The 52,482-nt window shown below is 70.7% G+C and carries 45 protein-coding genes and 1 riboswitch; of the genes, 31 read left to right on the forward strand and 14 right to left on the reverse strand.

Going from position 1 to position 52,482, the window contains the following annotated elements; genetic code table 11:
- Window positions 1–76 precede the first annotated feature (76 nt).
- From FGD71_RS43910 to FGD71_RS43920, 3 genes are all read right to left on the reverse strand, one after another.
- Window positions 77–1,396, reverse strand: a complete 1,320-nt coding sequence (locus tag FGD71_RS43910) for an ABC transporter substrate-binding protein (protein ID WP_119106202.1) — start codon at window positions 1,394–1,396, stop codon at window positions 77–79.
- 127 nt (window positions 1,397–1,523) lie between these two features.
- The gene (locus FGD71_RS43915) at window positions 1,524–3,116 is read right to left on the reverse strand and encodes a glycoside hydrolase family 13 protein (protein WP_240437064.1); all 1,593 of its coding nucleotides are present in this window, start codon (window positions 3,114–3,116) and stop codon (window positions 1,524–1,526) included.
- Between the two features lie 408 nt (window positions 3,117–3,524).
- Window positions 3,525–4,796, reverse strand: coding sequence for an ABC transporter substrate-binding protein (locus tag FGD71_RS43920; protein WP_119106204.1), 1,272 nt, complete (start codon window positions 4,794–4,796; stop codon window positions 3,525–3,527).
- Between the two features lie 173 nt (window positions 4,797–4,969).
- Between FGD71_RS43920 and FGD71_RS43925 the strand changes: the two genes are divergently transcribed.
- The 3 genes from FGD71_RS43925 to FGD71_RS43935 are packed head-to-tail and all read left to right on the forward strand — an operon-like array spanning window position 4,970 to window position 8,556.
- Entirely contained in the window at window positions 4,970–5,476 is a 507-nt protein-coding gene (locus FGD71_RS43925; RefSeq protein ID WP_119106205.1) for a PadR family transcriptional regulator, read from the forward strand.
- Window positions 5,473–6,243, forward strand: a complete 771-nt coding sequence (locus FGD71_RS43930; RefSeq protein WP_240437063.1) for an ABC transporter ATP-binding protein — start codon at window positions 5,473–5,475, stop codon at window positions 6,241–6,243. The genes FGD71_RS43925 and FGD71_RS43930 overlap by 4 nt, the downstream gene beginning before the upstream one ends.
- 3 nt (window positions 6,244–6,246) lie before the next feature.
- Window positions 6,247–8,556, forward strand: a complete 2,310-nt coding sequence (locus tag FGD71_RS43935; protein WP_119106206.1) for an ABC transporter permease — start codon at window positions 6,247–6,249, stop codon at window positions 8,554–8,556.
- 133 nt (window positions 8,557–8,689) lie between these two features.
- On the opposite strand, the gene FGD71_RS43940 is transcribed toward FGD71_RS43935, so the two are convergent.
- Window positions 8,690–10,870 (reverse strand): MMPL family transporter, encoded by a 2,181-nt coding sequence (locus FGD71_RS43940; protein ID WP_119106247.1) that lies wholly within the window; start codon window positions 10,868–10,870, stop codon window positions 8,690–8,692.
- 239 nt (window positions 10,871–11,109) lie between these two features.
- On the opposite strand from FGD71_RS43940, the gene rpe reads away from it, so the two are divergent.
- The 7 genes from rpe (at window position 11,110) to FGD71_RS43975 (ending at window position 18,628) form a co-directional block, all read left to right on the forward strand.
- On the forward strand, window positions 11,110–11,796 hold the full coding sequence (rpe, locus tag FGD71_RS43945; RefSeq protein ID WP_119106207.1) for a ribulose-phosphate 3-epimerase: 687 nt from the start codon (window positions 11,110–11,112) through the stop codon (window positions 11,794–11,796).
- Window positions 11,797–11,885: 89 nt separating this feature from the next.
- Window positions 11,886–12,929, forward strand: a complete 1,044-nt coding sequence (locus tag FGD71_RS43950) for a sugar-binding transcriptional regulator (protein WP_119106208.1) — start codon at window positions 11,886–11,888, stop codon at window positions 12,927–12,929.
- A 145-nt stretch (window positions 12,930–13,074) separates the two neighbouring features.
- Window positions 13,075–13,428 (forward strand): barstar family protein, encoded by a 354-nt coding sequence (locus tag FGD71_RS43955; RefSeq protein WP_119106209.1) that lies wholly within the window; start codon window positions 13,075–13,077, stop codon window positions 13,426–13,428.
- Between the two features lie 107 nt (window positions 13,429–13,535).
- The gene (locus tag FGD71_RS43960) at window positions 13,536–14,978 is read left to right on the forward strand and encodes a GuaB1 family IMP dehydrogenase-related protein (RefSeq protein WP_162931398.1); all 1,443 of its coding nucleotides are present in this window, start codon (window positions 13,536–13,538) and stop codon (window positions 14,976–14,978) included.
- A gap of 214 nt (window positions 14,979–15,192) precedes the next feature.
- A complete protein-coding gene (locus FGD71_RS43965) occupies window positions 15,193–16,662 on the forward strand; it encodes an amino acid permease (protein WP_119106211.1) in 1,470 nt (489 codons plus the stop codon).
- 39 nt (window positions 16,663–16,701) lie between these two features.
- Entirely contained in the window at window positions 16,702–17,154 is a 453-nt protein-coding gene (locus tag FGD71_RS43970) for an Lrp/AsnC family transcriptional regulator (RefSeq protein WP_119106212.1), read from the forward strand.
- Window positions 17,155–17,440: 286 nt separating this feature from the next.
- A complete protein-coding gene (locus FGD71_RS43975) occupies window positions 17,441–18,628 on the forward strand; it encodes an MFS transporter (protein ID WP_119106213.1) in 1,188 nt (395 codons plus the stop codon).
- 70 nt (window positions 18,629–18,698) lie between these two features.
- Here FGD71_RS43975 and FGD71_RS43980 read toward each other — a convergent pair whose 3' ends face one another.
- Complete coding sequence (locus FGD71_RS43980) at window positions 18,699–19,277, reverse strand: hypothetical protein (protein ID WP_119106214.1); 579 nt, start codon at window positions 19,275–19,277, stop codon at window positions 18,699–18,701.
- Window positions 19,278–19,576: 299 nt separating this feature from the next.
- Here FGD71_RS43980 and FGD71_RS43985 point away from each other — a divergent pair, with 299 nt between their 5' ends.
- Window positions 19,577–20,365, forward strand: coding sequence for a carbon-nitrogen hydrolase family protein (locus FGD71_RS43985; RefSeq protein WP_119106215.1), 789 nt, complete (start codon window positions 19,577–19,579; stop codon window positions 20,363–20,365).
- A gap of 53 nt (window positions 20,366–20,418) precedes the next feature.
- The gene (locus tag FGD71_RS43990) at window positions 20,419–22,131 is read left to right on the forward strand and encodes a flavin monoamine oxidase family protein (protein ID WP_119106216.1); all 1,713 of its coding nucleotides are present in this window, start codon (window positions 20,419–20,421) and stop codon (window positions 22,129–22,131) included.
- 98 nt (window positions 22,132–22,229) lie between these two features.
- Here the strand turns inward: FGD71_RS43990 and FGD71_RS43995 are convergent, their stop codons facing one another.
- Window positions 22,230–23,159 carry an LLM class F420-dependent oxidoreductase gene (locus FGD71_RS43995; protein ID WP_119106217.1) on the reverse strand — a complete coding sequence of 310 codons (930 nt, stop codon included), beginning with the start codon at window positions 23,157–23,159 and terminating at the stop codon, window positions 22,230–22,232.
- A gap of 96 nt (window positions 23,160–23,255) precedes the next feature.
- A complete protein-coding gene (locus FGD71_RS44000; RefSeq protein ID WP_119106218.1) occupies window positions 23,256–23,942 on the reverse strand; it encodes a DUF5995 family protein in 687 nt (228 codons plus the stop codon).
- A gap of 171 nt (window positions 23,943–24,113) precedes the next feature.
- Here FGD71_RS44000 and FGD71_RS44005 point away from each other — a divergent pair, with 171 nt between their 5' ends.
- Window positions 24,114–25,235 carry a glycoside hydrolase family 6 protein gene (locus FGD71_RS44005; protein ID WP_119106219.1) on the forward strand — a complete coding sequence of 374 codons (1,122 nt, stop codon included), beginning with the start codon at window positions 24,114–24,116 and terminating at the stop codon, window positions 25,233–25,235.
- Between the two features lie 23 nt (window positions 25,236–25,258).
- Here the strand turns inward: FGD71_RS44005 and FGD71_RS44010 are convergent, their stop codons facing one another.
- Window positions 25,259–26,473, reverse strand: coding sequence for an MFS transporter (locus tag FGD71_RS44010; RefSeq protein WP_119106220.1), 1,215 nt, complete (start codon window positions 26,471–26,473; stop codon window positions 25,259–25,261).
- A gap of 119 nt (window positions 26,474–26,592) precedes the next feature.
- Here FGD71_RS44010 and FGD71_RS44015 point away from each other — a divergent pair, with 119 nt between their 5' ends.
- The gene (locus tag FGD71_RS44015) at window positions 26,593–27,792 is read left to right on the forward strand and encodes an ROK family transcriptional regulator (RefSeq protein ID WP_119106221.1); all 1,200 of its coding nucleotides are present in this window, start codon (window positions 26,593–26,595) and stop codon (window positions 27,790–27,792) included.
- Between the two features lie 513 nt (window positions 27,793–28,305).
- Here the strand turns inward: FGD71_RS44015 and FGD71_RS44025 are convergent.
- Together FGD71_RS44025 and FGD71_RS44030 are read right to left on the reverse strand one after the other, a co-directional pair.
- The gene (locus FGD71_RS44025; RefSeq protein WP_119106222.1) at window positions 28,306–29,052 is read right to left on the reverse strand and encodes an SDR family oxidoreductase; all 747 of its coding nucleotides are present in this window, start codon (window positions 29,050–29,052) and stop codon (window positions 28,306–28,308) included.
- Between the two features lie 103 nt (window positions 29,053–29,155).
- Entirely contained in the window at window positions 29,156–30,043 is an 888-nt protein-coding gene (locus tag FGD71_RS44030; protein ID WP_119106223.1) for an RNA polymerase sigma-70 factor, read from the reverse strand.
- 331 nt (window positions 30,044–30,374) lie between these two features.
- A riboswitch (FMN riboswitch) is annotated at window positions 30,375–30,505 on the forward strand.
- A 151-nt stretch (window positions 30,506–30,656) separates the two neighbouring features.
- On the opposite strand from FGD71_RS44030, the gene FGD71_RS44035 reads away from it, so the two are divergent.
- From FGD71_RS44035 to FGD71_RS44075, 9 genes are all read left to right on the forward strand, one after another.
- Complete coding sequence (locus tag FGD71_RS44035) at window positions 30,657–31,259, forward strand: riboflavin synthase (protein ID WP_119106224.1); 603 nt, start codon at window positions 30,657–30,659, stop codon at window positions 31,257–31,259.
- Window positions 31,256–31,900 (forward strand): nicotinamide mononucleotide transporter family protein, encoded by a 645-nt coding sequence (locus FGD71_RS44040; protein WP_119106225.1) that lies wholly within the window; start codon window positions 31,256–31,258, stop codon window positions 31,898–31,900. The genes FGD71_RS44035 and FGD71_RS44040 overlap by 4 nt, the downstream gene beginning before the upstream one ends.
- Window positions 31,897–33,228, forward strand: a complete 1,332-nt coding sequence (locus FGD71_RS44045) for a bifunctional 3,4-dihydroxy-2-butanone-4-phosphate synthase/GTP cyclohydrolase II (protein ID WP_119106226.1) — start codon at window positions 31,897–31,899, stop codon at window positions 33,226–33,228. The genes FGD71_RS44040 and FGD71_RS44045 overlap by 4 nt, the downstream gene beginning before the upstream one ends.
- Window positions 33,229–33,248: 20 nt before the next feature.
- Entirely contained in the window at window positions 33,249–33,755 is a 507-nt protein-coding gene (gene ribH / locus FGD71_RS44050; protein WP_119106227.1) for a 6,7-dimethyl-8-ribityllumazine synthase, read from the forward strand.
- Between the two features lie 13 nt (window positions 33,756–33,768).
- Window positions 33,769–34,041, forward strand: a complete 273-nt coding sequence (locus FGD71_RS44055) for a phosphoribosyl-ATP diphosphatase (protein WP_119106228.1) — start codon at window positions 33,769–33,771, stop codon at window positions 34,039–34,041.
- A 50-nt stretch (window positions 34,042–34,091) separates the two neighbouring features.
- Entirely contained in the window at window positions 34,092–34,949 is an 858-nt protein-coding gene (hisG, locus tag FGD71_RS44060) for an ATP phosphoribosyltransferase (RefSeq protein WP_119106229.1), read from the forward strand.
- A 14-nt stretch (window positions 34,950–34,963) separates the two neighbouring features.
- Complete coding sequence (locus FGD71_RS44065) at window positions 34,964–35,443, forward strand: PH domain-containing protein (protein WP_119106230.1); 480 nt, start codon at window positions 34,964–34,966, stop codon at window positions 35,441–35,443.
- Window positions 35,444–35,668: 225 nt separating this feature from the next.
- Window positions 35,669–36,997: a hemolysin family protein gene (locus FGD71_RS44070; RefSeq protein ID WP_119106231.1), complete on the forward strand. Its 1,329-nt coding sequence runs from the start codon at window positions 35,669–35,671 to the stop codon at window positions 36,995–36,997.
- Window positions 36,994–38,136, forward strand: a complete 1,143-nt coding sequence (locus FGD71_RS44075) for a hemolysin family protein (RefSeq protein WP_119106232.1) — start codon at window positions 36,994–36,996, stop codon at window positions 38,134–38,136. The genes FGD71_RS44070 and FGD71_RS44075 overlap by 4 nt, the downstream gene beginning before the upstream one ends.
- Window positions 38,137–38,170: 34 nt before the next feature.
- Here the strand turns inward: FGD71_RS44075 and FGD71_RS44080 are convergent, their stop codons facing one another.
- A complete protein-coding gene (locus FGD71_RS44080) occupies window positions 38,171–40,036 on the reverse strand; it encodes an AAA family ATPase (protein ID WP_119106233.1) in 1,866 nt (621 codons plus the stop codon).
- 434 nt (window positions 40,037–40,470) lie between these two features.
- Complete coding sequence (locus FGD71_RS44085) at window positions 40,471–41,070, reverse strand: uridine kinase family protein (protein WP_119106234.1); 600 nt, start codon at window positions 41,068–41,070, stop codon at window positions 40,471–40,473.
- Between the two features lie 283 nt (window positions 41,071–41,353).
- On the opposite strand from FGD71_RS44085, the gene FGD71_RS44090 reads away from it, so the two are divergent.
- The 3 genes from FGD71_RS44090 to FGD71_RS44100 all read left to right on the forward strand — a co-directional run bounded on the left by FGD71_RS44090 (window position 41,354) and on the right by FGD71_RS44100 (window position 43,847).
- A complete protein-coding gene (locus tag FGD71_RS44090) occupies window positions 41,354–42,739 on the forward strand; it encodes a peptidase C39 family protein (RefSeq protein WP_119106235.1) in 1,386 nt (461 codons plus the stop codon).
- A 164-nt stretch (window positions 42,740–42,903) separates the two neighbouring features.
- A complete protein-coding gene (locus FGD71_RS44095; protein WP_119106236.1) occupies window positions 42,904–43,050 on the forward strand; it encodes an SCO1431 family membrane protein in 147 nt (48 codons plus the stop codon).
- 137 nt (window positions 43,051–43,187) lie between these two features.
- The gene (locus FGD71_RS44100; RefSeq protein WP_119106237.1) at window positions 43,188–43,847 is read left to right on the forward strand and encodes a TetR/AcrR family transcriptional regulator; all 660 of its coding nucleotides are present in this window, start codon (window positions 43,188–43,190) and stop codon (window positions 43,845–43,847) included.
- 95 nt (window positions 43,848–43,942) lie between these two features.
- On the opposite strand, the gene FGD71_RS44105 is transcribed toward FGD71_RS44100, so the two are convergent.
- The gene (locus FGD71_RS44105; RefSeq protein ID WP_119106238.1) at window positions 43,943–45,229 is read right to left on the reverse strand and encodes a glycoside hydrolase family 18 protein; all 1,287 of its coding nucleotides are present in this window, start codon (window positions 45,227–45,229) and stop codon (window positions 43,943–43,945) included.
- A gap of 381 nt (window positions 45,230–45,610) precedes the next feature.
- Here FGD71_RS44105 and FGD71_RS44110 point away from each other — a divergent pair, with 381 nt between their 5' ends.
- Window positions 45,611–46,783: an acyl-CoA dehydrogenase family protein gene (locus tag FGD71_RS44110; RefSeq protein ID WP_119106239.1), complete on the forward strand. Its 1,173-nt coding sequence runs from the start codon at window positions 45,611–45,613 to the stop codon at window positions 46,781–46,783.
- A 585-nt stretch (window positions 46,784–47,368) separates the two neighbouring features.
- Here the strand turns inward: FGD71_RS44110 and FGD71_RS44120 are convergent.
- Window positions 47,369–47,806 carry a hypothetical protein gene (locus FGD71_RS44120; protein WP_119106241.1) on the reverse strand — a complete coding sequence of 146 codons (438 nt, stop codon included), beginning with the start codon at window positions 47,804–47,806 and terminating at the stop codon, window positions 47,369–47,371.
- 267 nt (window positions 47,807–48,073) lie between these two features.
- On the opposite strand from FGD71_RS44120, the gene FGD71_RS44125 reads away from it, so the two are divergent.
- The 4 genes from FGD71_RS44125 (at window position 48,074) to fxsA (ending at window position 52,208) form a co-directional block, all read left to right on the forward strand.
- Window positions 48,074–48,514: an Lrp/AsnC family transcriptional regulator gene (locus FGD71_RS44125; protein WP_119106242.1), complete on the forward strand. Its 441-nt coding sequence runs from the start codon at window positions 48,074–48,076 to the stop codon at window positions 48,512–48,514.
- Window positions 48,515–48,588: 74 nt separating this feature from the next.
- Window positions 48,589–50,211 carry an amidohydrolase gene (locus FGD71_RS44130; protein WP_119106243.1) on the forward strand — a complete coding sequence of 541 codons (1,623 nt, stop codon included), beginning with the start codon at window positions 48,589–48,591 and terminating at the stop codon, window positions 50,209–50,211.
- A gap of 537 nt (window positions 50,212–50,748) precedes the next feature.
- On the forward strand, window positions 50,749–51,516 hold the full coding sequence (locus FGD71_RS44135) for a polyprenol monophosphomannose synthase (RefSeq protein ID WP_119106244.1): 768 nt from the start codon (window positions 50,749–50,751) through the stop codon (window positions 51,514–51,516).
- Between the two features lie 101 nt (window positions 51,517–51,617).
- Window positions 51,618–52,208 (forward strand): FxsA family membrane protein, encoded by a 591-nt coding sequence (gene fxsA, locus FGD71_RS44140; RefSeq protein ID WP_119106245.1) that lies wholly within the window; start codon window positions 51,618–51,620, stop codon window positions 52,206–52,208.
- Window positions 52,209–52,482: the final 274 nt, after the last annotated feature.

Consider the following 52,482-nt stretch of genomic DNA (forward strand, 5'->3'; position numbering starts at 1 on the left):
GGCCCGATGGGCCGCCGGCGCCGGCGTCTGCGACGCGGGCGTGGGAGAGAGCGTCGTGGACATGGTGGACGTCCGGTCAGTGCCCGTAGGCCTTGGCGGCCGCGGACTCCAGGGTCCGCGCGGTCGCCTTCGGGTTGGACGGGTCGGCGAGGAAGTCCTGGAGGATCTTCCACTCACCGGTGCCGGCCGTGCCGCCGAACGCGGCGGGCGCCTGGTCCGACATGTCGAAGCGGAGGCCGTTGCCCGCGTCGATCAGCGACTGCGCGGTCTGCCGGCTCGTGGTGTCGGGGTACGCGGACATCGGGAGTGACTTGTTGGGGGAGACGAAACCGCCCCGCTTGGCCCAGATCTGCGCGGCCTGCGGGCTCGCCAGATACTCCAGCAGCTTCATCCCCGCGGTCTTGTTCTTGCCGTCCTTGAGCACGACCGCGGCGTCACCGCCTCCGACCACCGGTGCCTTGCCGCCGTCGACCGACGGGAAGGGGAAGAACTTGGCGTCCGTACCGACCTTCTTGTGCAGGTCGTTGGTGATGTTGCCGCTGACGAAGTCACCCTCGTACGTCATCGCCGCGGTCGGCGCCTTGCCGAAGACCTGGGTGACCGAGGTCGGGAAGTCCGTCTCCAGCGCCCCCTTGGCGCCGCCGGCGATGAGTGCTTTCTGCTTGAACAGGTCGCCGAGGGTGGTGAGGGCCTTGACCACGCTCGGGTCCGTCCACTTGATCTCGTGCTGGGCGAGCTGGTCGTACTTCTGCGGACCGGCCTGGGAGAGGTAGATGTTCTCGAACCAGTCGGTCAGCGTCCAGCCGTCCTGCCCGCCGATGGCGAACGCCGCGAGACCGGAGTCCGAGAGGGTCTTGGCGTTCGTCATCATCTGCTTATAGGTCTTCGGCGGGGTGACGCCGGCATTGGCGAACGCCGTCGGGTTGTACCAGACCGTCGACTTGTCGGACGCCTTGAAGTACAGGGCGTACAGGGTGTTGTCGACGCTGCCGTAGTTCTGCCAGATCTTGGCGTAGTTCTTGTCGATGACCTTCTTCACGTCGGCGGACAGCGGCTGCAGCCACTTGGACTTGGCGAACTGCTGCACCACGCCCACCTGAGGGACCATCACCACGTCCGGGGCGTCACCGCCCTGGATCTTGCTGCCGATGACGGTCGAGACGTTGTCACCGGTGGAGACGAACTGGGTCTTCGCGCCGGTCTCGGCGGTGAAGCCGTCCAGCACCTTCTTGAAGCCGGCCTGCTCCTCGCCCGTCCACACACCGGCCACGGTGACGGTCTGCCCGGACAGTGGCAGTTTCTTGGAGGAGGCGTCGGAACTGTCGCCCCCGCCGCAGGCGGTGGCAGTGAGCGCCACACCGCAGACGAGCGCGGTGGCGACTGTGAGTCGCTTCATGTGGGTGTCCTTAGCGTTGAGGGTGAACCGGTTGAGGGTGAGCGGGAACTGGGGCTGCGAGCCCCTCGAAGGGGAAATGTGGGAGAGGGGGAGAGGGGGAGAGGGGGGAGATCGGGGGCGGCCGGGATCACAGGGAGGTCAGTGAGTCGATCCACCAGGCCGCGGTGTTGCCGGGCAGGAGTCCCGGTGGGCAGGGGCCGCTGGACAGCAACGGAGTGCCGGGCAGCGGGGCGGGGACCGTCTGCTCGCCGAAGTTCACCGCGCACACCACGCCGTCGCCGCGTACGAAGGTGAGCACGTCCCGCGGCGACTCCAGCCAGCGCAGGGTCCCTGTGCCGAGTTGCGGCAGCCGGGACCGCAGGCTCAGCGCGTCCCGGTACAGATGCCAGAACGACGTGGTGTCCATCAGCGCCCGGTCGGTGGTGTGTTCGGCGAACCAGGCCGGCTGCGGCAGCCACGGCGGGGAGGTCGCGGTCTGGGCGGTGAAGCCGAACGGTGAGGCGTGCCCCGACCAGGGCAGGGGGACCCGGCAGCCGTCCCGGACGTAGCGGCGGCTGCCGGTGCGCCGGAAGATCGGGTCGGTCAGCGCCTCGTCCGGCAGGTCCACGACTTCGGGCAGACCGAGCTCCTCACCCTGGTAGATGTACGCCGCCCCGGGCAGCGCCAGCATCAGCAGTGCGGCTGCCCGGGCCCGGGTGGCGCCGAACACGCCCGTGTCATCGCCGTACCGCGTCACGGTCCTGACCTGGTCATGGTTGTTGAGCACCCAGGTGACGGTGGATCCGGTGCCGGCGATGTCGCGCAGCGCCTCGTCGATGGTCCGGCGGAAGGCGTCCGCGTCCCACGGGGCACTCAACAGGTCGAAGAAGAAGGCCTGGTGCAGCTCGTCGGGACGCACATAGCGGGCCTGGTCGGCGGCGGTGGGTACGGACACCTCGCCCACCAGCAGCCTCTCCCGGCCGTCCTGTGCGGTGTACTCCTCGCACACCGCACGCCACCGGCGCCATACGCCGTGGACTTCGGGCTGGTTCCACGCCAGCGGGTTGACGGCGTCACGGGCGCGCTCGTCGGCTCCCGGGTCCGGGGAGTCCGGCAGGTCCGGGTGGCGGAACAGACCCGTCGCCACATCGATGCGGAAACCGTCCACGCCCCGGTCGAGCCAGAAGCGCACGATCCGCTCGAAGTCGTCACCGACACGTGGGTCACGCCAGTTCAGGTCGGGCTGCTCGGGAGTGAACATGTGCAGGTACCACTGGCCGGGGGTGCCGTCCGGCTCGGTGATCCGGGACCAGGCTGGTCCGCCGAACATCGCCCGCCAGTTGTTGGGCGGCAGCTCGCCGTGCTCGCCGCGGCCGTCGGCGAAGTGGTAGCGCGCCCGCTCCGGGCTGCCGGGCGAGCCCGCCAGGGCGCTGCGGAACCACGCGTGCGCCGTCGAGGTGTGGTTGGGCACGATGTCGATGACGACGCGCAGGCCCAGCCGGTGCGAGTCGGCCACCAGCCGGTCGAACTCCTCCAGGTCGCCGTAGACGGGGTCCACCGCGCAGTAGTCGGCGACGTCGTAGCCGTGGTCGTGCTGCGGGGAGGGGTAGAAGGGGCTCAGCCAGATGCCGTCCACCCCCAGTTTGCTGAGGTAGGACAGGCCGGCGCGAACGCCGGCCAGGTCTCCGACACCGTCGCCGGTGCTGTCCAGGAAACTGCGGATGTACACCTGGTACAGCACGGCGTCGCTCCACCAGTGGTGGTGCGACGGACCGAGGCCGGCGGCAGGTACGGGGGACTTGACCGACTCGGCCGCAGAGGGGGCTCCAGGCACCGGACACCATCCTGATCACGGGCGCGCGACGAGAATCCGCGCGGACGAAGTGCTGAACAACGACGTGCTGAAACAACAGCGACACGTGCGGACCGCACACCGGTGGCCGACTGAAAACAGCCACCCCGCTGTTATGCATGCATGTTAAGTAGCAGCGACGGCGAGGTGTCAATGATCTGTCGCCAGTTCTCTCCCTGGCCCTACTCAATAGGCGGCAGAGTGTGGGGGTATGGGGGGAATTGCCCCCAAGGAATGACGAAGCCCGCCTACTTACTTGTTAAGTGGGCGGGCTGGAGAGCGCGGGGACCGGACCGCTCAGGTGCTCCGGGTGATGGCACGCAACTCCCGGTTCACCCGGGAAATCGCCCCCGCCACCGTCGTCTGGCCGCGCAGGGCGTCGCTGGAGACGGCCGCGACCGCCAGACTCACCTGCTCGTACGCGGCACTCTTCGGCCGGACCCTGGCCGTACGGACGCTCTGCTCCAGCGCGGGCAGATACGGATAACGCCGGGTCAGGTCCCGGTCGGTGTACAAGGCCGCCAGCACCGGCGGCAGCGAGCCCCGGGTCAGCACCTGGCGCTGCACTTCCTCGCCGGTCATGTGGGCGAGCAGATCGGCGGCGGTCTCCGGGTGGCGGCAACGAGAGGTGATGGCGAGGTTCGAGCCGCCGAGCACACTCGCGCCCTGACCGTCCGGCCCGGGCAGCAGGGTCACCCCGAACCGGCCGGCCACCGCCGAGCCGGCGACGGACGCCATGTCGTACACGTACGGCCAGTTGCGCAGGAACAGCAGCGTGCCCGCCTGGAACGCCAGCCGGGACTCCTCCTCCTTGAACGCCAGCGCCCGCTGCGGTATCCAGCCGTCCCGGACGCCACGCACCAGGAAGCCGAGCCCCTCCCGGGCCGCCGCCGAGCCGACCGTCACCGAGCGTCCGTCCGGGTCGAGTATCGACCCGCCGGCCGACTCCACCGCCTCGTCGACGTTCACCGTGAGGCCCTCGTACGGCAGGAACTGTCCCGCGTAGCCGTCCACCCCGTACCGCGGCGCGACCGTCCGCGCGGCATGTTCCAGTTCGGCCCATGTCCGAGGCGGCCCGAGGCCGGCCTTCTCCAGGAGATCCTCGCGGTAGTACAGCAGTCCCGCGTTCGTCACGTACGGCGCCGCGTACAGCCGCCCCCGGAACGTCGCGGTGTCCAGGACGGAAGGGAGCATCCGGTTCAGCGGGAGCCGGTCGGGGTCCACCGGGGAGATCCACCCCGCGCTCGCGAACTCCGCGGTCCATGTCACGTCGATGTTCAGCACATCGAAGCGGTCGCGGCCCGCCCGCAGGCTCTCCACCATCTGCGCGTGCACCTCGTCCGCCGCCTCGGGCAGCTGCACCAGCGTCACGGCTTCCGCGGGGTGCTCCCGGTTCCAGCCGTCCAGCACGTGCTGCAGGTACCCGGTCAGGTCACGCCCGGTCGCCAGGGTCAGCGGCCCCCTGCCGGAACCACGGCGCGGTGCCGCGGAACCGGCGCCGGCATACCCGGCGGCCAGCAGGGCGGCGGCGAGGAATCCCCGTCGTCGCATGTCCTGCGGGCACCGCATGAGAGCTCCTCTTCCGGGCGCGGCTTGAAATCGACCCCGCCCCTGCGTGTTATCTATACCTGTTGGGCATGCGGGATACTAGTTCCGGGTAGGGGCCTTCCGGACACATGGCAGGTACGGTTCCGTCCCATGCTCCGGACATCCAAGGCGGCAGCATAGGAGGCTGAGCACGAATGCGTCTGGCGCTGCTCGCTCTCCTCGCCAAAGGGCCCGCGCACGGATACGAACTCAAGCAGGCCCTTGAGAGCCTGTTCGGTTCGGCCTACCCTCAGCCCAACATCGGCCAGATCTACGTCACCCTCACACGCCTGGAGAAGTCGGGACTCATCCAGGGTGAGGACGTCGCACAGTCCGGCCGTCCGAACAAACGCACCTACACACTCACCGAAGCGGGCCACGAAGCCGTGGCGGCCTGGTTCGAGGAGACCTCCGACGAGCCGCGCGTACGCGACGAGTTCTTCATGAAACTGGCGCTTGCCCCCCTGACCGGAGCCGCCGACCAGGTCGGGTTGATCAACCGACAGCGCCGCCACTACCTCAACCTGATGCGGTCCATGACCCGGCTCGCCGCCGCCGAGGACCGCGACAACAAGGTCGCCCAACTGCTCATCGAGGGCGCCATGCTGCACCTGCAGGCCGATCTGGACTGGCTGGAACGATGCCAGGAGGAACTGGAATGAGACGCAACGAGACCTCGGGGGAGGGCACGCCGGGCGACATGCTCGTCGTCGAGGGCCTCGTCAAGACCCACCGCACCGACGGCACCGAGGTCCGCGCTGTTCGCGGCGTGGACCTGCGGATATGCCCGGGCGAGTTCGTCGCGGTCACCGGCCCCTCGGGCGCCGGCAAATCGACCCTGCTGCACCTCCTCGGTGGCCTCGAACGCCCCGACAGCGGCCGAATATGGCTCGGCGGCCGCCGTGTCGACATCCTCAGTGAGGCCCGCTGGGCGGCACTGCGCCGACGGGAGGTGGGTGTCGTCTTCCAGTTCTTCAACCTCGTCTCCACCCTCACCGTCGCCGACAACATCGAACTGCCCGGCCTGCTCGCCGGACACCCGCCGCGCCGGGTCCGTGAACGGCGCCGCGAGCTCCTCACCGAACTCGGCCTGGAGGGCAAGGAGGACAGCACCCCCGCCGAGCTCGCCGGCGGCGAACAGCAGCGCGTGGCCCTGGCCCGCGCCCTGATCAACCGCCCCGCCGTGCTGCTCGCCGACGAACCCACCGGCAGCCTCGACAGCAAGGGCACCCGCGAGGTGCTGCGCATGCTCTCCGGCTACCACCAGCGTGGCCAGACCATCGTGCTGGTCACCCACGACGCCAATGTCGCCAGCACCGCCGACCGGGTCGTCACCCTGCACGACGGGGAGATCGCCGACGACATCTCCTTCACCGACCCGCCCCCCACCGGGCAGGCCGCCGCGCACGTCGTCCGATTGCTGGGCTGAAGCGTGCGTGCCTTCCTCCGCTGGGCCCTGGCCGACCTGCGCACCCACCGGGGCCAGGCCGCCTCCCTGGTCCTGGCCACCGCCGGGATCACGGCCTCCCTGCTGATCTCCGTCGCCCTGCTCGTCTACGCCGCGGACCCCTGGCAGCGGCTGTTCACCGCCACCAACGGCGCCCACGTCTGGCTGCGTACCGAACCCGGCGCGCAGACCTCCGCGCTGAGCTCCCTCCCCGGCGTCACCGCTGTCTCCGGCCCCTTCTCCACGGTCGCCGAGACGGTGCGCAGCGGCCCCGAACAGGCCGTCCTCGACCTGCGCGCCGCCGGGCCCAAGCGGCCGGAGGTGGGCCGGCCCGAGATCGAGAGCGGCCGCTGGCTGAACGGCGGACCGGCCGACGGCATCGTGCTGGAACGCTCGCTGGCCAGCGCCCTGTGGGTCTCGCCGGGCGACCGCATCACCCTGCCCGGTGATCACGGCCGTAGCCTGCGCGTCGTCGGCATCGTGCGGACCGCGGAGGCCGGTTACGCGCCCGGCGACTCACCCGGGATCGCCTGGGCGTCGCCCACTCTCGTCGCCGATCTCCTCGCCGAGGGAGGCCGGCACACCCAGACCCTGGGCCTGCGTCTCTCCGACCCGGGGGACACCGGCTATCTGGTGCAGCGTGCGGTCGCCGCGGTCGGCTCACCGGACGTCGTGGACGTCTCCACCTGGCAGGACGCCCGTACCGAGGCCGAGGGTGACAACCACCTGCTCGGCCTGCTGATCGGGCTGTTCGCGCTCAGCGCGCTCGCCGCCGCCGCGGTCGCCGTCACCGGAGGCATCGGAGCCCGGGTCTTCGCGCACGCCCGGGACATCTCCGTCCTCAAGGCGGTGGGCTTCACCCCCGGCCAGGTGACGGCCATGTTCCTGGTGCGGCACACCGTGCTCGCCTCGCTCGGTGTGGTCCTCGGTTTCCTGGCCACCGAGGCCTTCGGCAGCCTCGTCCCCGGCTCGCTCGGCTCCGCCATGGACGTATGGCGGGCGCTGCCGGTGCATGCGTGGACATCCCTCGGCGTCTGTCTGGCCACCGTCGCCGTGATCGCCTTCGCGACCACCCTCGCCGCCTGGCGGGCCGGAAGAGTTCCGGCCATCCCGGCGGCCCGCGTGGCCGCCCCCGGCCGGCGCCGGATGTCCGGCGCCGCCAGGTTCGCCCTGCGGCTGCGCCTGCCTCCCTCTCTCGTCCTCGGCGCGCGCGCCGTGATGCACCGGCCCGGCTCGTCGGCCGCCACCGTGCTGCGGCTCGCCCTGCCGGTACTGATCGTCACCATCACGTTCGGCACCTGGGCCACGGTCGATCGGCTGGAGCACGACCCGGGACGGGTCGGCCTGGCCGGAGGTCTCATCGCCCGCCCCAACGGCGTGAGCAACGCCGAGGCGGAGCGCGAACTCGACCGCTCTGCGGACGTGTCGGCGATCCACCCCGGCGTCGAACTCGCCGCGCTCGCGCCCGGACAGTCGAAGTCCGTGACCCTGCGGGGTGTCGGCACCTCCGCCCGCCCGTACCCGTTCGCCGTCGTGGAGGGCCGAGCGCCCACCGCGCCGGGCGAGGCCGTCGCCGGTCAGGGCCTGCTCAACGCCCTTGACGTGTCGGTCGGTCAGTGGGTGCGCGTCACCGTCGGCGGCACCCCGCACATCCTGCACATCGTGGGGCGCTGTATCGAGACGGAGGACGACGGACGCGTCATCTCCACCTCGTACAGCACGCTGCACGCCCAGGACAAGGACGTCCTGCCGGCCTACTTCAGCCTCGAACTGCGTGGGGGCGCGGACCCCTCGGCCGTCCGGTACGAGTTGACCGCGGCCTCGCACGGCACCCTGGAGGTCCGCGACGCCGTCAGCTCCGTACCCGATCTGTCGCCGGTGCGGGGCGTGATCGTCGTTCTGGTCGGCGTGCTCTCGCTGATCGGGCTGGTGGAACTGTCCACCGCGATCTTCGTCTCCGTACGCGACCACTCCCGGGACCTGCGCGCCTACCGCGCGGTGGGCATGACACCCCAGCAGACCGTCGGGACCATGGTGGCGCAGATCGGCCTGCTCGCCCTCGGCGCCGCAACCCTGGGCATCGGTCTCGGCATCCCGCTCGCCCAGTGGCTCATCGACCAGCAGAGCGCGGACGGGGGCATCGGCGCGGGCATCGCCGGCCCACCGTCCTGGCAACTGCTCACCGTCGTCGCGGTCCTCGCCGTCGGCGGAGCGGTAGCGGCTTCCGTACTCCCCGCCACCCGGGCCACGGCCCTCGCCCGCCACCAGCTCACCCACCGCGACGGCGCCGGCTGAACAACGGATGAGCTGGGCGTGTTGCCGACGCCGACCGCCGGGCGCGCCGAGCCCGAAGCACCGCCGGGCGCGCCGAGCCCGAAGCATCGGCGGCGCGCCGAGCCCGACGCACCGGGCGGCGGCGCCGCCCGTACTACTCCGATGGTCCGCTCGGCCGCGACTCCGGTTCGGGGGCACCCGCGACCGCCGTCGGGCGTGCCGTGCCGCCGTCCTCGTGGGCCAGCCGGTGTGGCCACCACACCTTCGGTCCCACGTCGAGGAACAGGGCCGTCACGAGCACCGAGCGCACGATGAACGTGTCCAGCAGTACGCCGAGCGCCACGGCGAAGCCGATCTCGGCGAAGGCCACCATGGGCAGCGTGCCGAGGGCGGCGAAGGTGCCCGCGAGGACGAGGCCCGCCGAGGTGATGACGGCGCCGGTCGCGGCCAGGCCCGTGACCACGCCGGGGCGGGTGCCCTGGCGTGCCGCCTCCTCGCGGATGCGGGTGGTCAGGAAGATGTTGTAGTCGATGCCGAGTGCCACCAGGAACACGAAGACGAAGAGCGGGAAGTCGGTCGTCTCGCCCGCGTAGTCGAAGAGGTACCGGAAGGTGAGCGCACTGATCCCCAGCGCGGCGGCGAACGACAGCACCACCGTGCCGATCAGCAGGAGCGGCGCGATCAGGGCGCGCAGCAGCGCACACAGGATCAGCAGCACGACCACGAGCACCAACGGGATGATCAGTACGTTGTCGTGGGTCGTCGCCCTGTCCATGTCCAGCAGGGCCGCCGTACCGCCGCCGACCTGCGCGTCCGCGTCGGGCACCGCGTGCACGGCGTCCCGTACCCGCTCGACCGTCTCTTTCGCGGCCTCGCTGTCCGCGGGGGCGGTCATGGTGGCCTCGAAGAGGACCCTGCCCTCGTGCACCGGCTTCGTGCCGGGCGGCAGGCCCAGGGACTCCGGTACGACACCGGGGGTGGCCGCGACCGCCCGGCCCACCTGCTCTGCCTGGGGCCGGTCGCTGACGATGACCAGCGGGTCGCCGCTGCCCGCGGGGAAGTAGCGCGCGGACACCTCCTGGCCGACGACCGAGTCGGGCTTGTCGGTGAAGGCGTCGGCGTTGCTGATCCCCTCCGCGCGCATCTGGATCAGACCCAGCGAGAGCAGTGCGAGCACGGCCGCCGTGACGCCCCAGATCACGCGCGGGCGGATGGCGATAGCCCGGCCCATACGGGCCCAGACACCGCGCTCGGTCGGGTCGGGCGAGCCGAGGTGCGGGATCACCGGCCAGAAGATCCAGCGGCCGAAGATCACGAGCAGGGCCGGGAAGAGGGTGAGCATCGCGATCAGCGCCACCGCGACCCCGATGGCCGCCACCGGGCCGAGGCCACTGGTCGAGTTCATCTCGGCGGCGAGCAGCACCAGCATGCTCAGGACGACCGTGGCGCCGGACGCGATCACCGCAGGACCCGCCCGGTGCAGGGCCAGTGCCATGGCCTCGTGGCGGTCCTCGTGGCGGCGCAGCTCCTCCCGGTAGCGGGCGACCAGGAGCAGGGCGTAGTCCGTCCCGGCGCCGAACACCAGGACCGTGAGGATGCCCGCGCTCTGCCCGTTGACGGTCAGGCCCGCGTGCTCCGCGAGGAAGTAGATCAGCGCCTGCGCGGTGAACAGCGCGACGACCACCCCGAGCAGCGGGACGATCAGCAGCGTCGGGCTGCGATAGGTGAGCAGCAGCATCACGATGACGACGGCCATCGCCGAGAACAGCAGCGTGGAGTCGATGCCCTCGAAGGCCTCCGAGAAGTCCGCGGACGTACCGCCCGGACCCGTGATGTGCACGGCGAGCCCGCCACCGCCCGTGCCGACGTCGGCACGGATCGAGTCGACCGCGGGCGCGATCCGCTCCCAGCCCTTCTCGTCCATGGTGATCGGCACCTGGATCTGGGCCGCCCGTGGATCGGCGTCCCGGTCGAAGACCGGGCCCCGGGTCTCCGCGCCGCGGATGCCGTGGTCGCGCAGCTCCTTGAGTGCCCGCACGTCCTCGGCGATCTGGGCCCGGTCCTGTGCCGTGAGGCCGCCCTCGCGGGCGTACACGACGACCGCCGGGATCTGCTCCGGCCTGAAGTCCTCGGAGATCTCCAGGACTTGCGTCGACTCCGCGGAGCCGGGCAACCAGGACGCCGCGTCGTTGTCCTGGGCGTCGGTGAGCTTCAGGGCGAACGGTGCCGTGAAGACCAGCAACACCAGCCACAGCGCCACCACGAGCCACTTGGCCCGGCGCCCGCAGACAAGGTGGGCGATGCCTCGCCGCTGCCTCTCCTGTACCTGCGTCATGGCCACCCCCGTAGCCGCCTCTGGAGCCGGTGGGCGGTCCAGCATGGCATGGCCGAACAGGGAGCAACACCCGCAGAACGGACCAGGTCTTCTCGCGCCCCTTCACGGGCGCGGGACCGTGACACATGCGGCTCCGCCGCGCGGGCGCGACCAGCCACGGACGGCCCGCGGCTTCCCTCGAACCGTCCCCACCCGAGACCGATGCCGCCCAACCCCGCAGGGCATGGCAGTCTTGGGGCATGGCCGTGCAGATCAACCCCAGCATCCTGTCCGCCGACTTCGCACGCCTCGCCGAGGAGGCAAAGGCGGTCGAAGGGGCCGACTGGCTCCATGTGGACGTGATGGACAACCATTTCGTCCCGAACCTCACGCTCGGTGTGCCGGTCGTAGAGTCCTTGGCGCGTGCGACGGACACGCCGCTGGACTGCCATCTGATGATCGAGGACGCCGATCGGTGGGCGCCCCAGTACGTAGAAGCGGGTGCTGGTTCCGTCACCTTTCATGTGGAAGCGGCCGCCGCGCCGGTACGGCTCGCCCGCGAGATCCGGGCCAAGGGCGCCCGTGCCTCCATGGCGCTCAAGCCCGCCACGCCCATCGAGCCGTACGAGGATCTGCTGGGCGAACTCGACATGCTGCTGATCATGACGGTCGAGCCCGGCTTCGGGGGCCAGGCTTTTCTCGACATCATGCTTCCGAAGATCCGCCGGACCCGCGAGTTGATCAACAAGCACGGCCTCGAACTCTGGCTCCAGGTCGACGGCGGGGTCTCGGCCACCACCATCGAGCGATGCGCCGAGGCCGGGGCCGACGTCTTCGTGGCCGGTTCCGCGGTGTACGGGGCATCGGACCCGGCCCAGGCGGTACGTGCATTGCGCACTCAGGCGGAGGCGGTGACCGCTGACGCGGCCTGGGCGTGCGGCCACTGAGCCACCACGAGACCAAGGGAACGTGAACGCCGCCCATCAGGGCTGATCAAGTACGCCGGATCTGCAAGGATGAACGGCGAATCCAGAGTGTGAACAGCAGTGAGGAGATCGCCGTGTCGGGTATGTCGGCGGGCCGGTCAGCCATGCGGATGGGACCCGCTGAGCTGGTGCAGGCGGCGGCCATGGCCCGCCGCTTCTACCTCGAGGGCAAGTCCAAGATCCAGATCGCCGAGGAGTTCGGCGTCAGCCGCTTCAAGGTGGCCCGGGTCCTGGAGACCGCTCTCGAACGGGATCTGGTGAGGATCGAGATCCGTGTCCCCGCCGAGCTGGACGCGGAGCGCTCCGACGCGCTGCGCGCCCGCTACGGCCTCCGGCACGCCGTCGTGGTCGAGTCCCCGGCGGATGCCGAGGAGTCGCCCGATCCGGAGAACCTCGGTGAAGTGGCGGCCGACCTGCTCGGTGAGCTGGTCGCCGAGGGCGATGTGCTCGGCCTCGCGTGGGGCCGGTCCACCATTCACATGGCGGCGGCGCTCGACCGGCTGCCGCCGTGCACGGTCGTGCAGCTGACGGGTGTGTACGACGCGGGCACGGCCGAGCGGGGCTCGGTCGAGGCCGTGCGCCGGGCCGCCCAGGTCTCGGGTGGCGACGCCCACCCGATCTACGCGCCGATGCTGCTGCCGGACGCGGCCACCGCGGCGGCGCTGCGCAACCAGACGGGGATCGCCCGCGCCTTCGAGTACTTCGACAAGGTGACGGTCGCCTGTGTGTCCATCGGCTCCTGGGAGGCGGGCATCTCGACGGTGCACGACATGCTCACCGAGGAGGAGCGCTCCCACTACGCGTCCCTCGGTGTCGCCGCCGAGATGTCGGCCCACCTCTTCGACGCGGAGGGACGCCGGATCGGACGGGACCTGGGGGAGCGGTGCATCACGGTCGAGGCCGACCGGCTGCGGCGTATTCCCGAGGTCGTCGCGATCGCCGGCGGACAGCGCAAGGCGGCCGCCATCGACGCGGTGCTCCGCTCCGGCCTGGTCACCAGCCTGGTGACCGACACGTCGGCCGCGGACTACCTGATGGCGGCGGGTCCGGCGCCGCGTCCTGCACTGGACCGGGCCGACCCCGACGGGCCCTGACCAGGCCAGACCTGAAGCATTTCGAGGATCCCGGGGGCCCGTCGGCGGATCGGCAACGCGCCCCCGGGGACGGCCGTGGCAGCGTCGGGAAAGGCTGCCCCGGTCTGTCCGGTGATCATGACGAGCCCCTCAAGGCGGTACTGAGATGACGGACGACGTGGCGGGCCGGCTGGTGGTCACCCTGGACCTCGCCGGGGTCGTGGACAAGGCGGGCTTCATGGAGCGCTGCGTACGGGCGCTCGATCTGCCCGACTGGTTCGGCCGCAACTGGGACGCGCTGGCCGACAGCCTCACCGACCTCTCCGTCTGGCCCGAGGCCGCCGCCGGGCGCGGACTGCTGGTCGTCGTCACCGGCTGGCAGACGTACGCCAAGGCACGGCCGGACGAGTGGGAGACGGCGCGGGAGGTGCTCTCCGAGGCCGTGGACCGCACGCCGCGGCTCTCCGTGGCGCTCGCCCTTGGAGGATCCCACCAGACCCCCTCCCACCTGCCTGGATGATCGGACCGGGGACCGCCCATCAGCCGACATGGGAGAATGAAGTACGTGCTCTTCCCCCTGGCTGACCTGTCAGGGGGCCACCTCTGATCGACTGGGATGTGCAGCACGTGCGTTTCCTCAATGACATCCAGCCCGCGTACGACCTGACGTACGACGACGTCTTCATGGTGCCGAGCCGCTCCGCGGTCGGTTCGCGGCAGGACGTCAACCTGGCTTCCCTCGACGGCAGCGGCACGACCATCCCGCTGGTGGTCGCCAACATGACGGCGATCGCCGGACGCCGGATGGCCGAGACCGTGGCCCGCCGCGGCGGGCTCGTCGTCATACCGCAGGACATCCCGATCGATGTCGTCGCCGAGGTCGTCTCCTGGGTCAAGGGCCGTCATCTCGTGCTCGACACCCCGATCGTGCTGGCTCCCCATCAGACCGTCGCCGACGCGCTGTCGCTGCTGCCGAAGCGGGCGCACAACGCGGGCGTCGTGGTGGACGAGAACGGCAAGCCCGTGGGAGTGGTCACCGACGCCGACCTGAGCGGGGTCGACCGGTTCACCCAGCTGACCGAGGTCATGTCCCGGGACCTGCTGCTGCTCGACGCGGACATCGAGCCGCGCGAGGCCTTCAACACGCTCGACGCCGCCAACCGACGCTACGCTCCCGCCGTCGACCAGGCTGGCCGTCTCGCGGGCATCCTCACCCGCCGGGGCGCCCTGCGCGCCACGCTCTACACGCCGGCCACCGACGCGAACGGCAAGCTGCGCACGGCCGCCGCCGTCGGCATCAACGGCGATGTGGCGGGCAAGGCCAAGCAGCTGCTCGACGCGGGCGTGGACACGCTGGTCATCGACACGGCGCACGGCCATCAGGAGTCGATGATCGGCGCGATCAAGACCGTGCGCGCGCTCGACCCGAGGGTGCCGATCGTCGCCGGCAACGTCGTCGCCGCCGAGGGTGTACGTGACCTGATCGAGGCCGGCGCGGACATCGTCAAGGTCGGTGTCGGACCGGGTGCCATGTGCACCACGCGCATGATGACGGGCGTCGGGCGGCCGCAGTTCTCGGCGGTCGTGGAGTGCGCCGCCGAGGCGAAGAAGTACGGCAAGCACGTGTGGGCCGACGGTGGTGTGCGGCACCCGCGCGACGTCGCCATGGCGCTGGCCGCGGGCGCGTCGAACGTCATGATCGGCTCCTGGTTCGCCGGTACCTACGAGTCGCCCGGCGATCTGCAGCAGGACGCAGACGGGCGCTTCTACAAGGAGTCCTTCGGCATGGCGTCCTCACGCGCGGTGCGCAACCGCACGTCGGAGGAGTCCGCGTACGACCGCGCCCGCAAGGCCTTGTTCGAAGAGGGCATCTCCACCTCCCGCATGTTCCTCGACCCGACCCGCCCGGGCGTCGAGGACCTGATCGACTCGATCATCGCGGGCGTCCGCTCCGCCTGCACCTACGCCGGTGCCCACTCCCTGGAGGAGTTCGCCGACAAGAGTGTCGTCGGCATCCAGAGCGCCGCGGGTTACGCGGAGGGCGAGCCCCTGCACGCCAGCTGGAACTGAGAAACGGTCCGCGCAACGAACGCACGTCGCTCCGCCAGGAACGCAACGATCTTGCGGAGGTACGCAAGGTTGCTGCATTACGCCTGTGAAGCCCGAGATCGTAAGGTCGTGGGCTGTACGTAGTGTGGCGGGGACCTCCTGCTCGGCGGTCCCTTCCTTCGGGCCGCCGTGGGGGCCGCGCCGCCCTGACCGGCAGCGATGAAGGAGCCAGCACGTGCTCGACCCCGGCGCACCCCCGCAGTCCCCCCGTGACCCCAGCCCGCCACCCCAGGGCGCCGGACCGCGTCTGATGCGCCGCAAGCCCGTGGAACGGCTGGTCGACGAAGGGGGCCAGGGCGAGGGAGGTTCGCTTCGGCGCTCCCTCGGGCTCTGGCAGCTCACCATGATCAGCATCGGTGCCACACTGGGCACCGGGATCTTCGTCGTCCTCGGCGAGGCCGTTCCCGAGGCCGGACCCGCCGTCACCGTCTCCTTCGTGATCGCCGGCCTCACCGCGCTCTTCTCGGCCCTCTCCTACGCCGAACTGGCGGGCACCATCCCGGTCGCCGGCTCCTCGTACTCGTATGCGTACGCAACGATGGGTGAACTGATCGCCTGGATCTGCGGATGGTGTCTCGTCCTGGAGTACGGCGTCTCGGTGGCCGCCGTGGCGGTCGGCTGGGGCGAGTACCTCAACGAGCTGCTCGACGGCACCATCGGGGTCACCATCCCGGACGCGCTCTCCGCGCCGCCCGGTGACGGCGGGGTCTTCAACCTGCCCGCACTGATCGTCGTGCTGCTCGCGATGGCGTTCCTGCTCGGTGGCGCACGGGAATCCGCGCGCGCCAACACGATCATGGTCGTGGTGAAGATCGCCGCGCTGCTGCTGTTCTGTGTGATCGGCCTCCAGGGCTTCCGCTCCGGCAACTACGAGAACTTCATGCCGCTCGGCATGGCCGGAGTGAGTGCCGCCGGGGCGACCCTCTTCTTCTCGTACATCGGCTTCGACGCGGCCTCCACGGCCGGCGAAGAGGCCAAGAACGCCCAGCGTGACCTGCCCCGCGCCATCATGCTCTCGCTGATCATCGTGACGGCGCTGTACGTCCTCGTCGCGGCCGTCGCCGTCGGTGCGAAGCCCTGGCAGCGCTTCACCGGTTCGGAGGCCGCGCTCGCCGGGATCATGAAGGACGTCACCGGGCAGAGCTTCTGGGCGACGGTCCTCGCGTTCGGCGCCGTGATCGCGATCGCCAGCGTCGTCCTGACCGTGCTCTACGGCCAGACCCGCATCCTCTTCGCCATGTCCCGCGACGGGCTCGTGCCCAAGGTCTTCGCGCGGGTGCACCCGAAGACCGGTGCGCCCCGTGCCAACACCCTCATCGTGTCCGCCTTCTGCGGTGTCCTCGCCGCCGCGATCCCTCTCGGTCAGCTCGCCGACGCCACCAGCATCGGCACGCTCTTCGCCTTCGCGCTGGTCAATGTCGCGGTCGTGGTGCTGCGGCGTACGCGTCCGGAGATGCCGCGCGCGTTCCGCGTGCCGCTGTCGCCGGTGCTGCCCGCGCTCGGCTTCGGCTTCTGCCTCTGGATGATGGGCAGCCTGGACACCGTCACCTGGGTCGTCTTCGGCGTCTGGATGGCCGTCGGGCTCGTGTTCTACTTCCTGTACGGCTATCGCCGTTCGCGTCTCGCGGCCGAACCGGCCGGGTGAGCGGTCCTCGAAGACCTGAAGAAAAGTGATCCACCCGCAGTGCTGAACGATCTCGACGAACACATAGTGCACGCCCTCGCCGAGGACGCCCGACGCTCCTACGCCGACATCGGCCAGGAGGTCGGGCTGTCGGCGCCCGCGGTGAAGCGGCGCGTGGACAGGCTGCGCGCCACCGGGGCCATCACCGGCTTCACGGTCCGTGTGGACCCGGCCGCTCTCGGCTGGAAGACCGAGGGGTTCGTCGAGATCTACTGCCGCCGCAACACCTCGCCCGAGACCATTCAGCGCGGTCTCGAGCGCTACCAGGAAATCGTGGCCGCCTCCACCGTCACCGGGGAGGCCGACGCCGTCGTCCAGGTCTTCGCCTCCGACATGCGGCACTTCGAGCGGGTGCTCGAGCGGATCGCCGGCGAGTCGTTCGTGGAGCGGACCAAGTCCGTGCTGGTGCTCTCCCCGCTGCTGCGACGCTTCTCGTCGGGAGCGCCGACGTAACGCTCCGCTGGTGGGCCGGCTCCTGAGCCGCGGGTCCGTCGTGGCTGGTCGCGCCCACGCGGCGGAGCCGCATGTGTCACTGCCCCGCGCCCCTTGGCGGGGCCGCCCCTTGGCGGGGCCGCGCCTTGCGGGGCTGCGCCCACCGTATTTTCGCTGGGCCGGGCGGACGGGCCCGGTTACCATCGGTGCCATGACCTGGCGACATTGATTCACCAGCCGCGCCTCCCGAGGGCCGCCTCGGACGCCCGTAGTTCCGGCGTCCGAACTGTCCCTGCGGGAAGGCCTCATGACTCTCACACCTGCGCGTGTGCCCACCACCGGTGTCCGGCGGCTGACGGCCACGCTGTACGGCTACGCGTTCCTCGACGACTTCGTCCTGCTCTACCCGGTGTACGTGCTCCTGTTCGCCGACACCGGGCTCCCGGTCTGGCAGATCTCCTCCCTCTTCGTCCTGTGGTCGCTGACCGGCGTCCTGGTCGAGGTCCCGTCCGGCGCCTGGGCCGACGCCGTCTCCCGACGGATGCTGCTGTGGCTCGGACCGCTGCTCAGCTCGGTCGGCTTCGCCCTGTGGGTGATCGTCCCGTCGTACTGGGCGTTCGCCGTCGGCTTCGTGCTCTGGGGTCTCAGGGGAGCGCTCGGCTCCGGCGCACTGGAGGCGCTGGTGTACGAGGAGCTCGACCGGCTCGGCGCGGCCGACCGGTACGCGCGCGTCATGGGCCGTGCCCAGGCGGCCGGGCTGGTGGGCGTCATGGCGGCGATGGGGCTGGCCGCACCGGTGCTCGCGGCGGGTGGGTACCTGGCCGTGGGGCTGGCCAGCGTGCTGGCCTGCCTGTCGACCGCGGCGGTCGCGGCCCGCTTCCCCGAGCACCGAAACCGGGACGCGGCCACGGGCGGTGCCGGCTGGGCCGCGACGCTGCGCGCCGGACTGGCCGAGGCCCGCGGCGACCGGTCCGTACGCGGCGCGCTGCTGCTCGTCCCGGCCGTCACCGCCGTGTGGGGCGCCCTGGACGAGTACACGCCGCTGCTGGTGCGCGACACCGGCGTGCCCGACGGCACCGTTCCCTGGTTACTGCTGCTGATCTGGGCGGGAGCCACCTGCGGTGGTCTGCTGGCCGGTGCGGGGGAGCGCCTCGGCACCCCCGGACTGGCCGGGGTGCTCGCGGGCTCCGCGCTCGCCCTGGCCGCGGGCGCGATGGCGGGGACACCGGCCGCCATCGCGTTGGTGGCCCTTGCCTTCGGCGGCTTCCAGCTGGCGAGCGTCCTGGCCGACGCCCGACTGCAGGAGCGCATCACCGGAACCGGCCGGGCCACGCTCACCTCCGTCGCCGGTGTGGGCACCGATCTGACCACCATCACCGTGTACGGCGCGTACGCGGTGATCGGCTCGACCACCGCACACGGCTCCGTCTTCGCCCTGTTCGCGGTGCCGTACCTGGTGACGGCGCTGATACTCGCGGCCAGAGCCCGCTCATGAGCAACGTCCCTGGCGGCAACGTTCCTTTGAGCAAGGCCCCTTTGAGCAAGGCCTCTTTGAGTGAACACCCCTAGAAAACAGTCGGCTGCCAAGGGACGACCGCGAAGTCGCCCGTGCCCTTCCTGACCTTCTCGAAGGGCGCGGAGCCGACGCACTTGGGCAGGTCCTTCGGGCCCATGTCCTCGGTCGCCGCCCAGCTGTAGCCGAGGCGGTCGATGCGGCCGGTGTCGTGAACGGTGATGCCCACCCGGTGGCCCTCGACCCCCTCCAGGTCCGTGTCCGTGATGACGCCGGAGACGACGGCCACCTTGCCGCCGGTCACCAGGCAGTCGACCTTCGCCTTCGCCCAGCCGCCCTCGCCGTTCGCGTAGTGGCTGAAGCGGAAGGTACCAGTGGCCTTGAGCGGGTCGTCGTTGTCCTTCGCCGCCAGGTGCGCGTCGAACGAGAACGTGATGTCGTCCCCGGCCGACCGGTACAGCTTCGCGGTACCGGTCAGCGCGGCGGCCTCCCGGTTCCCGTGCCCGCTGTTCCCGTGCCCGCCGCCTACCGACGCGGCGGCGGTTCCGGTGGCGGCTCCGGCGGAGAGCAGTAAGGCGGCACTGAGCGCCAGGATCTTCGTATGACGGGAGTGGCGGGAGAGGCGGCTCATGTCGGTCCCTTCGGTGGGTGGTTCGGACAGCTCTCACTGTTCCGGCGCCGGGATCCGGGCACATCGTGCCGTGGACGTCACCGTCGCTCCGCCGCCGGGCGGGGGCTTACACCCGTGAGCTGCGCCTCCAGGAGGACCCGGCCTGCGACTGAGGGGGCGCAACGAATCGCCGTCCGGCCGCCGAGGCACGCAATGATTCGTCCGCGGACGCGCAATGAGTCCGCCTTGTCGGCCGGAAGCCGCCGACCGTACCGTCTATGTGGCCCCCGACTCCCCTTCGCCCCCAGTGAGGAACACGCATGCGCACCGCCCTGCTCCAGAGCTCCGGACGTCCCGGCTCCGTCGCCGCGAACCTCAAGGTTCTCGACGTGGCCGCGGAACGTGCCGCCGCCGCGGGGGCCGGGCTGCTGGTGGCGCCGGAGATGTTCCTGACCGGGTACGCGATCGGTGGGGACGTGCCCCGGCTCGCCGAGTCCGCCGACGGCGAATCCGCCGACGCGGTCGCGGAGATCGCCTCTCGGCACGGCCTCGCCGTCGTCTACGGCTACCCCGAGCGCGACGCGGAGCAGGTCTTCAACTCCGCCCAGCTGATCGCCGCCGACGGCACCCGTCTCGCCAACTACCGCAAGACGCACCTCTTCGGCTGCTTCGAGCGCGACCACTTCACGCCGGGCCAACTGCCCGTCGTCCAGGCCGAGCTGGCCGGCCTCCGCGTCGGCCTCATGATCTGCTACGACGTGGAGTTCCCGGAGAACGTCCGCGCGCACGCCCTCGCCGGCACCGACCTGCTCGTGGTGCCGACGGCCCAGATGCACCCGTTCCAGTTCGTCGCCGAGTCCGTCGTGCCGGTGCGCGCCTTCGAGAACCAGATGTACGTCGCGTACGTCAACCGGGTCGGCTCGGAAGGGGAGTTCGAGTTCGTCGGGCTCTCGACGCTGGCCGGACCCGACGGCGTCAGCCGAGCGCGCGCCGGGCGCGGTGAGGAACTGGTCTTCGCCGACGCCGACCCCGTCTTCCTCGCGGCCTCGCGCGAGGCGAACCCGTACCTCGAGGACCGTCGTCCCGGCCTCTACGGGTCCCTTCTCTGAACCCCGCTCAGCCCTCCCTCCCCAACCCTTTTCGCGCAAGGAGTCCGTACCCCATGACGTCCACCGTGCCCAACGCAGTCGAGCACGCTGACGAGCAGCGACTGCCGATCACCATGTTCGGTCCGGACTTCCCGTACGCGTACGACGACTTCCTCGCGCACCCCGCCGGCCTGGGCCAGATACCGGCGACCGAGCACGGCACCGAGGTCGCGGTCATCGGCGGCGGACTGTCCGGCATCGTGGCCGCGTACGAGCTGATGAAGATGGGCCTCAAGCCCGTGGTCTACGAGGCCGACCGGATCGGCGGCCGTCTGCGGACCGTCGGCTTCGACGGCTGCGACCCGTCCCTGACCGCCGAGATGGGCGCGATGCGCTTCCCGCCCTCCTCCACGGTGCTGCAGCACTACATCGACCTGGTGGGGCTCGAGACCCGGCCCTTCCCCAACCCCCTTGCGGAGGTCACGCCGTCGACGGTCGTCGACCTCAAGGGCGAGGCGCACTACGCCGAGACGGTCGACGACCTGCCGCAGGTCTACCGGGACGTGGCGAACGCCTGGACCAAGTGCCTGGAGGAGGGCGCCGACTTCTCCGACATGAACCGCGCCCTGCGCGAGCGCGACGTCCCGCGCATCCGCGAGATCTGGTCGCGGCTCGTGGAGAAGCTCGACAACCAGACCTTCTACGGCTTCCTCTGCGACTCCGAGGCCTTCAAGTCCTTCCGGCACCGCGAGATCTTCGGACAGGTCGGCTTCGGGACGGGCGGCTGGGACACGGACTTCCCCAACTCCATCCTGGAGATCCTGCGCGTCGTCTACACCGAGGCGGACGACCACCACCGCGGCATCGTCGGGGGCAGCCAGCAGCTCCCGCTCCGGCTCTGGGAGCGGGAGCCGGAGAAGATCGTGCACTGGGCGTACGGGACGTCGCTCGCGAAGCTGCACGACGACGGGACGCCGAAGCCCGCCGTGACCCGGCTCCACCGCACGTCCGGCAACCGGATCACGGTCACCGACGCGGACGGCGGCATCCGTACGTACCAGGCGGCGATCTTCACGGCCCAGTCCTGGATGCTGCTCTCCAAGGTCGACTGCGACGACGCGCTGTTCCCGATCGACCACTGGACGGCGATCGAGCGGACGCACTACATGGAGTCGTCCAAGCTCTTCGTGCCGGTCGACCGGCCGTTCTGGCTGGACAAGGCCGTAGACGACAAGGGAGAACCGACCGGCCGGGACGTCATGTCGATGACGCTCACCGACCGGATGACGCGCGGGACCTACCTCCTCGACGACGGTCCGGACCGGCCCGCCGTCATCTGCCTCTCCTACACATGGTGTGACGACAGCCTGAAATGGCTGCCGCTGTCCGCGAACGAGCGGATGGAGGTCATGCTGAAGTCACTCGGCGAGATCTACCCGAAGGTCGACATCAGGAAGCACATCATCGGCAACCCGGTGACGGTGTCCTGGGAGAACGAGCCGTACTTCATGGGCGCGTTCAAGGCCAACCTGCCCGGCCACTACCGTTACCAGCGGCGCCTGTTCACGCACTTCATGCAGGACCGGCTGGCCGAGGACAAGCGGGGCATCTTCCTCGCGGGCGACGACATCTCCTGGACGGCCGGCTGGGCCGAGGGCGCCGTACAGACCGCGCTGAACGCCGTGTGGGGCGTCATGCACCACCTGGGCGGCGGGACCGACCCGGCCAACCCCGGACCCGGCGACGTCTACGACGAGATCGCGCCGGTGGAACTTCCCGAGGACTGAGGCCGGGCACGGCCCGGACGATGCGGGTACGCGACCGGGGGCCGATCCCCGTGCGGCCCCCCCGGCCGGCTGCCGGGGTGGCCCGCACATCGAGAAGGTCAGACCCCGGCCGCACGCGCCGCCGTGAACACCTCGGCGGCGACGTCCTTGAGCTCCTGGGCGTCCCGCGCGGTGCCCTGGAGCTCGATGAGGATCTCGTCGACGCCGACCTCGGCGTGGGCCTTGAGGTCCGCCACGATCTGCTCGACGTTGCCCTGGAACGGGGCGCGGTCGGCGCCGTCGTACGCCTTGGGCGTGTACTGCGCGTTCGCCCGCGCCACCGACTCGATCGGCTTCGTACGGCCGCGCTCGGCCGCGAAGTCCTGCAACTGACGCCACTGGGCGCCCAGTTGCTCGGCGCCCATGGCCACCGGCATCCAGCCGTCGGCGCGTTCGACGAGCCGGGTCCGGGCCTTCTTGCTGTTGGCCGGCAGCAGGATCGGTATCGGCCGGGCCGGCTTGGGCCCGACCGCGGAGGGCGCGATCTTGGTGAGGCGTCCCTCGTACGTCACCGGGTCCGGACCCCACACCGCCTGGCACACGTCGAGGACCTCGTCCAGGACCTGGCCGCGCTCCTCGAACGGCGCGACTCCCGCGGCCGCGTACTCGTCGAGCGACCACCCCGTGCCGAGGCCCGCCACGACCCGGCCGCCGCTCGCCGCGTCCAGCGTGCCCAGGGTCCTGGCCAGCTGGAACGGGCCGTGGAGCGGGGCGACCAGGACACTCGTGCCGAGCCGGACCCGCTCAGTGGCCGTGACGGCCAGGGTCAGCGTGACCAGCGGGTCGGGGACGCCGCGGTACATCTCGGGCCAGGGCAGGCCCGGTATGCCGTACAGGCCCTGCGTCGCGGGCTGCGGAAACAGGGCGCGCTCGTACACCCACAGGCTCTCGTAGCCGATCTGCTCGGCGGTGCGCGCCACGTCGGGTACGTCCTGCCCGATGTCGTACTGCTGCGCTTGAGGAAGACTGAGACCCAACCGAGTGGCCATGCGTACGCTCCTTCGCGTTGTTCGCGTCAGACGGTTCAACGCTCAACCTAACGCGCCACAAGGCGAATTCAGCGGTATGCGTGCGGCGTGGCCGGATCAGTCCGGCAGCGGAGTCAGCAGCATCCGGCCCGCCAGACCGACCACCGCGTCGAGGCGGCAGGCGAACTCGTCGGCGAGATCGGGCAGTCCGCGCAGCGCCCACAGCGTGCGGGCTGCGGACCATGCGCCGTCCCGCGCCCGCTCCAGGCTCCATGAGCCGAGCAGATGCGTGAGCGGGTCGGCGATCTGGAGGAGGTCGGGGCCCGGCATCAGATCTTCGCGGATGCGCTCCTCCAGCGTGATGAGGATGTCGCCCACACGATCGAACTCGTCCTCCAGATCGACGGGTTCGCAGTCGAGCGTACGACAGGCGTCTAACACCGCGAGCGCAAGATCGTGCCCGATGTGCGCATTGATACCCGCGAACGCGAACTGCAACGGTCGTACACCGGGATGACGCCGGAACTGGAAAAGCGGCCGCCAGCAGGCGGGCGGAAGCCGCTCGTCCGCCACCGCGTCCACGACCGCGAGGTAACGCTCCGCGAACCGTACGTCCAGCGTGATCGCGGCGTGCGGGTCGGTGAAGTGCCCTGCGTCGACATGCCGGTCGACCTCCTCCGTGACGGTGAGGTAGACGCGGTTGAAGACCGCGACACCGTCCCATTCCGGCCAGGCCGCGCTCAGCGCGCGCATACGGGAGACGACCAAGTCCACGGGAGTCGTGACATATTCCAACTGCACCATGGGGGCAGGTTCGCAGGCCTACGCTGCCCCGAGTACCGCCGGGCCGACCGCTTCCCCATAACGGGGGACACGACCGGCGCGGAGGAAGGGGAGCACAGCGTGTCAGGCCAACGTGCCCGGCGCTTGGCCGAACGCAGGGCCGAGCGCAGCCGGGCCGCCAGGCGGGGTGCCATGGTGGGTGTGGCCTCGGCCGTGGTCGCCGTGGGCACAGCGACGGGGATGATCTCCGCACTCGACGACGGGCGTGACACCGACGAGGCCCGCCCGGCGGTGACGAGGTCGCTGCTCCTGGAGCCGGGCCCGGCCGTGCCGACCTCCTCGCCCTCGACGACGTCCGCCTCGCCGACGCCCTCCCCGTCTCCGTCCTCGGCCAAGCCGAGCCCGAAACCCTCGAAGAGCAAGCCCAAGGAGCCGACGGCCGGTGCCGGGTCGGCCCGGCTCTACCGCTACCCCGAATCCCAGGTCCTCGACTGGGTCCGCACCCACCGCGACGATCCGCGCCGCTCGGTCATAGAGTCCCGGATAGCGGACCGCCCGGCGGCGGTCTGGTTCGCGGACTTCACGCCGTCGAACATCACCGCGCGGGTCAGGGCCGTCACTTCGGGCGGCTCGGCCCAGGGGAGCGTCCCGATCGTCGTGCCGTACGCGATACCGCAGCGCGACTGCGGCGGGGCATCCGAGGGCGGGGCGACGGATCTCGGCGCGTACGACGCGTGGATCGACAAGTTCGCGGCGGGACTTGGCTCCGGCGAGGTCATCGTGATCCTGGAGCCCGACGCCATCGCCCAGTCCGACTGCCTCTCGGCAGGTGAGCGGGCCGACCGCTTCGCCTCGCTGGCCCGCGCGGGCCGCGTCCTCAAGGCCGCGAACCCCAAGGCCCGGGTCTACTACGACGCGGGTCACTCCGACTGGAACTCCGCCGCGAAACAGGCCTCTCTGCTGCGCCAGGCGGGCGCCGCCTCGGCCGCCGGCTCGGACGGCGTCTTCAGCAACGTCTCCAACTTCAACCGCACGGGCGCGGAGATCGCGTACGTCCGGCAGATTCTCGGCACACTCGGCGGCTCCGCGGGCCTCGGCGCCGTGATCGACACGAGCCGCAACGGGAACGGCGCCCCGGCCGCCGGCGAGTGGTGCGATCCGGCGGGCCGGAAACTGGGGCAGGCGCCGACCCTGCGTACCGGACAGGCCCGTATCGACGCCTACCTGTGGGTGAAGCTGCCGGGGGAGTCCGACGGATGCAGGGGCGAGCCGGGGAAGTTCACACCCGACTACGCCTACGACTTGGCGCGCTGAGCCTCACAGGACCCGCTCGGGGTTCAGGACCGTGGGCCGGGGACCGCCGGGTCCGGAGCGTCGACCTTTCCGTCGATCTGCCGACCGCCGGTGCGCAGGACGCCCGCGAACACGGCGAGCCCGAAGGCCAGTGCCGTCACCAGGCCGAAGGACACCACCAGGCTCGTCGCGTCCGCGAGCGAGCCGATCGCGGAAGGAGCGATCAGGCCCGAGGTGTAGGTGATGGTCGCGACGCCCGCGATGGCCTGGGATGGGTTGGGTCCGCTGCGTCCGGCCGCCGCGAAGCAGAGCGGCACGACGACGGCGATGCCGAGGCCCAGCAGCGCGAAGCCGCTCATCGCCACCACCGCGTTCTGGGCCACCACGACGAGCAGCCCGCCGAGGGTCGCGAGGACACCGCCGACGCGTACGGTACGGACCGGTCCGAAGCGGTCCACCACGGCGTCGCCCGCGATCCGCGCGAGTGCCATGGTGAGCGTGAAGGCCGTCGTGGACGCGGCCGCGACCCCTGCCGAGCTGTCCAGGACGTCGCGCAGATAGACCGCCGACCAGTCCAGACTCGCGCCCTCCGCGAACACCGCGCAGAACCCGACCGCACCGATGAGCAGCGCCGACTTGGGCGGCAGCGCGAAGCGCGGGGGCGCTTCCTCGCCCTCCGTGGGCCTCAGGTCCAGTACGCCCTGGCAGGCGGCCACACCGATGAGGGTGAGCACCGCGGCCGCGAGCGTGTGGTGCAGCCGGGCGTCCGAGCCCAGGTGCGCGGCGAGGGTGCCGGCCGCCGAACCGATCAGGGCGCCCACGCTCCACATGCCGTGCAGACCGGACATGATCGATTTGTTGAGGCGGGTCTCGATCTCGACGCCCAGCGCGTTCATCGCCACGTCGGCCATGCCCGCCGTGGCGCCGTACACGAAGAGCGCGAAGCACAGGGTGAGCAGGTTCGGCGCGAGGGCCGGCAGGACGAGGGCGAGCGTCCACAGCGAGATCAGGCCGCGCAGGGCATTGCGGGCGCCGAAGCGGTGGCTGATACGGCCGGCGAGCGGCATCGCCACGGAAGCGCCGAACGCGGGGAACGCGAGCGCCAGGCCGAGCTGGCCCGCGCTCACCGCGGCATGGTCCTGGATCCACGGGACGCGGGTCGCGAACGAGCCCGTGACCGCGCCGTGCACGGCGAAGACCGTGGCCACGGCGTACCGGGCGCGCTTCAACTCACGTGCGTCGTAGACCACTTCACTCACGCCTCTCGGCCCTCCTTCGCGCCTGCCCGGTCTGCCGACGTAAACTATCAGGGAGCCTGCCTGATAGATAGCGGATATCGGGCCGTGCTACCTGATCTCCGGTCTGGAAGGATCCCGGCATGCCCGCATCACCCAGCATCGCCCGGGCCATCAACGACCGGCTCGCCCTGCGGCTGCTGCAGCAGGAGGGTCCTTTGACGGCAGGGCAGTTGAAGCAGCTGACCGGACTGTCCCGGCCCACCGTCGCCGACCTGGTGGAACGCCTCGCGGCCGCCGGGCTGATCGCCGTCGTGGGGGAGGCCGGGGAACAGCGCCGCGGCCCGAACGCCCGCCTGTACGGGATCATCGCGGACCGGGCGCATCTGGCGGCGCTCGACGTCCGCACCGAGGGCGTGTCCGTGGTCGTCGCGGATCTCCTGGGCTCGGTGCTGGCCGAGGCATCGGTGCCGATCGGCGACGAGACCGGCACCGGAACCGCCGTCGAACAGGCGGTCACGCTGGTCGAGCGCACGGCCAAGGAAGCCGGGGTCGACCGTCTGCACACGGTGGCGATCGGCGCCCCCGGCCTGATCGATCCCGCCACCGGTGAACTCCGCGACTCCTCCGGGCTGCCCGAGTGGCACCGCCGCCTCGCCACCGCCCTCGACGACCGGCTCGCGGCCCGCGTACTCGTCGAGAACGAGACGAACTTGGCGGCCCTGGCGGAGCAGCGCGTCGGCGTCGCCCGCGACCGCGACACCTTCGTTCTCCTCTGGCTGGGCCACGGCATCGGTGCCGCCGTCGTCCTCGACGGCACCCTCCGCCGGGGCGCCTCCGGCGGCACGGGCGAAATCGGCTTCCTCCCGGTCCCCGGAACCGACGGCCTGCCCTCGGCGACGGCCTGCGACGGAGGCTTCCACTCCCTCGCCGGCGCCGCGGCGATCACCGATCTCGCCGCGGCACACGGCGTCGCGGCACCCGCGCGGCACCATGAACCGCACGCGGCGGCCCTGGTCCGGGCGGCGGTGGCGAAGGCGGACACCAGTGGCGTGGCGACCGGCTTCCTCGATGCTCTCGCCGATCGCGTGGCCATCGGCGCCGCATCCGTCATCGCGGTGCTCGACCCCGGGTGTGTGGTGCTGGCGGGGGAGACAGGCCGGGCGGGGGGTGAGGTGCTTGCGCGGCGGGTCCGGGAGCGGCTCGCCCGGATGTCGCCGTTGGCCACGGAGGTCCGGGCGAGTGTGCTGGGGGGTGGGGCGGTGCTCCGGGGTGCGTTGCTGATGGCGCGGGAGCGGGCTCAGGACGAGTTGTTCGCGCCTGAGGAACGGCAGGAACGGTAGGAGCGGCGGGAACGGCAGGAACGGTAGGAGCGGCGGGAACGGTAGGAGCGGCGGGAACGGCGGGAACGGCAGGAACATCAGCCACGCGAGGCTCCGCCCGCGTCGTGCCGTCGGCGAACACCGCCCGCCCGGCCGCCAGCCACAGCAGCACCGAGGGCAGCAGCACGCCCGAGCCCAGCAGCGCCATCAACCCGGCACCGCTCGCCGCCGACAACGGCTCCAAATGGGCCGCGTGGAAGACGAGATGGGGTACCCCGGCCGTCAGATGGGCGGCCAGTGCGGTGAACACCAGCCGGCGCTCCATCGTGGTCACGGCCGCACCCAGCAGCACCGCGAGCGACAGGTTCAGCGAGCCCAGGTCGAGGACCAGATGCTCGTTGTACGGCGGGATCAGCGACACCCAGCGCCAGTCCCAGAAGGTGCGCGGCAGCAGCACGATCCACAGGCCCAGCACTCCTTGCGCACCGGCGAGCACTCCGAGGCCCGCTCGCAGCGAGGTCCGGCGGTTCATCGTCACCGTCCGCCGCCGAACCGCGCCGCCAGGTACTCCTCGAACGTGACCTTGCCGACGGCCCGCCCCGGCGTCAGATGGCCACCGGCGCGCATCCCGCGGACCGCCGCGCCCGGCAGCGGCACGTTCACGATCGCCCTCCGCCGTCCGCGCGCCCGCAGATACGCCCGGCCCAGCTCCGCGAACGTACGCACCTCCGGTCCGCCCATGTCCGCCACGCGCCCCGCCGGAGCGCCCGCCGCCAGCCCGGCCAGCCGATCGGCGACCTCGGTGACCTCGACCGGCTGATCGCACACGCCCGCCGGAAGCAGCATGACCGGCGGCCTGGCGAGGACCTGGAACAGCTGCGCCAGGAGATCGTGGAACTGCGTCGTCCGCAGCACCGTCCAGCCGAGCCCCGACTCCTCGATCAGCTTCTCCACCGCGAGCTTGGCCTTGTAGTAGCCGAGCGGTACCCGGTCCACGCCGACGATCGAGATGTAGACGAGGTGCGCCACGCCCGCCCGGCGCGCGGCCCCGATCAGATGGCGTGCCGCGCGCTCGTCTCCCCCGCGGGGTGAGGTCGCGCAGTGCACGATCGTTTCCACGCCCGCCACGGCCGCGTCCAGGCCGGTGCCCTCGCGCAGATCGACGGCGTACTCCTCGGAGTGCCGACTGAGCACCCGCACGTCGTGTCCGTCCGCGCGCAGCCGTTCGGTCAAGTGCCGGCCGAGTGTTCCCGTGCCGCCGGTCACCAGGATCGTGGTCATGCTGTTCGGTCCTTCCGGACGTCGGGCGCTCCCGGGGTGGAACGCCCGTCGTCAACAGGAACCGGACAGCCGCCGCGGGTGTGACAGCGAGGACGCGAGACGGCTACGGACGAGTGAGCCGGCGCCCCACGAACTCCAGTTTCTCCGGATTCACCACGGCTCGCAGGTGCGCGATCAGCCCGTCGCGCAGCTCGAACGTGAGGACGCCGACGAGCGTGTCGCCCACCCATGCGACGAGCGCGGGCGCGCCGTTGACCTCCGCCACCGTGAAGGTCATGTCCGCCGCGAACCGCTCGGTGCCGCCCACCAGGAACCGCGTGACCTTGTCGCGCCCCATGATCGGCCGGCGCGCCGCGGTGACCTTGCCGCCGCCGTCGCTCCACCAGGTCACCTCGTCCGCGAGCAGCTTCTCGAGACCGGCCAGATCGCCCTCGCGGGCCGCCGTGATGAAGGAGGCCACCAGCACCTCCCGCTGCTCGGGCGCGGGCTCGAAGCGGGACTCGGGCGCGGTGACCCGCCCCGCGGCCCGCCGGTAGAGCTGCCGGCAGTTGGCCTCGCTCAGTTCGAGGACCTCGGCGATCTCCCGGTGGCTGTACGCGAAGGCCTCCCGCAGCACGTACACGGCGCGCTCGGTCGGCGTCAGCCGCTCCAGCAGGACCAACAGCGCCATGGACACGGCATCGCGCTGCTCGGCCGACTCCAGAGGCCCGAGCGCGCCGTCGGAGGTGACCACGGGTTCCGGCAGCCACGTACCGACGTACTGCTCGCGTCGCGCGCGGGCCGAGGTGAGCCGGTTGAGGCAGAGGTTGGTGACGACCTTGGCGAGCCACGCCCCGGGATGCTCGACAACCGTGCGATCGGCGCGGCTCCACCGCAGATACGCGTCCTGCACCGCGTCCTCCGCCTCCACGGCGGACCCCAGCAGGCGGTAGGCCAGGCCGAACAGACGCGGACGGTGGCCTTCGAACTCGTCGGCGATCGAGAGGGGCACGACCCCAGCGTGGCAGAACCAGGGCGAAGACCCGGCGGCGGGGCAAGGGCCGATCGTCACCGCCGCCGGGTCGCTCTTTGGGCGGGCCGGTGAACGCAGACCCTAAGAGGACTAGACCACCACGTCAACAAATGTGGCCGCATCGCGAGATTCCGTGCCCGTACCTCACAAGATGCCATGCCCGTGCCGGAGTTGATCCTCCCGGGTGTCAGGGAGTCTGGACCCCATTGATTGTTGCGTGAAAGTCCATCGCGCTGTCTTGTGAGCCACCCCACAGTTATTCGCTCCATGGGCGTCGATCAGCCGTGGCACACTGGCTCTGTACCAGAAGCAGCGCACTCCGGGGTCGGTGAAACTCCGAACCGGCGGTTATAGTCCGCGACCCGGTCGCTTCCAGCGGCCGGTTGACCAGGTGAAATTCCTGGACCGACGGTTAAAGTCCGGATGGGAGGCAGTGCGCGGCGGGCGGGCATTCGTGCGCGTCGCCGTCTGTTTCGACGTGTCCTGAGGGGCATGTCCGATATGGCGTCGCACCCGGTGTCGTCGTCCGTACCTGCTGTCGTCATCGACAGGCCCCGGAGTCCGTGCCCGAAGAGGCAGGAGGACCCGGGAAGTGTTCACCGGAATCGTCGAAGAGCTGGGCGAGGTCACGGCCGTCGAGAACCTCGACGACGCCTCCCGCTTCCGGCTCCGCGGACCCGTCGTCACCGAAGGCGCCCGGCACGGGGACTCCATCGCCGTCAACGGCGTCTGCCTCACGGTCGTCGACCACGAAGGCGACGAGTTCACCGCCGACGTGATGGCCGAGACACTGAACCGCTCCAGCCTCGGCGTCCTGGCCGTCGGCTCCCGCGTCAACCTCGAACGCCCCATGGCCGTCGGCGAACGCCTCGGCGGGCACATCGTCCAGGGCCATGTGGACGGCACGGGCGAGATCATCGAGCGCAAACCGTCCGACAACTGGGAGATCGTGAAGATCTCGCTCCCCGCGGACCTCACGCGCTACGTCGTCGAGAAGGGCTCCATCACCGTCGACGGCATCAGCCTGACCGTCGTCGACGCGGGCCCGGACTACTTCTCCGTCAGCCTCATCCCCACGACGCTCGCCCTGACCACGCTCGGCCTCAAGCAGCCGGGCGACCCGGTCAACCTGGAGGTCGACGTCATCGCCAAGTACGTCGAGCGGCTGCTCGGCAACCAGGGGGGCGCGCGGTGAACTGGCTGAACTCCGAGGCGTTCACGCTCTTCGGGCAGCACATCAGATGGGCCGACATGATGGGCAACACCATCGGTCTGATCGCCCTCGCGCTCGGCTGGCGGCGCTCCATATGGACGTGGCCCGCCCAGTTCCTGTCCGGCGCCATCCTTCTCACGGCCTTCGCCACCGCCCACCTCTCCGGCAGCGCCGGCAAGCAGGTCATCGTGATGGCCGTCGCCGCCTGGGGCTGGTGGCAGTGGAACCGCGGCAAGGAGCGGTCGCAGGACGGCTCCCTCACCGTACGGTTCGCCGACTGGCGCGAGCGCGCCTACCTCGTCGGCGGTGCCGCGCTCGGCACCCTCGTGGTCGGCGGCCTGTTCACCGCCTATCCCTCACTCTCGTGGGATCCCTGGCCGGACGCGTACATCTTCGTCGGCACGATCGTCGCCATGTACGCCCAGGCGCGCGGAATGGTCGAGTTCTGGTTCGCCTGGCTCCTGGTCGACCTGGTGGGCGTGCCGCTCAACTTCGCCAACGGCTTCGCCTTCTCCGGATTCGTCTACATCATCTACGGCGCACTCGTCCTGTGGGGCATGCGCGACTGGTGGCTGCGCTCCCGCAGGGCAGCGCAGCCCGTCCTGGAAGGAGCCCCGGCATGACCGCCGCGCCCGTCTGGTTCAGCACCGACACCATCGAAGAGGACCTGGCACTCGACCCGATCGAGCAGGCCATCGCCGACATCGCGGACGGCCGCCCCGTCGTGGTCGTCGACGACGAGGACCGCGAGAACGAGGGCGACCTCGTGATCGCCGCCGAGAAGGCGACCCCCGAGATCATCGCCTTCATGATGAGCGAGTGCCGCGGTCTGATCTGCGCGCCCATGGAAGGCGACGAACTCGACCGCCTGAAGCTTCCGCAGATGGTCGACAACAACACCGAGTCGATGCGGACGGCGTTCACCGTCTCCGTCGACGCCGGCCCCGCTTACGGCGTCACCACCGGGATCTCCGCCGCCGACCGCGCCACCACACTCCGGCTGCTCGCCGGAGGTGAGGCCGAGGCGAGCGACCTCGTGCGCCCCGGCCACATCTTTCCGCTGCGCGCCAAGCCCGGTGGCGTCCTGGTGCGCGACGGCCACACCGAGGCCGCCGTCGACCTGGCCCGGCTCGCGGGTCTGCGCCCGGCCGGCGCGATCGTCGAGATCGCCGGCGAGGACGGCAGCATGCTGCGCCTGCCCGAACTGGTCCCGTTCGCCCGCAAGCACGGCCTGACGATCATCTCCATCGAGGACCTGATCGCCTACCGTCGCTCCCTCACGTTCGCGGCTCCGCTCGCGCCGGGTGCAACCCCGGCCGAGCCCACCGTCCGCCGCGAGGCCGAGGTCCGACTCCCCACCCGCTTCGGCGAGTTCACGGCCCATGGCTACCGCTCCACCGCCGACGGCGTCGAGCACGTCGCCCTCGTCCACGGCGAGATCGGCGACGGAGAGGACGTCCTCGTCCGCGTCCACTCCGAGTGCCTCACCGGCGATGTCTTCCACTCGCTGCGCTGCGACTGCGGCCCCCAGTTGGAGGCCTCCCTGGAGCGCATCCACGCCGAGGGCCGCGGGGTCGTCGTCTACCTGCGCGGCCACGAGGGACGCGGCATCGGACTCATGTCCAAGCTGCGCGCGTACGAGCTCCAGGAGCGCGGCCGCGACACCCTCGACGCCAACCTGGAGCTGGGCCTGCCCGCCGACGCGCGGGACTACGGCGTCGGGGCGCAGATCCTTCAGGACCTCGGGGTGACGAGCGTCCGCCTGATGACCAACAACCCCGACAAGACCGACGCGCTCGTCCGCCACGGCCTCAAGGTCACCGAGCGCGAGCCGATGCCCGTGAAGGCGGGCGAGCACAACATCCGCTACCTGCGCACCAAGCGGGACCGGATGGGGCACGACCTGCCTTGGCTGGACACGGCCACCGTGTCCACCTGCGGCAACCAGTAAGCACATCACTGAGGAGAGACGTGAGCGGCAAGGGTGCACCTGAACTGTCCGTACGCAACTGCGGCGACCTGCGCGTCGCGGTCATCGCGGCACAGTGGCACGAAAAGGTGATGGACGGCCTCGTCGACGGCGCCCTGCGCGCCCTGCGCGAACTCGGCATCGACGAGCCGACCGTCCTGCGCGTCCCCGGAAGCTTCGAGCTCCCGGTGGTCGCCAAGGTCCTCGCGGACCGCGGCTACGACGCGGTCGTCGCCCTCGGCGTCGTCATCCGCGGCGGCACCCCCCACTTCGACTACGTGTGCCAGGGCGTCACCCAGGGCCTCACCCAGGTCTCCGTGGACACCGGCGTCCCCATCGGCTTCGGCGTGCTGACCTGCGACACCGAGGAGCAGGCCCTCGACCGGGCGGGCATCGAGGGCTCCAGCGAGGACAAGGGCCACGAGGCGGTCACCGCGGCCGTCGCCACGGCGGCCACGCTGCGTGCCGTCTCCGAGCCCTGGCGTCAGACCGGCCGCCACACCGCGTAAAGTGAACGCCACCATGTCCAAGAAGACGTTCGAGGAGCTCTTCACCGAGCTCCAGCACAAGGCCGCCAGCGGCGACCCCGCCACCTCCCGCACCGCCGAGCTGGTTGGCAAGGGAGTCCATGCCATCGGCAAGAAGGTCGTCGAAGAGGCCGCCGAGGTCTGGATGGCCGCCGAGTACGAGGGCAAGGAGGCGGCCGCCGAGGAGATCTCGCAGCTGCTCTACCACGTGCAGGTGATGATGGTCGCCCGCGGTATCTCGCTGGACGACGTCTACGCCCACCTCTGAGCCGTCACCGCAATTCCGAACCCCACGCACGAACGAAGGAAGCCGACCTCATGCTGCGCATCGCCGTCCCCAACAAGGGTTCCCTGTCAGGCCCTGCGGCGGAGATGCTGCATGAGGCCGGCTACCAGCAGCGCCGGGAGTCCAAGGAACTGCGCATCGTCGACCCGGAGAACGAGGTCGAGTTCTTCTACCTCCGCCCCCGCGACATCGCGATCTACGTCTCCTCCGGCCGCCTCGACATCGGCATCACCGGACGCGACCTGCTCATCGACTCCGGCGCCAACGCGGAGGAGATCCTGCCGCTCGGCTTCGCCCGCTCCACGTTCCGCTTCGCCTCCAAGCCCGGCACGGCGGGCGGCGTCGAGGACCTGGCCGGCATGACCGTCGCCACCTCGTACGAGGGGATCGTCGCCAAGCACCTCGCCGACCTCGGTATCGACGCCTCCGTGGTCCACCTCGACGGCGCCGTCGAGACCGCGATCGAGCTGGGCGTCGCCGAGGTCATCGCGGACGTCGTCGAGACCGGCACCTCGCTGCGCAACGCGGGCCTAGAGGTCTTCGGCGAGCCGATCATGAAGTCCGAGGCCGTCGTCATCCGCCGTACCGGCGTGAACGCCGAGGAGAACGCCGAATCGAAGGTTCAGCAGTTCCTGCGGCGCCTGCAGGGCGTCCTGGTGGCGCGGACGTACGTGATGATGGACTACGACTGCCGCGTCGAGCAGCTCGAGAACGCCGTCGCGCTCACCCCCGGCCTGGAGTCCCCGACCGTGTCGCCGCTGCACAACGAGGGCTGGGTCGCCGTCCGTGCCATGGTCCCCGCCAAGGAAGCCCAGCGGATCATGGACGACCTGTACGACCTGGGCGCACGGGCCATCCTGACCACGGCCATCCACGCCTGCCGCCTCTGAGGAACCGCCCCGTCATGTCGGACCTGCCTGTGCTTCCCGTCACCTTCCGGCCGGGACGCACCCGCGCCGTCCTGCTGACCGCCGGTGCCACGATCTTCGTGGTCATCACCACCGTCGCGCTGCTGCTCGAGAAGCTCGGCCCGGGGGAGCGCGTCAGCTTCGTCTTCACCGCGGCGCTGATCTTCGGGGTGCTCGCGATGCTCTCGCGGCCGAAAGTCGTCGCCGACGAGTCCGGCGTCACGGTCGTCAACATCACCGGCCGGCGGCGTCTGGCCTGGGCGGAGATCCTCCGCGTCAATCTGCGCCCCGGCGACCCCTGGGTGTTCCTCGACCTGAGCGACGGCACCAGCCTGCCCGCGCTCGGCATCCAGCCGGGCATCGCGAAACAGCGTGCGATCAGCGATGCCCGTACGCTGCGGGCACTCGCCGAGGCCCGCGGAACGGGCGACCCCGACGGGCAGCGCGGCGGACAGCAAGACGAACATCACGGCTGACTCTCGGCTTCCCACCCTGCCGCATCGGCCGGTGTCTTGATTAATCTGTTGGCGGAGGTGTTTTCCTTGCGCCTCCGCCCCTGATGTTCCACCCGGAAGTCAGGGGCTCCTGCTATTCGAGGAGTGACTCCCTCCAGCGATGGACGGATCGTCCTGTAGTACCTGCGCCGCCCCCTCCCGAGATGACGCGGACCCCACGGTCCGCGTCGGCTCCGAGGCGGCGGCATGACCATCCCCTTGCTGCTCCTTGGGGCGGCGTTCCTGCTGATCCTCGCCAACGGCTTCTTCGTGGCGGCCGAGTTCGGTCTCGTCACGGTCGAACGCCCCGAGGCCGAGAAGGCCGCCGCCGAGGGCGACCGACGGGCCCGTACCGTCGTGAACTCCCTCAAGGAGCTGTCGTTCCAGCTGTCCGGCACCCAGCTCGGCATCACCATCACCTCGCTCGTCGTCGGCATGCTCGCCGAACCGGCCCTCGCCGAGCTGCTGCACGGCCCGTTCACCGCGACCGGCATACCCGAAGGCGCCGTGCCCGGCGTGGCCGTGGTCGTCGGCATGCTGCTGGCCTCGGCCGTGCAGATGGTGATCGGTGAGCTCGTGCCCAAGAACTGGGCGGTGTCCAAGCCGATGCAGGTCGCGCGCTTCGTCGCGGGACCCCAGCACGTCTTCTCGCGCCTGTTCCGGCCGGTGATCGCCGGCCTGAATGCCGTCGCCAACCGGCTCGTCCGCGCCCTGGGCGTCGAGCCCGCCGAGGAGCTGGCCTCCGCCCGCACCCCCGGCGAACTCGTGTCCCTGGCCCGGCACTCGGCCCGGGCCGGCGCCCTGGAACAGGACACCGCCGACCTTTTCGTCCGCACCCTCTCGCTGGCCGACCTCACCGCACAGCACGTGATGACGCCACGCGTGAAGGTCAGTGCCCTCCAGTCCTCCGCCACCGCCGAGGACGTCGTCAACCTCACGCGGGCCACCGGCCTGTCCCGCTTCCCCGTCTACCGGGAGCGCATCGACGAAATCGTCGGTATGGCGCACCTCAAGGACGCCCTCGCGGTGCCCTCGAACGAGCGGCTGCGCACCCCCGTCGGCCGGATCGCCCAGCCCCCGCTGCTCGTCCCGGAGACCCTGCCCGTCCAGCCCCTTCTGGAGCAGCTGCGCAGCGAGCAGCCCATCGCGGTCGTCGTCGACGAGTACGGCGGCACGGCCGGCGTCGTCACCCTGGAGGACATCGTCGAAGAACTCGTCGGCGAGGTCCGCGACGAGCACGACGGACACGACCTTCCCGAGCTCGCCGCCGCCCCGCCCGAGGACGGGCGGCCCGCCTGGGACGCCGACGGCAGCTGCCGCGTCGACATCCTGCTGCGCATAGGCCTCGAGGTCCCCGAGGGCCCTTACGAGACCGTCGCGGGCCTCGTCGCCGATCTCCTCGGCCGTATCCCCGCACCCGGTGACAGGGTCGAACTGCCGGGCTGGCGGCTCTCGGTGCGCCAGGTCGGGCACTACCGGGCCGAGCGGGTGCGCCTGGTCAAGGCCGCGGACACCGTGGTGGAGGCAGCCCGATGAGCATGCTCCAACTCCTGTTCGCCGTTCTGCTCGTGCTCGCCAACGGCTTCTTCGTCGGTGCCGAGTTCGCGCTCGTCTCGGTGCGCCGCAGCCAGATCGAACCGCTCGGCACCACACGGGCCCGCCAGGTCATGTACGGCCTGGAGAACCTGCCGCAGATGATGGCCGCCGCCCAGTTCGGCATCACCGTGTGCTCCCTGACGCTCGGCGCCGTCGCCGAGCCCACCGTGGCGCACCTCCTGGAACCGGTCTTCGAGGCGGTCCATCTTCCCGAGGGCGTGATCCACCCCCTCGGCTATGTGATAGCCCTCGCCGTGGTCGTGTTCCTCCACCTAGTCGTCGGCGAGATGCTGCCGAAGAACCTGGCGATGGCGGCGCCCGAGAAGACCGCGCTGTGGCTCAGCCCCGGCCTGGTCGCCTTCGCCCGGCTGTGCAAGCCGGTCACCGTGGGCCTCGGTGCCTGCGCCCGCGTCGTCCTGAAGCTCTTCCGCGTCGAACCCAAGGACGAGGTCGAGGCGGTCTTCACCAGTGAGCAGCTCAACCGGCTCGTCGAGGACGCGGGACAGGCGGGCCTGATCGACCCCGAGGAGCAGGAGCGCCTGGAGGACGCCCTGGAGCTGGGCTCCCGCCCGGTCACGGACGTGCTCCTGGACCGGGAGTCACTGGTGACGGTCGGCCCGTCGGTCACTCCGGGCCAGGTCGTCGCGCTCACCGCCCGCACCGGCTACTCGCGCTTCCCGGTCTGCGCGGAGAACGGCGCCTTCATGGGCTATCTCCACGTGAAGGACGTACTCGACCTGGAGGAGTCCGAGCGGGCCGTGCCGCAGCACATCTGGCGCCCCATGACGACCCTGCGGTCCGAGCTGCCCCTGGACGACGCCCTGACCGTGATGCGCCGCGCCGCGACGCACCTCGCCCAGGTCGTCGACGCCTCGGGCCGCGCACTCGGCCTGGTCGCCCTGGAGGACGTACTGGAACTGCTGGTCGGCGAGGTACGCGATCCGGCGCACCGCGACGCCCCCACTCCTGCGGTACGGGTCACGGAGCCGCGCGGGGGGATCGCCCCGACTGCCGCGACCGCCGCGACGGCGGAGCCGGAGCCGCGGTCCGAGAGTCCGGAGCAGGCACTGGCGAGCTGAGGGGCCGCGGAGCGGGGGCCTTTCGGATGCGCGGTCACAGTGCCGACGGATCCTGGGGCCCCCGCCCGGACAGCACCTCCCCGTATGCCTGCATCAGGTCCGGCAGGCGCAGGGTCGACAGGTCGTCGCGGGTCAGTTCGCCCGTGTAGCCGGACAGCCGCAGATCGCGGTAGGCGCAGCTCTTCTCGTACAGGGTGCGCAGGAAGCGGCCGTTGCCCAGTTCGTCGATCCAGCCCTGGTCGACCACGTGCCCGCTGATGGAGCGCAGCTCGTCGAGGGCCTCCTCGTCCCACACGTCGCCGTTCTCGGCGGCCAGCACCTCGCCGATCGAGGTGAGCTCGAGGGGACGGTACGAGGGGAAGTCGACGCGGGTCGTGAAGCGGGACGACAGCCCCGGGTTGGCGGCCAGCAGGCGGTCCATGCCCTCGGGATACCCGGCGAGGATCACCACGAGGTGGTCGCGGTTGTCCTCGGCGCGCTTGAGCAGCACCTGAAGCGCCTCGTCCCCGTAGGCGTCGCCCTTGCCGTAGCCCGAGTTCGACAGCGAGTAGGCCTCGTCGACGAAGAGGACGCCACCGATCGCGGAGTCGATCAGTTCGTTGGCCTTCACGGCGGTCTGGCCGAGGTACTCGCCCACCAGGTCGGCGCGTTGGGCCTCCACGAGATGGTCGCCGCCGAGCAGCCCGAGCGCGTAGAAGACACGGCCCAGGATGCGGGCCACCGTGGTCTTGCCGGTGCCGGACGGCCCCGAGAAGACGAAGTGCCGCTTCGGCGGCTGCACCGGCAAGCCCTGCCCGGCGCGCAGTCTGGCCATGTTCAACTGTGCGGAGAGCGCCTTCACCTGGCGCTTCACCGGCTCCAGGCCGACCATCCGCTCCAGCTCGGCGAGCGCCTCTTCCAGGAGTGCGGGGTCGGTGGGCCCGGTCGGCAACTGCGGCGGCCGGACCGGCACGATCGCCTTCTCGCGGACCGCGTCGGCCTCCGGCGCCGGCCCGCCCGGCGGCAGATCGGGCTCCGAGAGCTTGAGATCCCGGCCCTCCCCGCCGAACAGCGGGTCGACGCCGTCCGGCGCGTCCATCACGTCCTGGCCGACACCGGTGAGCGTGATCGCCGCGAGGTCCGCCGTGTCGTCGTACCCGTCGCCCTCGGCGATCGCGGCGAGCCGCGCCGAGGTGTCCATGAAGGCGGGGTCGACGCGGTGCACCGCCTGGTACAGCGGCAGTGCCGCCGCCGACCGCCCCGTGCCCTCGTGCGCCCGCGCCAGCCAGTACCGCAGCTCCTTGCGCTGCGGCTGCTCGCTGCGACAGCGCATCAGCGCGGCCGACAGCAGCGGCTCGGCCTGCCCGTACATCTCCAGACGGACGCGCGCCATGCCGCCGAAGAGGCCGGCCTCGATGCCCAGCATCGGATCGTCGATCAGCGGGTCCGTGTGCCGGACCAGCTGCTCCCAGTCCTTGACGAGGTAGGCCCGGCAGGCGTGCAGAAACCGCACCTGCGGATCGGCGTCCACCGGCGGCAGTCCCGCCAGCGCCCGGTCCAGCTCCGGGACATGGCGTCCGTCGAGCCAGTGCGAGGCGTGCGCGAGCAGCAGGTCGCGCGGAGACTCCAGGACGGGCTGCACCCACCAGCCCAGCCAGTACCAGGAGTTGAGCGTGCGCCGGTGGCGGGCGCGCTGTTCTCCGAAGCGCTCGCGATGCCGGAAAATCCGCAGCAGCGCGGTCGTCGTGTCGATGCGCAGCGCGTGCAGCCCGAGCCAGCCGTCGGCCATGCCCGGATCCATCCGTACCGCGGCGCGGAACTCCTCCTCCGCCTGCGGATAGGCTCCCATCGTGTAGGCATCCACACCTCGCAGCCAGGCGAGGTCGGCCGGGGCCTCGGGGCCCTGCGTGCCGAAGTCCATCACGTCCCCCACATACCGTGCCCCCGTTGAATGCCGAACGGGCCGGTGCCCGGCGGCAGCCTTCGTCGAACCGCTGTGCCGTGGACGGGAGTTGCGTTCGGTGCGGAGAGCAGCCGTCCTAAGGTCGCACCGAGAGGCATCGTACCTGCGAGGCAGTACCGCGCCGAAGGGTGCCCGCACGGCGGGTTCTTCGAGGTGGGAGCAGACGGGGCGCACGCCCCTCGGTGACCGAGGGTGAACGAATCGCGCGCCGCGGCGTCCGGAATCCGGACGTGGGCAGAACGAAGCCCCCGATCACGGGGGAACAACCGGGGGCTTCGCGTCTGTGGGCGGCCTCGAAAGACCGCATATTGAGAACGTAAGACCTGTACGGTCCCCCGGTCAAGCCGAGTTGGAGCACTCGGGGAAGTTCTCGGACAGGTGCCTTCACAAGTTCAGCACACCGCCGATGGCCCATCACGGTGAGTGATGACCTGGTTCAGTCCTGGCGTCGCAGCGGGCCCCGGCAGTACCTCATATCCCTCTGAGCACTGCCGTACCAGAAGATCGGCGAAAGGTCTTGAGGGGTCGTCGGCGAAGTGCCGGTGCTCGGCGGTGACCCAGTCGACCCAGAAGTCACTCTGCGCCGAACCGTCCCGGTCGCGGCCACGCGTCCAGGCGTCGTCGTGTGCCACCTCCATCCACAGCAGGCACGCCAGATACGGCCGCAGCGCCCGGCGGCCCGCGCCCACACCTTCTACCAGCACCACGGGGGCCGGCGGCAGATCGTGGGCCGCCTCGAACCGGCGCGCCTCCCAGTCGTAGACGCGATAGCGCCCCGCCTCGCCACGGCTCAGCGGCTCGACGACGTCCCGGAGCAGTCGCCCGGTCCACGCGAACAGCTCCTCGTGCGAGCGGATGTCGTCCAGGTGCAGCACGGGCGCGCCGCCCAGCGCCTCGGCCAGCCGCCCGGCGAGCGTGGTCTTTCCGGAGCCCGCGTGCCCGTCGACGCCGACGAGGCGGACGGGGCCGCAGGACGGCGGCAGCCGGTGCATCTGAGAGGCGAGGGTGCGAATGGGGGATCCCTGGGGTGTACGGACTGTGAGGTGGGTGCGTGAGACGAGGAATCATTCTACCGAGGCGATATCAGGAGAATTCGGGTGATTGGGTGGCGGCGCGGGGATCGGGCCGCGTCCCTTCTCATGCCACTGGTCATGACCAATATTGGTCGGCGGCGTGACGCCCGAGGTGCTGGCAGAAGCCGGGGTGGGCATTCATAGTGGGCGACACCTGTGCGTTGGACTCGCCTGTTCCGGACACCCTGGGGGTCACTCGTCCATGACCAGATTCGAACAGCCTTCCCGCAGAACGCTCCTGAGCGCGGTGGTGGTCGCGGCAGCGGCGAGTGCCACGAGTCCGGTGGCTTCCGCGAGCTCGGCCGCGGGCGCCCATGCGCCGACTCGCGCCGCGCAGGCCTCGTCGAAGGTGCGGGCCGCCCGGGTGGACAACCGCGCCTGGACCTCGTACAACGACTGGCGCGGCGGCACCGCGGAGGGCACCCGGGCCGCCTCGGGAGCACGCCCGGGCCTGGTGATGGCGTCCCCCGCGGGCCGTGTCGACTACACGGACCCGCACACCGGCAGGACCGCCGCCTGGGAGTACGCGCGCTGGACGTCGTCCGTCCACCGCCTTGCCGTCCCCTCGACCGAGGTCATCGCCTCCTGGAACGCGCGCACCCCGGCCGGCACCTGGCTCCAGGTCGAGCTGCGCGGCAGGTACTCCGACGGCACGAACACCCCCTGGTACGTGATGGGCCGATGGGCGGCCGGCGACCAGGACATCAGGCGCACCTCGGTGGACGACCAGAGCGACGGCAAGAGCAGCATCTGGACGGACACCTTCGCCATCGACGACGCGGCCTCGGGGCTGCGCCTGGTCTCGTACCGGCTGCGGCTGACCCTGTACCGCAAGCCCGGCGCCAGGATCACGCCCACCGTGTGGCGGCTCGGTGCCATGGGCTCCGACATCCCGGACCGCTTCACCGTCCCGGCCTCGACGCCCGGTCTCACCCGGGAGCTGAAGGTTCCGCGCTACTCGCAGGAGATCCACGCGGGCCAGTACCCGGAGTACGACAACGGCGGCGAAGCCTGGTGCAGCCCCACCTCCTCGCAGATGATCATCGAGTACTGGGGGCGGAAGCCCACGGCCGAGGACCTGGCATGGGTCAATCCGCAGTACGCGGATCCGCAGGTGTGCCATGCTGCCCGGTTCACCTACGACTACCAGTACGCGGGCTGTGGCAACTGGCCCTTCAACGCCGCCTACGCCGCCACGTACCGGGATCTTCAGGGCGTGGTGACGCGGCTCGGTTCCCTCACCGAGCTGGAGACACTGATCGCGGCGGGCATCCCGGTCATCACGTCCCAGTCGTTCCTCGCGTCTGAGCTGACGGGGGCCGGTTACGGTACCGCGGGCCATCTGATGACCGTCATTGGATTCACCGCCGACGGCGACGTGATCGCCAACGACCCGGCCTCGCCGAGCAACGCGGCGGTGCGGCGTGTGTACCGGCGGCGCGAGTGGGAGAACATCTGGCTCCGTACCAAGAGGTACAACGCCTCCGGGAAGGTGGTCTCCGGCACCGGCGGCGTCTGCTACCTGTACTTCCCGGCGCAGCCCACGGCACGCCAGCGGACGGCACTGGCGAAGGTCGGCATCCGCTGAGCAGGGGAGACTCGGCTGGTCGAGGCGCTGATCGAAGGCGCCTCGGCTGATCAAGAACCCTCTCCGGCGTGACCAAGCTCTCTCCCGAAAGAGCCCGTTCCGGTGGCAAGGTGGACAGACCGGTGGGGGGAGTCCGCCAACCCAGACGACGCGAGCGAGCTGCCATGACCGTGACCTCTGCCACCGCCGGACGCCTGCGCACCCGCACCGGCGGCCCCAAGGACGACGGCCCGAAGATCCTGGAACACCTCGCGGGCTGGACCTTCGTGGTGGTGCTCGCGATGCTCGTCACGCAGCTCGGCCTGATCTGACGGCGGGCGGCCCAGCCGCGCCTCTGGGGGTGTTCTTTGGGGCTCTCCCTAGTCGTCGAAGAGAGTCGAACGGGCCGATGACGGGGTCTGCCATACTGCCTGCGGATGTCCGCGGCAGTGGGAGACCAGGGTCGAAAGTGAACGACAGCCAACAGCGCGGCGTCGGCCGCCCACGGGTGCGCGGCACGGACCGCTCCGTGGCCCGTCGTGCCGAACTCATCGCCATCGGACGGAAGTTATTCGCCGACACGTCCTACGACGCGCTGTCGATGGACGACATCGCGAAGCAGGCTCACGTGGCCAAGGGCTTGATCTACTACTACTTCAAGTCCAAGCGCGGCTACTACCTGGCGATCATCGAGGACTCGGTCGCCGAGCTGGTCTCCCGGGCGGCCGGCGGCCTCGAACTGCCGCCCCGGGAACGGGTGCACCGCACCATCGACGGCTATCTGCGCTACGCCGAACTCCACCAGGCCGCCTACCGCGCGATCATCAGCGGCGGCGTCGGCTTCGACGCCGAGGTGCAGGCCATACGAGACGAAGTGCGCGAAGCCATCGTCGAGACCATCGCCGAAGGAGCGTACGGGCGGCGTGAGGTCGGCCCCCTGCCGCGTACGGCGCTGCTCGGCTGGCTCTGCAGCGTCGAGGGCGCCACCCTCGACTGGATCGACCACCAGACGCTGTCGCGCGACGTCATGCGCGAACTGCTCGTGAAGATGCTCGGTGGTGTACTGCAAGCCATCGAGGAACTCGACCCCGCGTATCCCGCGCCCGAAGCCGCCCATCAGGGTGTCTGACTGACCGGGGCGCCCGGGCGAAGGCGGGGGTCGACGAACCCCCCGCCTCCTTGCGGTACGGACTGCCGTACGCGCCGTTTTCCGTACGGGCCGGGCTAGTTGATTGCCTTGATCAGCTCGCCGTTCGGCGTGTCACCGCTCAGCTCCCAGAAGAAGGTGCCTCCCAGGCCCTGCTGGTTCTTGTAGGTCATCTTCCCGGCGATGGTCGACGGAGTGTCGTAACTCCACCAGTTGTTCCCGCACTTCGCGTAGGCCGTGCCGCCGACGGTGCCGGTTGCCGGGCACTTCGTCTTGAGCACCTTGTAGTCCTCGATGCCCTGCTCGTACGTCCCCGCCGCCGGGCCGGTCGCACTGCCGCCGGGCGCCGCCTGGGTGACACCGGTCCAACCGCGCCCGTAGAAGCCGATGCCGAGCAGCAGCTTCGAGGCCGGGATGCCGAGCCCCTTGAGCTTCGCGATCGTCGCGGAGGTGTGGTAACCCGCCTTCGGAATCCCGGAGTACGAGTTCAGCGGCGAGTGCGGAGCCGTCGGGCCGGTCGCGTCCCAGGCACCGAAGAAGTCGTACGTCATCGGGTTGTACCAGTTGACGTACTGCGCGGCGCCCGCGTAGTCCGCCGCGTCGATCTTGCCGCCGCTCGTGGCGTCGGCCGGGATCGCCGACGTGACGAGCGCGGAACCGCCGAACTTGGCGCGGACCGCCGACATCAGGTTCCGGTACGCCGCCCTCCCGCTGGTGTCGCAGGTCAGACCGCATGCGTTGGGGTACTCCCAGTCGATGTCGATCCCGTCGAAGACGTCCGCCCACTTGGAGTTCTCGACCAGGTCGTAGCAGGACTGGGCGAAGGCGGCCGGGTTCCTGGCGGCCTCGGTGAAGCCGCCGGACCAGGTCCAGCCGCCGAAGGACCAGAGGACCTTGAGGTTCGGATGGAGCTTCTTGAGCTCGCGCAGCTGGTTGAAGGTACCGCGCAGGGGCTGGTCCCAGGTGTCGGCGACACCGTCGACGGATTCGGCCGCGGTGTACGTCCGCTCGGTCGCCGCGTAGGAGTCACCCATGGCGCACTTGCCGCCGGTGACATTGCCGAAGGCGTAGTTGATGTGAGTCAGCTTGGCCGCCGAGCCGGACGTCCTGATGTTCTTGACGAGGTACTTGCGGTCGTAGGTACCCCATTCGGTGAAGTAGCCGACGACCGTGGAGCCGGCGGCCTTCGGCGTTGATGCGGCCTGCGGTGTCGATCCGGCCTGCGGCGTCGATCCGGCCCGCTGCGCCGGTCCGGCCGCGGCGGCTGAGCCCGCGCCGGCGAGCAGCCCCGCGCCGAGGACGGCGCAGCACGCGGCGGAGACGAACGCCCGGAAGCGGACGCGGAGTTGTAGCGGTCTGAGCATCATGTCTCCTCGTGGGGAGGGGAGCGTGGGGTTGGTGCCTGGACCTGGTGAAGACGTGCGTGATCTGCCCTGCGCGTTTGACATGAACGCGCCGGAGCGTTGAGGGAAACGGTAGGAGGACTAGACCAGCTGGGTCAATGGTCCGGACCAATTTCGATGTGGTTTAATAAACGGTCGTTAACTGGTGATGTGCTCTGCCGAACCGGGCATACTCACAGCGCCACAGCCGCTGGTCAGCTTCTCCCACTGCCTGAACGGCGCGGGGGGACCCTCGTCCGAGACCCGGAAGGGGAGCATCGGCTGGACGACGAAAGACCGGGCGGAGCCACCTCACCCCTGTGCGTGTCCGCCGAAGCGCCCGACAGGGAGGAGAGCGTCGCCATGATCGACAGCGCGCCGCAGCCGGTGGACCGTGACCTGCCCACGGACGAGGCCCGGGATCTGATCTCGCTCGTCCGTGACATCACGCAGCGCGAGATCGCTCCCAAGGCGGCCGCGGAGGAGGACGCCGGGCGCTTCCCGCGCGACCTGTTCACCCTGCTCTCGGAGTCGGGGCTGCTCGGCCTTCCGTACGACTCGGAGTACGGCGGCGGGGACCAGCCGTACGAGGTCTATCTCCAGGTTCTCGAGGAGCTGGCCGCGGCCCGGTTGACCGTCGGTCTCGGTGTCAGCGTGCACTCGCTGTCCTGTTACGCGCTTGCCCACTACGGCACCAAGGAACAGCAGGTCCAGCATCTGCCGGCCATGCTCGGCGGCGGCCTCCTGGGCGCGTACTGCCTCTCCGAGCCGTCGTCCGGGTCCGACGCCGCCGGCATGCGGACCAAAGCGGTGCGGGACGGTGACGAGTGGCTGCTCACCGGCACCAAGGCATGGATCACGCACGGTGGCGTCGCCGACTTCTACACCGTGTTCGCGCGCAGCGGCGGCGAGGGGACACGCGGCATCACGGCGTTCCTGGTGCCGGGCGACGCGGAGGGGCTGAGCGCCGCGGTGCCCGAGAAGAAGATGGGCATGAAGGGCTCGCCCACGGCCCAGGTTCACCTCGACCGGGTGCGGATCTCCGACGACCGGCGCATCGGGGACGAAGGTCAGGGCTTCGCCATCGCCCTGTCGGCACTCGACTCGGGGCGGCTCGGCATCGCCGCCTGCGCGGTCGGTGTGGCCCAGGCGGCTCTCGACGAGGCGGTCGCCTACGCCACCGCGCGCGAGCAGTTCGGCCGGCGGATCTCGGACTTCCAGGGCATGCGCTTCATGCTCGCGGACATGGCGACGCAGATCGAGGCGGGCCGGGCGCTCTACCTCGCCGCCGCGCGACTGCGTGACGCGGGGCGGCCGTTCGCCAAGCAGGCGGCCATGGCGAAGCTGCTGTGCACGGACGCCGCGATGAAGGTCACCACGGACGCCGTCCAGGTGCTCGGCGGGTACGGCTACACCGCGGACTTCCCCGTGGAGCGCTTCATGCGCGAGGCCAAGGTGCTGCAGATCGTCGAGGGCACCAACCAGATCCAGCGGATGGTCATCGCCCGTCACCTCGTGGGTCCCGACTCGCGCTGAACCGCCCGTACCCGTACCCGTATCCGTACATGATCGAGGGCGCCACGAGCCGGACCCACTCGGGGTCGTGGCGCCCCGGCAGGGTCCGGCCGCGGTCGGACCAGGTGCGGATCAGGGCGCGGTAGATGGGGGGATCCGGGGGCTGCCGTCGAGGCTGCGGCTCCTGTGGATCCTGCGGCTCTGGTGATTCCTGGAGCCCGTGGTTAACCGATTCTGCGGGCACGGAAACGAGAATCCGGCGGCGACGGCTCGTCTCGGCATACGTTGCGGTCATACCAGGGCAACGCGTCCACGGGTGGACAGGTCACCGGCCCGCTGATTCGCCCGTCAGTTCACGGTCGGCCCGTACGGGTTCACGGTGGGCCGTACGGGGTCATGGTCGGCCGTACGGGGTCGCGGCCGGCCATGCTGGTCGTTCAAAGCCACCGCCCCGGTCGGCCTGCTCAGTCCGCTTCGGTGCGGCTGTCGTCCTGGCGGACCGGACACACTGATCCTGCACCACGGCAGCCCGCGAGCCATGGTGCAGGGCAGCTACGAAAGACCGAGCCGGTTCGACGAGAGCGCTGCCTGAGCGCCCCGGACCGGTCAGGCGGCCTGTCGGCGCAGTACCGGCACCCGCATGGGACGCGAGCCGGGGCCACCGACGTGCGAGAAGGGCTGTGTCCGCCAATCGAGCCCCTGAGGGAGCGTCAACAGCAGGGCGGTGTCCTGCTCCTGAGCCTCCATCGACTCGTCGGCGGGCCGGGCCTCGGCCGCCGCGCGGCCCGTACCGGCACACACCGTGAGCCCGAACGGGTTCCACGGCGTCGCGCACAGCGCGTGCTCGGGCAGGACCTCCTCGTCCGCCAGGAGCGCGATGGGCTGCGCGCAGTCCGGGCAGATCACCCGGTACATCTCAAAAGTGTCATACGCGTCGAATTCTTCACCGTCGGCGGCGTCCGGTTCGACGCCCTCCGGCTCGGGCTCGACGACCGGCTTCAGCCGCTTGGGCGCGGTACGACCAGGGCGCTTCAGACTCTGCATATGGGTTTCTCCCCCTCGGGTGGGCCGACAAGGCGCTGCGGCCTCGACCAAAGCAAGCACTTCCCGTCCCGTCTCGGCGGTAATCACGAGAACATCACGAAACCTGTAACCACACTGTGGCCTTCGTCACATGCTGCCCGCAGGTGCCCGTGGCGGTGGATTTGTCCCCCGCATGGCTGACGGGCTCCGCCCGGGCACATCACAAACCGGGTATGACCAGGGCCGCTGAGGTATCCGAGAGATCAAGAGCCCTGTAGGTTCTGCGCCATGGAGGAGCTGGACCGACAGATTGTGCAGCTGCTCGTCGCGGACGGGCGGATGAGCTACACCGACCTGGGCAAGGCCACGGGTCTGTCCACGTCGGCCGTGCACCAGCGGGTGCGCCGGCTGGAACAGCGCGGCGTCATCCGCGGCTATGCCGCGGTCGTCGACCCCGAGGCCGTCGGGCTGCCGATGACGGCCTTCATCTCGGTGAAGCCGTTCGACCCCAGCGCCCCGGACGACATCGCGGAACGCCTGTCGGACGTCCCGGAGATCGAGGCCTGCCACAGCGTCGCGGGCGACGAGAACTACATCCTCAAGGTCCGTGTCTCGACGCCGCACGAACTGGAAGAGCTGCTCGCGCGCCTCCGCTCGCTGGCCGGCGTGTCGACGCGTACGACCGTGGTCCTTTCCACTCCGTACGAGGCACGGCCGCCCAGGATCTGAGTCCGGACCGGCAGCCTGCCCCCGCGCGCGGGGCGGGTGCGGGGCAGGTGTGCCAAGGGGCGAGACTGTTCCCCATGAGTGAGAGCACCGCCACCCCTCGTACCGTGCTGCTGCGCGGTGGGGAAGTCCACAGCCCCGCCGACCCGTTCGCCACCGCGATGGTCGTGGAACACGGGCAAGTCGCCTGGGTCGGCTCCGAGGGCGCGGCCGACGCGTTCGCCGACGGGGTCGACGAGGTGATGGACCTCGACGGTGCCCTGGTCACCCCGGCGTTCACCGACGCCCACGTGCACACCACGGCGACCGGGCTCACCCTCACCGGCCTCGACCTGTCCGCCGCGCCCTCCCTGGAGGCGGCCCTCGCCCTCGTTCGCGACTTCGCGGCCGCCCGCCCCGCCGACCGGGTCCTCTTGGGCCACGGCTGGGACGCCGCCCGCTGGCCCGGAGGCCGACCGCCGACGCGGAGCGAACTCGACGAGGCCACCGGGGGCCGCCCGCTCTACCTCTCCCGCATCGACGTCCACTCGGCCGTCGCCAGCACGGCCCTCCTGGACCTGGTGCCGGGGATCACGGGACTCACGGGGTACGAGGACGGCCCGCTGACCCGTGACGCCCACCACGCCGTGCGCGCCGCGGCACTCGGAGCCGTCACCCCCGCCCAGCGCAGCGAGGCCCAGCGCACGGCGCTCGCACACGCCGCCTCGCTCGGCATCGGTTCCCTCCACGAGTGCGCGGGCCCGGACATCTCCTCCGAGGACGACTTCACCGGGCTGCTGCGGCTCGCCGCCGAAGAGGCCAGCCCCAGGGTCGTCGGCTACTGGGCCGAGCAGGGGCAAGAGGGCATCGCGAAGGCCCGCGCCCTGGGCGCGATCGGCGCCGCGGGTGACCTCTTCGTCGACGGGGCCCTCGGCTCGCACACGGCCTGCCTGCACCGGCCGTACGCGGACGCCGGCCACACCGGCACCGCCTACCTCGACGCCGCCGCCGTCGCCGCCCATGTGGTGGCCTCCACCGAGGCGGGCCTCCAGGCCGGGTTCCATGCCATCGGGGACGCCGCCGTGACCGCCGTGGTCGAGGGGGTGCGCGCAGCCGCCGAGAAGGTCGGTCCGGCCCGCGTACGGGCCGCCCGGCACCGCGTCGAGCACGCCGAGATGCTCACCCCCGAAACCATTGCCGGCTTCGCCGAGCTTGGACTCACCGCCTCCGTTCAGCCCGCCTTCGACGCGCTGTGGGGCGGCGAGGACGGCATGTACGCCCAGCGCCTGGGTGCCGAACGGGCCCGTACGCTCAACCCGTTCGCGGCACTGCTGCGCTCCGGCGTGCCGCTCGCCCTCGGTTCCGACAGCCCCGTCACTCCGCTCGACCCGTGGGGCACCGTCCGCGCCGCGGCCTTTCACCGGACACCGGAACACCGGGTCTCCGTACGGGCGGCCTTCACCGCGCACACACGGGGCGGGTGGCGGGCGATCGGCCGGGACGACGCGGGCGTCCTGGTGCCGGGCGCGCCCGCGGACTACGCCGTGTGGCGCACCGACGAACTCGTGGTGCAGGCCCCGGACGACCGGGTCGCCCGCTGGTCGACCGACCCCCGCTCGGGCACCCCCGGACTGCCCGACCTGACGCCCGGGACGCGGCTCCCTGTCTGCCTGCGCACCGTGGTGGGCGGTCGAACCGTCTTCATGAGGCCGGACGAGTGATGTACCGGGGTGGCGGGGCGCCGGTCCGGACCGCCGCTCTGTCATGCGACCTGCGTATCCTCCCCGCTGACCAGGCGATTGACTGAAAAGCCGCAGGTGAAACGGCTGTTGATGGAAGTGGCAGGTGGCCGGTAGGTTCGGCCGGGTCCACCACCGGACGTCCGACCGCGGAAGTTCCGAGCAGCCCTCGAATCGCCGCTGGGTCAGGGGTGGTGTGCCGCACCGGCGCACCACCACTGGGAGCCAGGCCCAGCCCTCGCGTACTGGGGGATGAGGGAACGTTCCGGCCGGTCGGCAGGTGTGACCCGGGTGGGGCCCGGACGCTCAGTAGACAACGGCTCTAGGTCGACCCGCAGCCAGCGGGCCCCAGGTCGGCCCGAAGGGCGCCGGGCCCCGATCCGCTGTACGTTTCTCTCTTCTCGCCAGAAGCTGTTCTCGGGCCGGCGTCTCCGAGCGCGTAAATCGGCGTCCTATCTGGGCGAAGAGCGGTGCTCGCTATGGTGGAGCCCCTCTGCACGGAAGTCTTAAGGGGAAGCTGTGAACGACGGCGGTGGGCGACAGTTCGGTCCGCTCGGCACGACCTTGGTGATCATCCCGACCTACAACGAGGCGGAGAACATCAAGGCAATCGTCGACCGGGTGCGGGCTGCGGTGCCCGAGGCACACGTCCTGGTCGCCGACGACAACAGCCCGGACGGCACGGGCAAGCTCGCCGACGAGATGACCGTCGGGGACGACCACGTCCACGTGCTGCACCGCAAGGGCAAGGAAGGCCTCGGCGCCGCCTACCTCGCGGGCTTCCGCTGGGGTCTGGAACAGGGCTACGGCGTCCTGGTCGAGATGGACGCCGACGGTTCGCACCAGCCCGAGGAGCTGCCCCGGCTGCTCACCGCGCTCAAGGGCGCCGACCTGGTCCTCGGTTCCCGCTGGGTGCCGGGCGGGCGGGTCGTGAACTGGCCCAAGCACCGTGAGTACATCTCCCGTGGCGGAAGCCTGTATTCGAGGGTTCTGCTCGACGTACCGATGCGTGATGTCACCGGTGGCTACCGCGCGTTCCGCCGGGAGACGCTCGAAGGCCTCGGCCTCAGCGACGTCGCCTCCCAGGGCTACTGCTTCCAGGTCGACCTGGCACGGCGCGCCGTCAGAGCCGGCTACCACGTCGTCGAGGTGCCCATCACGTTCGTCGAGCGCGAGCTGGGCGACTCCAAGATGAGCCGCGACATCCTCGTCGAGGCCCTGTGGAGAGTCACGACGTGGGGGATCGGGGAGCGGGCGGGGCGGATCTTCGGGCGCAAACCCTTCTGAAGCCGACCTGAAGCCCGCGGGCGCGCGGGCCCACAATCCCACAGGCAGCGCTGTTCAGCCCCCTTATCCCGTACTGAGCCGGGCCCAGGCACACTGGACGCATGACGACTGGCGCTCCGACTCCGACGTACCCCGCACAGCCACGGCGCTCCCGACTGCGTTCGTTTCTGCCGCTTGGTATCGCCGCGTGGCTGGTGCTCGAGATCTGGCTGCTGACCCTGGTGGCAGGCGCGGCGAGTGGCCTCGCCGTCTTCCTGCTGCTCGTCGCCGGGTTCGTGCTCGGATCCGTGGTCATCAAGCGGGCCGGACGCCGGGCTTTCCGCAAGCTGAGCGAGGCTCTGCAACAGCAGCAGGCCGGTCAGGCCGGGGGGCTGCCGCAGGGTGAGCGGGGCGGCGAGGGCAACGGTCTGATGATGCTGGGCGGTCTGCTGCTGATGCTGCCCGGTCTGGTGTCCGACGCCGTGGGCCTGCTCCTGCTGATTCCGCCGGTCCAGAAGGCACTGAGCCGGTACGCGGAGCGCACCTTCGAACGCAAGATGCGCGAGGCCACTCCGGGCACCCTCGGTGACGCCTTCCAGCAGGCCCGCATCCGCCGCCCCGACGGCAAGGTCGTCCAGGGCGAGGTCATCCGCGACGACGAGCCGCGTGGCCCCGAGCGGGACGCGGAGCGGCGTCCGCCGCTGCAGGGCTGAGGCCCCGGCCCGCCCGGCGTTCGGCGGCGCGCCCCTGAGCACGCTCGGTTCATTCGCCCCCGCCGCCCCTACCCGTCCCACCCCTGGGGGCTGCGCCCCAGACCCCCGAACCCGGTTTGTATCTCGGCTGCGGGTTGTATGCGGCTGGTCGCGCAGTTCCCCGCGCCCCTTACGGGGGCGCTACGGGGGCGCCAACGCACGGAAACCGCGGGTGCCGTACGCGTACGTACGGCACCCGCGGTTCCGGGTGCGCTCTGTATGCCGCCGCAGCCCC

This window comes from Streptomyces sporangiiformans, from assembly GCF_005768555.2.
Taxonomy (GTDB): domain Bacteria; phylum Actinomycetota; class Actinomycetes; order Streptomycetales; family Streptomycetaceae; genus Streptomyces; species Streptomyces sporangiiformans.

Excerpts from the sequence above, each read along its gene's own strand:
- FGD71_RS43910 (WP_119106202.1), bottom strand. The coding sequence starts at position 1,396 with ATGAAGCGACTCACAGTCGCCACCGCGCTCGTCTGCGGTGTGGCGCTC.
- FGD71_RS43920 (WP_119106204.1), bottom strand. The coding sequence starts at position 4,796 with ATGCGGTGCCCGCAGGACATGCGACGACGGGGATTCCTCGCCGCCGCC.
- FGD71_RS43925 (WP_119106205.1), top strand. The coding sequence starts at position 4,970 with ATGCGTCTGGCGCTGCTCGCTCTCCTCGCCAAAGGGCCCGCGCACGGA.
- FGD71_RS43930 (WP_240437063.1), top strand. The coding sequence starts at position 5,473 with ATGAGACGCAACGAGACCTCGGGGGAGGGCACGCCGGGCGACATGCTC.
- FGD71_RS43940 (WP_119106247.1), bottom strand. The coding sequence starts at position 10,870 with ATGACGCAGGTACAGGAGAGGCAGCGGCGAGGCATCGCCCACCTTGTC.
- rpe (WP_119106207.1), top strand. The coding sequence starts at position 11,110 with ATGGCCGTGCAGATCAACCCCAGCATCCTGTCCGCCGACTTCGCACGC.
- FGD71_RS43955 (WP_119106209.1), top strand. The coding sequence starts at position 13,075 with ATGACGGACGACGTGGCGGGCCGGCTGGTGGTCACCCTGGACCTCGCC.
- FGD71_RS43975 (WP_119106213.1), top strand. The coding sequence starts at position 17,441 with ATGACTCTCACACCTGCGCGTGTGCCCACCACCGGTGTCCGGCGGCTG.
- FGD71_RS43980 (WP_119106214.1), bottom strand. The coding sequence starts at position 19,277 with ATGAGCCGCCTCTCCCGCCACTCCCGTCATACGAAGATCCTGGCGCTC.
- FGD71_RS43985 (WP_119106215.1), top strand. The coding sequence starts at position 19,577 with ATGCGCACCGCCCTGCTCCAGAGCTCCGGACGTCCCGGCTCCGTCGCC.
- FGD71_RS43990 (WP_119106216.1), top strand. The coding sequence starts at position 20,419 with ATGACGTCCACCGTGCCCAACGCAGTCGAGCACGCTGACGAGCAGCGA.
- FGD71_RS43995 (WP_119106217.1), bottom strand. The coding sequence starts at position 23,159 with ATGGCCACTCGGTTGGGTCTCAGTCTTCCTCAAGCGCAGCAGTACGAC.
- FGD71_RS44000 (WP_119106218.1), bottom strand. The coding sequence starts at position 23,942 with ATGGTGCAGTTGGAATATGTCACGACTCCCGTGGACTTGGTCGTCTCC.
- FGD71_RS44005 (WP_119106219.1), top strand. The coding sequence starts at position 24,114 with ATGGTGGGTGTGGCCTCGGCCGTGGTCGCCGTGGGCACAGCGACGGGG.
- FGD71_RS44015 (WP_119106221.1), top strand. The coding sequence starts at position 26,593 with ATGCCCGCATCACCCAGCATCGCCCGGGCCATCAACGACCGGCTCGCC.
- FGD71_RS44025 (WP_119106222.1), bottom strand. The coding sequence starts at position 29,052 with ATGACCACGATCCTGGTGACCGGCGGCACGGGAACACTCGGCCGGCAC.
- FGD71_RS44045 (WP_119106226.1), top strand. The coding sequence starts at position 31,897 with ATGACCGCCGCGCCCGTCTGGTTCAGCACCGACACCATCGAAGAGGAC.
- FGD71_RS44055 (WP_119106228.1), top strand. The coding sequence starts at position 33,769 with ATGTCCAAGAAGACGTTCGAGGAGCTCTTCACCGAGCTCCAGCACAAG.
- hisG (WP_119106229.1), top strand. The coding sequence starts at position 34,092 with ATGCTGCGCATCGCCGTCCCCAACAAGGGTTCCCTGTCAGGCCCTGCG.
- FGD71_RS44065 (WP_119106230.1), top strand. The coding sequence starts at position 34,964 with ATGTCGGACCTGCCTGTGCTTCCCGTCACCTTCCGGCCGGGACGCACC.
- FGD71_RS44070 (WP_119106231.1), top strand. The coding sequence starts at position 35,669 with ATGACCATCCCCTTGCTGCTCCTTGGGGCGGCGTTCCTGCTGATCCTC.
- FGD71_RS44075 (WP_119106232.1), top strand. The coding sequence starts at position 36,994 with ATGAGCATGCTCCAACTCCTGTTCGCCGTTCTGCTCGTGCTCGCCAAC.
- FGD71_RS44080 (WP_119106233.1), bottom strand. The coding sequence starts at position 40,036 with ATGGACTTCGGCACGCAGGGCCCCGAGGCCCCGGCCGACCTCGCCTGG.
- FGD71_RS44085 (WP_119106234.1), bottom strand. The coding sequence starts at position 41,070 with ATGCACCGGCTGCCGCCGTCCTGCGGCCCCGTCCGCCTCGTCGGCGTC.
- FGD71_RS44090 (WP_119106235.1), top strand. The coding sequence starts at position 41,354 with ATGACCAGATTCGAACAGCCTTCCCGCAGAACGCTCCTGAGCGCGGTG.
- FGD71_RS44095 (WP_119106236.1), top strand. The coding sequence starts at position 42,904 with ATGACCGTGACCTCTGCCACCGCCGGACGCCTGCGCACCCGCACCGGC.
- FGD71_RS44105 (WP_119106238.1), bottom strand. The coding sequence starts at position 45,229 with ATGCTCAGACCGCTACAACTCCGCGTCCGCTTCCGGGCGTTCGTCTCC.
- FGD71_RS44110 (WP_119106239.1), top strand. The coding sequence starts at position 45,611 with ATGATCGACAGCGCGCCGCAGCCGGTGGACCGTGACCTGCCCACGGAC.
- FGD71_RS44120 (WP_119106241.1), bottom strand. The coding sequence starts at position 47,806 with ATGCAGAGTCTGAAGCGCCCTGGTCGTACCGCGCCCAAGCGGCTGAAG.
- FGD71_RS44125 (WP_119106242.1), top strand. The coding sequence starts at position 48,074 with ATGGAGGAGCTGGACCGACAGATTGTGCAGCTGCTCGTCGCGGACGGG.
- FGD71_RS44130 (WP_119106243.1), top strand. The coding sequence starts at position 48,589 with ATGAGTGAGAGCACCGCCACCCCTCGTACCGTGCTGCTGCGCGGTGGG.
- fxsA (WP_119106245.1), top strand. The coding sequence starts at position 51,618 with ATGACGACTGGCGCTCCGACTCCGACGTACCCCGCACAGCCACGGCGC.